This window comes from Brevundimonas sp. FV1ye28, assembly GCF_058681135.1.
The window spans coordinates 347,491-404,961 of record NZ_CM178731.1; the positions used below are offsets into that span (position 1 = coordinate 347,491).

Here is a 57,471-nt window from a genome sequence, read left to right on the forward strand (position 1 = left end):
GGGATTTCCGCCGACATAGTTCCAGGCGGCCCAGGCCTTTTGCCGACGCGGCATCAGGCTGCGATCCCGGTGCAGGATCACGCGGTTGCGGCCATAGGCCATGGGCGTCAGCAGGCGGCGCTCTTCGGCGCTGGGTTCGGCCAGGATGGCGAGGGCCTGGTCGGAATGGAGGGCAAGGACGACCTCGTCGAACCGCTCTGCGCCGCGGCGGCTGTGAACCGTGACGCCCTGAGCGTCGCGCTCGATCCGGGTGACCGGCGAGGCGAGGTGGGTCTGGCCCCTGAACCCTGCGGCCAGCGCCTGGACGTATCGCGTGCTGCCCCCTGCGACCGTGCGCCAGTTCGGCGCCATGTCGACTTCGAGCAGGCGGTGGTTCTGGTAGAAGCGGATGAAGGCGGCGGCGGGATAGTCGGCCATCTGGCGCGGCGTCGACGACCAGATCGCCGCCGCTTGGGGCAAGAGATGCAGTTCGCGGAAGGCCCGACCGTAATTGCGATCGTCGAGATACTGGCCCAGCGAACACAGCGAACGGTCCAGTTCGTCGAGATCGCCGACCGCCGTCCGGTGGAACCGCGTCACGTCGAGCAGCATGCGCAGGAAGCGTGGATTGGCGAGATTGCGCTTCTGGGCAAACAGACCGGCGACGCCGTGGCTGGAGTATTCGAAGCCGCCGTCGTCCATCGAAACCGCGAAGGACATATGGGCTTCGGTGCTGGCGACGCCGAGATGGTCGAGAAGGGCCGTGAAGTTCGGGTAGTTGGGCGGGTTGTAGACGATGAAGCCGGTATCGACGGCGACCGGGCCGTCCGGCGACGGCGCCTGAACGGTGCAGGAGTGACCGCCCAGCCTGTCTTCGGCCTCGAACAGCACAACCTCGTGCCGCTGTGACAGAAGCCAGGCCGCGGAGAGGCCGGAGATCCCGGCGCCGACCACGGCGATCCGTTTGGCCGGGCCGGCGGCGTCTTGTTGAAGTCGATCGAACATCCGGGCGTCCTGGGGGCTGGGATCCTGAGCGCTTGAAACTACGGCCGGGTCGGGGCGCCGGACGCCTCGACGACCATATGGACGACGTCGATCCGCTGGGAGATGAAGCCCGCCTCGCAGTAGGCGAGATAGTAGCGCCACAGGCGGCGGAACCGCTCGTCGCGCCCCGATGACCCGCCGGCATCGAAGGCCAGGCGCCAGCGGCGCAGGGTCTCGGCATAGTCTCGACCGAAGCGGCGCACGACCCTGGACGACAGACCCGAGGCCGAGGTCACCTCGGCCAGCCGTTCTTCGGAGGGGAGCATGCCGCCCGGGAAGACGTGCATCTGGATGAAGTCGGGCCGCTGTCGATAGACCGGCAGGAGCTCGTCCCGGATGGTGATGATCTGGAGGGCGGCGCGACCTTCCGGCGTCAGGCGGTCGCGCAGGGTCTGGAAGAAGGTCGGCCAATAGGCCTCGCCCACCGCCTCGAACATCTCGACCGAGACGATGCGATCGAAAGTCCCGGGGACGTCGCGATAGTCGATCAACTCGATCGAGACGCGGTCGGCCAGGCCGGCGCGGCGAATGCGTTGTTCGGCGTAGGCCTTCTGCGACGGCGACAGGGTGATGGCGGTGACGGTGGCGCCGCGCTCGCGGGCCAGATATTCGGCGAACCCGCCCCAGCCGCATCCGATCTCCAGCACCGACTGGCCGGATCGGATGTCGCAGGCGTCGGCGAGGGCGGCGTACTTGGCGGTCTGTGCGTCTTCCAGCGCCTGGTCCGGGCTTTCGAAGAGGGCGGCCGAATAGGTCATCCCCCCGTCCAGCCACCCGGCATAGAAGTCGTTGCCGAGGTCGTAGTGGGCCACGATGTTCTTGCGCGATCCACGCCGCGTGTTCGGGGTCAGGGCATGCAGGATCGCGTCGAGCCCGCGCGCCAGCGGATTGCCGCCGATGATCTTTTCGAGGTGGTCGTAGTTGTCGGCGAAGGCGAGCAGCAGGGCCGTCAGATCGGGCGTATCCCAGTCGCCGGCGACATAGCCTTCCGCAAAACCGATATCGCCACGCGTGATCAGGCGTCGCACGGCCCGCCAGCGCTTCATGTGCCAGACAGGACTGTCGGACGTGGCGGTGGAAGTGTCGCCGATGCGCTGTGTCCGTCCCGCGGGGTCGATCAGCACGAGGCCGCCCACCCGCCAGAGCGCCGCGATCAGACCCAGGATCGGAGCGCCGCCTTTGACGTTCCGTGCGGAGACGTCGCGGGAAAGGGACGGAGCGAATTCGGCTTGGCTCATGGGCTTATCCAAGGAGGCGGTATCGAGAGTTACGGTCTGGTGCCGTCCAGAGATGCGAACTACGTGCGGCGGTTTCTCCTGTATCGCCCCTATGGCCAGAGCCTGAGAGCGGCAAGACGTCGCTGGCGGACGGGGCGCAGTATTTCGCCCGATCGATGGTCTCGGCCCTTGGCGCGTCAGGTCACCGGCCACTAAGCCGAGATCAGGAGCGGCAGGCTTTGCCAGACCACCGCGACGGCGGCGACGATGCTGCCGCCGGTCCCGAGCCTGCGCACCAAGGGGGAGGCGTCCTTCGCGCGGTATCCGATCCATGCCAGCGCTGCGAGGCCGAGCGCCGATCCTGCAAGTCCGGCGATCGACCAGAGGCGTCGGGTCTCAGGTTCGGAAATATCCGCGACGCTGGCGAAGCCGTAGATCAGCAGGAAGTGCAGCGTCCAGACAATCAGCCCACCCAGGATGAGGCCCCAGTCGCGCATCAGGCCAGGCCTGGGAACAGACGGGTGAGCAGAAGCCCGACCAGGCTCTGGCCCGCCGCATAGACGACGAACAGGCCGACGATCTCCAGGGTCGCAGGGCGGCTGGATGCGATCCGGCCGAACAGCCAGCGGAGCAGGATGTAGAGGTTCATGATCGCGACCACGATGACGAAGAAGCCCTGCCAGGCCAGGAAGTTGTAGACGGTCGCGCCCTGGCCCGAGGTCGTGGGCAGAAGGCCGGTCGCGAGCCAGCCGGTCAGGTCCAGGCCCCAGGCCGAGGCGAGGGCGGCGCCGGCGGCGATCATCAGGAAGGTAGCGATCACCGGGCTTCGCGGACGGTCGAAGACGAGGGCGCGATTGGAGGCGAAGGCCAGGGCGATGGCGACCAGGTTCAGCAGAACGGGCGCGGCCAGGGTCGTGATCTCGGGCGGCGGGGCCCAGGCGGACGGGTTGCGGCTCCAGAGAAAGACGTAGCTGAAGCCACTCATGGCCAGGACCATGCCGGCGACGATCAGGGTGATGACCGTGGCCCACCAGCCGGTACTGGACGGGCCGCTGCGGTAGGTCGGGAGGGTGACGCCCGCGCCGATGTCGGCGTCTCGCTCGCGCCGCTGCGTACCGGGGCCGCCGGGCGGCAGGTCCATGAACCAGGCCCACTGCATCATCGTCCAGATCATCAGGCCCAGGCTGATGAAGGACAGGACATAGGCCTGGACGGTCAGGAGGAGGAAGAAGCCCGCCGTGAAGACGGCCGCCCAGATGTACCAGCCCGACGGCGTGGGCATGCGCTGCACATACTGCGGCTCCGCGTTCAGGGTGGAGGTGACCAGGGTCTCGCGCCCGCCGGTTGCGCTTCCGGGCAGGAACCAGCGACCCTCGGGGACTTCCTTGACCAGACCGGGCTGATCCCAGACCGGGTAGCGGGACGTGATGCGCGGGATGCTGCGGATCGAATAGAGGGCGTTGGGCAGCCACTCCATGCCGCCACCGTCGTAGATGTTGCCGGCGGTCCTGTCGCCGAAGGGGCGGAAGTTGCGGACCATGTCGATGATCCAGATGAGCACCGCGATCGCGAAGAGGAAGGCGCCGATGGTCGAGATGAGATTGGTCAGCTCCCACTGACGGCCCGGCAGGTAGGTGTAGACGCGCCTCGGCATCCCCATCAGTCCGGTCAGGTGCATGGGCAGGAAGGTGACGTGCATGCCGATGAACATCAGCCAGAAGGTCCACTTGCCGAGCCGCTCGCTGAGGGGGCGGGAGGAGACCATGCCCATCCAGTAGTAGAGGGCGGCGAACAGCGGGAAGACCATGCCGCCGATCAGGACGTAATGCAGGTGGGCGACGATGAAATAGGTGTCGTGGGCCTGCCAGTCGAACGGGACCATGGCGACCATGACGCCGGTCAGACCGCCCATGACGAAGATCACGAGCGAGCCCAGGATGAACAGGCCGGGCGTGTTGAAGCGCATCTTTCCCGCCGCCAGGGTGGCGATCCAGGCGAAGACCTGGATGCCGGCCGGCAGGCTGACGGCCATGGAGGCCGAGGCGAAGAAGCCGATCGACATCTCCGGCATGCCCGTCGCGAACATGTGGTGGGCCCAGACGCCGAAACTGATGAAGCCCGTCGCCAGCATGGCCAGGACGACGAGCCGGTAGCCGACCAGGGGCGTCCGCGCGATCGCGGGAATCATGGTCGACATGGCGCCCGCCGCCGGCAGGAAGATGATGTAGACCTCCGGGTGGCCGAAGAACCAGAAGAGGTGCTGCCACAGCATCGGATCGCCGCCGCGCAGGGGGTCGAAGAAGGGCCAGTTGAAGGCTCGTTCCAGCTCCATCAGGGTGGTGGCCAGGATCACCGACGGGAAGGCGATGATGATCATCACCGCGAAGATCAGCATGGCCCAGGCGAAGATCGGCATCTTGTCCAGCGTCATGCCGGGTGCGCGGGTGCGGAGCACGCCGACGATGATCTCGATGGCCCCAGCGATGGCCGAGATCTCGATGAAGCCGATGCCCAGGAGCCAGAAGTCGGCGTTGATGCCCGGCGAATAGGTGGTGTTGGTCAGGGGCGGGTACATGAACCAGCCGCCGTTGGGCGCCAGTCCGAAGAAGATCGAGCAGAAGAAGGCCAGGCCCCCGATCAGATAGGCCCAGAAGGCGTAGGCGCTCAGGCGCGGGAAGGGCAGGTCGCGAGAGCCGATCATCTGGGGCAGCAGCAGGACGCCCAGCGCCTCCACCGCCGGCACCGCGAACAGGAACATCATGATGGTCCCGTGCATGGTGAAGAGTTGGTTATAGGTCTCCTGCGGCAGGAAGCCGTTCAGCGGCAGGGCCAGCTGGGTGCGCAACAGGAGCGCCAGGACCCCGGCCAGGACGAAGAACAGCATGGCCGCGCCGACGTAGTAGACGCCGACGTAGTTGTTGTTCAGGGCGGTGATCCACTGCCAGCCCTTTGGCGCGCACCAGATACGCTCGAGCTCTTCCAGCTCACCGTCGGGACGGGGCTCGGTCGTCGGGAAACGATCGTAAAGACGGGTGTCGAAGCCGGTCTCGGACGGCGCCGGATCAGGCGTCTCGCGGTCGGTCATTTCAGGCTTTCGAGATAGGCGGAGACGTCGCGCAGTTCCTGGCCCGTCAGGACCGGATAGGCGGGCATGCGGTTGCCGGGCTTGATGGCCTGGCTGTCGGAGATCCAGCCGGCCATGGTCCCCTGATTATTGGGCAGGATGCCGGCGCCGAGGGTCCGGCGCGATCCGACATGCGTCAGGTCCGGGCCGGCCGTGCCGTTGAAGGTCGTGCCCCGGATGGTGTGGCAGGCGCCGCAGCCGGCGCGGTCGAAGACGCCAGCGCCTGCCGGAAGTGCGGTGGGGGCGGCGGGCTGGGCCGCGCGGGCGCGCCAGGCGTCGAAGTCGGCGGGTTGATGGGCGACGACGACCAGGCCCATCAGGGCGTGGGGCCCGCCGCAGTATTCGGCGCACTGGCCCCCGAAGGCTCCGGCTTCGTCGGCCTGAAGGCGCAGGATGTTCCGGCGGCCGGGGATCATGTCCATCTTGCCGCCCAGGCGGGGCACCCAGAAGCTGTGGATCACGTCGGCGCTGTCGAGTTCGAAGACCACGGGGCGGCCCACTGGGATGTGGACCTCGTTGGCGTCCTGCAGCACCTCATTGCCCTGGTCGTCGAGATAGGCCACGCGCCACCACCACATCTCGCCAGTGACGCGGATGCGCATCTCGCCGGGTTGAGGCGCGACGCTGAGCTGGCGCGTGGTGGTCAGGCCGTAGACGAGCAGGCCTGTCAGGACGACGGCCGGGAAGACGAAGCCGGCGATCAGGATCATCCTCTCTCCGCCCAGCGCCTTGCGCCAGCGGCGCGGCCCGAACAGGGCCAGCCACAAGGAGACCAGGACCACCAGGGTCACGATCACCACCATGGCGATCAGCACCCAGCTGAGGGTGTTCAGCGGCCCGGACATCGGTCCGGCCGGGTTCATGGCCGGCGGGGGCCAGCCCTCAAGTCCGCGACCGGCGGTCATCGCAGGGTATAGAGGTAGGCCGCGACATCGCGGGCTTCGGCGTCGGTGATCGGCATGGGCGGCATTCCGGTCTCGGGCGACAGGGACGGCGCATCGCGCAGCCACTGGACCAGGGTGTCGGGTTGATTGGGCAGGCGGCCCGCGATCAGCGAGCGCTCGGCGAAGCGGTCCAGCGATCCGCCGACCGAGCCTTGCGGCCAGGCGACGCCGGGGATGCGGTGACAGGCTGCGCAGCCGACGCGCTCGACGACCGCCAGACCGCGCGCAGCATCGGCGCCCGCGATTACGCGGGGCGCATCGGTCTTGTCGGCACAGGCGCAGAGCGACATCAGGGCAAAGGCCATTGCCGCCCTCATGCGAGCTCGCGGTGACTGGCGGATGGTGTCATGACGGGCCCCTTCGGGCGAGGGAATACGCAGCCGCGGCTACGGTTCCGGGAACCTTGACGATATCGCTCCGTTGCCGAGGCGTGTCCTTGCCCATCCGCCTTACCGCCACCGGTCTTCTGCTCGCCTTCGGCGGGTGCTCCCTGCCGTCGAACGAGACGGGAGAGGCGCTGACGCGGACGGGCGAACTCGTGGCCATGAGCGGTGGCGACGGCGGATCGGGCAACGCCTGTTTCACCTGTCACGGCCTGGATGGGATGGGCGACGGGATATCGGTTCCACGGCTGGCGGGGCTGGATGCGGGCTATCTGCAGAAGCAGATGGAGGACTACGCCGCCGACCTTCGTCACGATGACGCCATGACCCGCATCGCGGGCCGGCTGGATCAGAGGCAGAGACGGGCGGTTGCGGCCTTCTATGCGGACATGCCGCCGCAAGCGGCGAGCAGTCCATCGACGCCGCCGCCTGCGATCTGGCTGCGCGGCGATCCGTCGCGGGGCGTCACGGCCTGTGCGAGCTGTCACGGCGTGGACGGTCTGGGCATCGGCACCGGTAACCCGGCGGTGGCGGGACAGCCGGCGGCCTACACCGTCGAACAGATCGCGCGATGGCAGGACGGCAAGCGGCGCAACGAGGCGCGGGGCGTCATGGCGCAGGCCGTCGCGAACCTGACCGAGGGCGAAGCCGTCGCCATAGGCCGCTGGCTAGCGCGCCAACCTGTTTCTCCAGCGCCCGGTAGCGACGCTGCCAGGCTGTCCGTCGCCGCGTCGGCAGCGGCACGACCGGCGCCATTGCATGAAGCACATCGTCCCGATCGATGATCTGGTGCTTCAGCGCCGCCCCGGCGTGGATCGGGATGAGCAGCAGAAGCGAGACGATCAAGCCCCAGTGCATCCACTCGGCCGCGTTCTCGATCCACCACAGCAGGGGGTTGGACAGGGTCTGCATCGGCATCAGCGGCCAGTCGAACCAGCCGAGAAACGTCAGCTGCTGATCCCGCGCCGTCGCCGAGACCATGGCCCAGCCGGTCAGCGGCAGGCCGATAAGACAGGTGTAGAAGACATAGTGGGTAACGTGGGCGGCGGTGCTTTCCCACCCCGGCTTGTCCGCATCGTTGATCAGGTTCGGCGCGAAGGTGCGCCACCCCAGCCGCGCCAGGGCGAGGACCAGCATCAGGACGCCGACGAAGAAGTGGACTTCATAGGCCGCGACCTTGCCGCCTCCGACGGCGATCCGGCCCATCCACCAGCCCCAGCCGAGCTGGAAGACCACCAGCGCCGCCATGGTCCAGTGGAAGGCGATACCGACGGGGGAGTAGCGGCCTTCGTCCTGGTGTCCGGCGGCCCATTCGAAGACGTTCAGGATTAGCCGGTCGATCACGCGGGGTGTCTCGCGGTGGTGACGGGATCGGGGCCGATCCAGCGGGCGACCTGGATCAGGGCGGCGACCAGATAGATCCCGGCGGCCGGAGCCCACATGATCAGTCCGGCCATCTGTTGATCCTCGAGCGCGGTCAGGCCCCAAGGCTGGGTGGTCGCCAGGTGCGGGCCATAGACGGGCGTACCGGCGAAGACGAGCAGCGCCCCCAGCATCCCCATCTGAACCATGGTCAGGACGAGACCGAGAGCCGAGGCGGGCGCCGGCGCGGCGCGCACGACGACCCAGAACAGCACCGAGGCGCCGAGCAGGGTCAACTCCATCAGCGCGTAGACAAGGTCGCTGGAGAGGGCCGCTTCATAGAGGCTCGGCGCATGCCAGAACCAAAGGACCAGGGCCTGCAGCAGACCGGCGATCAGCACCGTCATGAAGCCCGGGCGGACGATGCGAGGCAGGGTCCAGGCGATCAGCGGCGCCGCAATGCAGATCAACAGGATGTGGTGCACGGTGCGGACGGCGAACAGGGCGGAAGACAGGGCGCAGATCGGGCTGATGAAGGCGACGGCGAGAACCAAGAGCGCCAGTCCGCCCGTTGTGCGGGCCTTGGCTTCGAGGGTTCGGCTCAGAGCCAGACCGACGACGCCGAGCCCGAGCGCCGTCAGGATCAGCGGGTCGAGATTCCATTGGCCCCACAGCCCGGATGGCAGTGGCGCGGGACCGCAGTACGGAATGGCCGGCAACTCGAACGCCATGCTGCGTCTTTCTCCTTGAGGCGGACTTCTCCAACGGTGACGCTGGCTGGACGTTCCGCGAGTCTTCGGCGGACCCGCGCGTGGGCGGGCGCCGACATCCGAAAGGCCCGTCTGAGATGACCGACTACATTCTGTATTACTGGTCTGCGCCGTTTCGAGGCCAGTTCATCCGAGCGGTCCTCGGCTGGGCCGGAAAGACGTGGGAGGAGGCCGGCGACGACAAGATCGCCGCCCTGATGGAAGGGCCTGTCGGGTCCATGCCGATACCCTTCATGGGGCCGCCGGTTCTGATGGATCGAGCGAACGATGTCGCCGTGTCGCAGATGCCGGCGATCCTGCTTTATCTCGGCGACAGCCTGGCTCTGATGCCGGAGGACCCGGCGGGCCGGGCGCTAACGATGAAGATCGTGTGCGATACCAACGACGTCATCGATGAACTGACCCGGGACGGCGGGAAATCGATGTGGACCCAGGATCAATGGGACGCGTATCAGCCGCGTCTGCGCAAGTGGATGTCCTTGTGGGAAGAAGTCGGGCGACAGAACGGCCTGGCGGCGGCGCAGGGTTTCCTGCTCGGCGGGCGGACGCCCGGCATGGCCGATGTGGTGACCGCGACGCTCTGGTCAACGATCGTCGATCGGTTCCCGGCGATCGGGAAGACGCTGGATGAGGCCGCCCCCTGCACGGCCGCCCTGGCGCGTCGCATCTCGGACCTGCCGGCCCTGACCAAGGTCGCCGACAAGGCCAGAGCGGACTACGGCGATCTGTGGTCGGGCGGTCAGATCGAAGACTCTTTGCGGGATGTGCTGGCCCGCTGAGACGATCGGTCGTCGCCTTTGATGAAACCAACCCCGCCCCAAGGGATTGCCCAAGTCCATGGACAGGCTGGAGGCGGGAATGCGGACGACGACATTGGGCGTGAGGCAGAGCGTGAGGGGGCTGTACGGGCTGATCCTCGGTTTTCCCGCAGCGCTCTTCACCATCGGCGTCCTGACCGACATCGCCTATCTGAACACCGCCGAGGTTCAGTGGACCAACTTCTCGCAGTGGCTGATCACCGGCGCCATGGTGTTCGGCGGCATAGCGGCGGCGTGGTCGCTGGTCGCTCTCCTTCTATCGCTTCGCACCTCCATCCGGCTGTGGAGGGTGGTCGAGTTCGGGGCTCTGGCCCTGATGTTCGTGCTCGGTTTGATCAACGCCTTCAAGCACAGCCAGGACGGCTGGAGCTCGGTCGGCGCCTTCGGTCTGACCCTCTCGATCCTGTGCAGCCTGCTGGCGCTGGCCGCCGCCTTCATCGCCATCTCCGGCGCTTCCGATGAGGATATCGCCCGATGATCCGCGCCACTCTCAGCGTCGCCTTCGCCGCGCTCGTTCTGGCCGCCTGCGGTGGCAGCGACCCAAGCGTCAACGAGACGGGGACCCAGCCGGACCTGCCCGACGTCCGACAGACCCTGATCCCGCCGATGAAGGTGACCGGCCCGACCGGCTGGGGCGATCAGGTCCCCACGGTTCCCGCCGGCTTCACCGTCACGGCCATGGCGACCGACCTTCAGATACCCCGCCAGATGCTGGTCCTTCCCAACGGCGATATCCTGATCGCCGAGGGCAGGGGTGGAAACGCGCCTCCGCTGCGGCCCAAGGACATCATCGCCGGGCCCATCAAGAAAAAGGGCAACACCCAGGTGGAGAGCGGCGACCGGCTGACGCTTCTGCGGGATGCGAACAACGACGGGCGTCCCGAGGTGAGGACCGTCTTCGCCGACAATCTGGACGCGCCCTACGGTCTGGCCTTCGTCGACGGGTATATCTACGTCGCCAATCAGGACGCCCTGGTGCGTATTCCCTGGACGCCGGGTCAGACCCGCGCGACCGCCGCGCCGGAGGAGGTCACCAAGCTTCCATCGCGGATCAACCACCACTGGACGAAGTCGCTGACGGTCAGCGCCGACGGCCAGACCCTGTATGTCGGCATCGGGTCGAACTCTAACGTCGGCGAGCGCGGCATGGCGGTAGAGGAAGAGCGTGCGGTGGTCTGGGCCATCGACCGCGCCACCGGCGCACGGCGCACCATGGCGACGGGCATCCGCAACCCGACGGCGCTGGCGATCGAGCCCACGACCGGCGCAGTCTGGGCCGTCGTCAACGAGCGTGATGAGCTCGGGCCGCAGCTTGTGCCCGACTATCTGACCTCGGTGCGCGAAGGTGCCTTCTACGGCTGGCCCTACAGCTACTGGGGTCGGAACGTGGATCCTCGCGTGATGCCGCAGAAACCTGAGCTGGTGGCGACCGCGATCGCGCCGGACTATGCCCTGGGGGCCCACGTCGCGGCGCTCGGTCTGTCGTTCGCGACCCAGGGCGGGTTCGGCGGCGGCTTCAGCCAAGGCGCCTTCGTCGGTCAGCACGGCAGCTGGAACCGCCAGGATCCCTCCGGCTACAAGGTCGTGTGGGTGCCGTTCTCAGCCGGTCGCCCGTCGGGCCCGCCGGTGGACTTCGCCACGGGCTTCCTCGGGGAAGACGGAGCGCGCGGCCGTCCGGTCGGTGTGGCGTTTGACCCCGCTCGGCGGATCCTGCTGGTGGCGGACGATCTGTCCAATACGATCTGGCGCATCGCGCCGGCCCGCGCTGCGCCTTGATCTGACCGGTAGGAAGGGCGGGTCGTCCACGCCGACCGCGCCAGAGCCTCACTACAAAACCAAGAACGGGCGGCCCGCAAGGACCGCCCGTTCTGTCGTTCGCCGGGATCAGGAGCCGCCGGCGATCCTTCGTCAGAACCGGTAGGTGACGCCGAAGCGCAGGTTCCGGCCCGGCTGGGGCGCGATGTCCTTCAGGAAGGAGGCGTGTTCGCGCGCCTCTTCGTCGGTCAGGTTGCGACCCTCGGCGAAGAGGGTGACGTTCTGGTCGTCGAACGGCCGCCAGGCGCCGAACAGATTGACCATCGTGTAGCTGTCGGTCGGGGTTTCGAACTCGGCGACCTCGTCCTGTTCGCCGACGTGGCGGACTTCCAGCGACAGGTCGATCGGCGCCGAGCCGTATTTGACGCGGCCGGTGAGCGAATAGGGCGGGATGCGCGCGGCGGGACCCAGGTCGGTGTCGGCATCGACATAGTCGGCGGCGGCCTCCAGGGTCACGACGCGATTGCCCGAGGTCCAGACGTCGTAGGCGGCCTCGGCTTCGAAGCCCCGGAAATCGGCGTCGGTCTGCTGATAGGCGAAGATCGGGAATTCCTCGATCTCACCGTCCTCGTCGAACGCGAAGGTCGCGCCGGTGTCTCGCACGTCGATGAAGCCGTCGTATTTCGATGCATAGACGTGCAGGTCGCCCCGGAAGGCCCCGCGATCAAAATGAACCGTGCCTTCGAGCGTGGTGACCTTCTCGCTGTCCAGGGTCGGATCACCGACTTCGTAGGCCGCTGTGGCGATGTGCAGGCCGTCGGCGAACAGCTCGACTTCCGACGGGGCGCGTTCGTTGCGGGCCAGGCTGAGGCCCAGGAACAGTCCCGTCGCGGGGCGCAGGAAGACGGCGCCCGAGGCCGACCAGTTGTCGAACTCGCGATCGACTTCCGCCGTGGTTCCGAACGGCGTCGCGGTCAGCGAGCGGCGATCGTAGCGCAGGCCGCCCTCGAAACCGTAGCCGTCACGGTCGAGCCGCTGCACCGTGTAGATGCCCGCCTCCTCGATCTTGCTCGACGGGATATAGGCTTCGTCGCCGATCGCGGAGAAGTCGCGCGACAGGGTCTGGACGCCGACGGCGCCGTTCCAGCCGTCCCGCTCGCGCTGGATCAGATCGACGCGCGCCTCGTAGCCGTCGGAGGCGAAGATGGTGCCCGGCTCGCCCACGTCCTCGAATTCGGTGTGGGTGTAGTCGGCCTGTCCGTAGGTCGCGCGGACCTCGCGGAACGGGCCGGTGTCGAAGCGGTAGCCGCCGCGCACGTCGACGCGCTGCTGCTCCAGCTCGATGAAAACGCTCTCTTCGGCGACGACGCCGTAGGTGCTGTCGGTTTCCTTGTAGGAGGCGCCGAGGAAGCCGTTGTCGCCCACATAGGAGGCGCCGACGCCATAGGCCTCAAGCTCTAAGAAGCTGTTGGGCAGGGTTCCGGTGTCTTCGCGCTCGACGCCGTCGGCCTCGGCCAGACGTTGGGAGATCGGCGAGGATGGGATCTCGTAGTCGCTCGCGTCCTTCTTCAAAGCGTCGAGGTGCAGGACAAAGCTGCCGAGGCCGATGTCGGCACGGCCCGAGAACAAGGAGCCCTCGTCGACGGTCGAGCCCTGGGCCGAGAGGTGGCCGTCGAGGCCGCCTTCTGGAAGCTCTTCGGGAATGCGGCCGTCGAGGATGTTCACCACGCCGCCGATGGCCGAACCGCCATAGACGAGGGTCGAGGGGCCGCGGATAATCTCGATGCGGTTGGACTCCGCCGGGTCGGCGGCGACCTGGTGGTCGGGCGACACCGAAGAGGCGTCGATCAGACCGACTCCGTTGGTCAGGACCTGGACGCGCGGACCGGTCAGGCCGCGAATGACGGGACGGCTGGCGCCCGGTGAGAAGGCGGTGGAGCGCACGCCGGGCGTCCCGTTCAAAAGGTCGCCGAGCGAGGCGGCGGGCGCGACGGCCAGGGCCTGTTCGTCGATCACGGTGGTGGCGATGGTCGTGGCGTTCTGGCTGATGCCGAACGGGACGCCGGTGACGATGACCTCATCGAGCTGCGCCGGCTCATCCTGTCGGATGGTCGTCCCGGTCTGAGCGGCGGCGACGCCGGTCAGTGCGATCCAGCTCGCGGCGGCGAGCAGGAGAGGGCGGTGGGCTTGATGAAGACGCATGAACTGGACCCGACGGTGGAGGAACTGTCCTGCTTGTTATGAAATAACATACCGTCAAGCAAGGGGGCTGACATGACCATCCTGTAATGCGGGCGTTCGGCGTCGGACCGTGGCCGGACCGGCCCGATCATCCGCCAACTCGCGCCCGGCCAGCAGCACGGTCCGCTAAGACGGGGTCGTCGCCCGCAGCCTTACCCGCCGGCCAGTTTGAGAACGCCGCGCAGCAGATAGGCGACGACGCCCAGGACGCCCACGCCCAGCACCCAGAGGGCGACGAACCAAAGGCCCTGCCGGAGCCCGTTTGTCGAGTCGCGACGCATCAGTGGTAACCGTCGTCGCCGACCTTGCCGCGGAACACCCAGTAGGCATAGGCGGTGTAGGCCAGGATGATCGGGATCAGGATCAGGGCACCGACCAGCATGAACAGCTGGCTGGAGGCCGGGGCGGCGGCCTGCCACAGGGTGATTTCGTCCGGCACGGCGTAGGGGAAGACGCTGACGCCCAGCCCCGCGAAGGTGACGGCGAACAGGGCCAGCGACAGCAGGAAGGGCCAGACCTCGCGCTTCTGACGCATGGTCCAGAAGAAGGCGGCCGCGACGATCAGAACGAGCACCGGCACCTGGGCCGTCAGAAGCACGCCGGGCCAGTCGAACCAGCGCCGGGCGTACTCGCCGTCGAGGAAGGGCGTGGCCAGGCTGACGGCGCCGATCATCAGTAGGGTCGCCGGACCCAGTTTCCAGGCTTGGGCGCGGGCGTGGGTCTGGAGCGCGCCTTCCGTTTTCATGTTCAGCCAGGTCGCGCCCAGAAGGGCGTAGCCGACGACGACGGCGGTGCCGGTCAGCAGGCTGAAGGGGCTCAGCCAGTCCCACCAGCCACCACCATAGGCGCGGCCGGACACCTCGACCCCTTGCAGGATGGCTCCCAGGATCACGCCCTGTGAGAAGGCGGCCAACAGCGAACCGCCGAAGAAGGCGATGTCCCAGACGGGCTTGGCCCGCACCGTGCGCCAGCGGTATTCAAAGGCGACGCCCCGGAAGACCAGGCCCAGCAGCATGGCGGTGATCGGCGTATAGACCGCCGGCATCAACACGGCGTAGGCGAGGGGAAAGGCCGCGAACAGGCCGCCGCCGCCCAGAATCAGCCAGGTCTCGTTGCCGTCCCACACCGGGGCGATCGAGTTCATGGCCTTGTCGCGCTGGTCCCCAGCCTTGAGCGTCGGGAACAGGATGCCGACGCCGAGGTCGAACCCGTCCATGACGATATAGGCGAAGACGGCGAAGGCCAGCAGCCCGGCCCAGACCAGGGTCAGATCAATGTTCATGATCGGTCTCCTTGCCCGTCGGGATGGGACGGTCGGGGTCGATGGCGGGGGCGGGGGTGATGCCCGCCGTGCGGATCGGCGTTTCCGCCACGCCCGGCTCGTCGCGATGCGGCGCATGGCTCATCAGACGCAGGATGTAAAAGACCCCGGCGCCGAACACCGTGAAATAGACCACGGCGAAGGCGGCCAGCGAACTGGCGACCGCAGGAGCGTCCAGTGGGGCGGCGCTGTCGGCGGTGCGGAGCAGCCCATAGACGGTCCAGGGCTGGCGGCCGACCTCCGTGGTGATCCAGCCCGCGAGGACTGCGACGAAACCCATCGGTCCCATGACCAGGGCGAAGCGGTGCAGCCAGGGCGCGTCGTAAAGGCGTTTGCGCAGGCGAGCATAGAGCCCCCAGAGCCCCAGCAGAAGCATGGCCATGCCCAGGCCGACCATGACGCGGAAGGACCAGAAGACGATCTCCACGGGCGGCCAGTCGGCGCGGGCGATGGTGTCCAGACCGGCCAGGGGCGCGTTCGGATCGTGCTTCAAGATCAGGGATGACAGCTTGGGGATCTCGACCGCACCGTGGACGGTGGCGGCTTCGCGATCGGGCAGGCCGAACAGGATCAGCGGCGCACCGTCGGGGTGGCTTTCGAAATGGCCTTCCATCGCCATGACCTTGGCGGGCTGGTGCTCCAGGGTATTCAGCCCGTGCATGTCGCCGATGAAGATCTGGACCGGGGCGGCGACCAGGATCATGCCCATGGCCATGGCGAACATCTTACGCGCGCCCTTGTTGGTCCGCTCCTTCATCAGGTGCCAGGCCCCGACTGCGCCGACCACGAGGCCGGTGGTCAGATAGGCCGCCAGCAGCATGTGGGCGAGGCGATAGGGGAAGGAGGGATTGAAGACGATCTTGAACCAGTCGGCCGGTACGAACTGGCCTACGTCGTTGATGGCGTAGCCTTGCGGCGTCTGCATCCAGCTATTGACCGACAGGATCCAGAAGGCCGAGGCGAAGGTGCCGATGGCGACCATCAGGGTTGCCACGAAGTGCAGCTTCTTGCCGACACGATCCAGGCCGAAAAGCATGACGCCCAGGAAACCCGCCTCCAGGAAGAAGGCGCTGAGCACCTCATAGGCCATCAGGGGGCCGATGACCGGTCCGGCCTTGTCGGAGAAGACCGACCAGTTGGTGCCGAACTGGTAGGACATGACCAGACCCGAGACGACGCCCATGCCGAAGGCCACGGCGAAGATCTTCAGCCAGTATTTGAACAGGTTAAGATAGAGGTCGCGCCCCGTCTTCAGCCACAGGGCCTCCAGCACCGCCAGATAGCTGGCCAGGCCGATGGAGAAGGCCGGGAAGACGATGTGAAAGGCGACGGTGAAGGCGAACTGCATCCGCGCCAGGATCAGGGCGTCAAGTTCCATGGTGTGGTCTCACCCGATCAGGCCGAGCGCGCCGGCGCTGCGGTAAAGCATATAGAAGGCGACGACGAAGATCAGCCCGGCGAACACTGTGTTCAATAGGCCTTTTTGTCCCGACAGGGCCTTGGCCAGCCGGGCGCCGACCAGGCCGCCCAGTACGCCGCCGCCGATGAAGACCGCCGCCAGGGGCCAGTCGACCCAGCCGTCCAGGGCGTAGTTGAAGGCCGTCGTCAGGCCGAAGGCCGTCACGCCGACCAGCGACGAGCCGACCGCATAGTAGATGGGCATGCGGGTCGAGACCATCAGGCCAGGGACGATCAGGAAGCCGCCGCCGATGCCGAAGAAGCCGGACATGATCCCCGTCAGGGTGCCGGCTCCCACGAGCTTCGGCGCATTGCCCGGCGTCAGGACCACGTCGGGGTCCCCCGAGGCCGAGCGGCCCCTCAGCATCAGCACCCCGACCACCAGCATCAGCGCGGCGAACAGAGCCAGCAGCTTCTGACCGTCCACCGCCTTGCCCAGGCTGGAGCCGAGAAAGGCGCCGAAGACGCCGGCCAAGGCGAACAGGCCGGCGATCTTCCATTTCACCGAGCCGTGACGCGCGTGGTTGAGCAGATTGGCGAAGGCGTTGGCGGCCACGGCGAAGGCGCTGGTGCCGATCGCCAGATGCGGATCCTTGACCCCGACAAGATAGACGATCAGCGGCACGGCCAGGATGGACCCGCCACCGCCGACCAGGCCGAGGGTGAAGCCGACGAGGCTGCCCGACAGGGCGCCGAGCACATACTGAACGGGTTCGAGCGTCATGCCGCGTCACGATGCTGGGGCTGGGCCATCCACTCGCGGCCCCTGAGCATGCCGTTCCAGTAGATCCACGGCAGAGCTTCGGACTTCAGCAGCCAGGACAGGCGTTGGGGCTTGGTGCCCTCGATGATCCAGCTGGGGAAGCTGGGAAGCAGTTTGCCGCCGTAGCCGAACTCCGCGAGCAGGATCTTGCCGCGCTCGACCGTCAACGGACAGGAGCCGTAACCGTCGTAGATGGCGGTCGGGGCCTTGCCGCCGAGGACGGCGATCAGGTTCTCGGCCACGACGGGCGCCTGTTTGCGGGCCGCGGCCATCGTCTTGGCGTTGGGCGTCGAACCGCCGTCGCCCAGACCGAAGACGTTCGCGTGCCGGACGTGCTGGAGACTGGCTTGATCGACATCGACATAGCCGGCCTCGTTGGCCAGGGGGCTGCGTGCGACGAAGTCCGGCGCCTTCTGCGGTGGCGTGACGTGGATCATGTCGAACGATTTGGTGACCTCGCCCCCCTTCTCCCTGAAGGTGGCGGTCCGGTCGGCGCCGTTGACGGCGATCAGAGTGGACTCGAACTGTAGGTCGATGCCGTAGCGACCGACGTATTCCATCAGCGGCGGCACGAATTCCTTGACCCCGAACAGGACCGCGCCGGCGTTGCGGAACTGGACGTCGATATCCTTGAGCACGCCGGTCCGCAGCCAGTGATCGCAGGACAGATACATCGCCTTCTGCGGCGCGCCGGCGCATTTGATGGGCATGGGCGGCTGGGTGAACAGGGCGGTCCCGCCCTTCAGGGTCTGCACCAGTTCCCAGGTGTAGGGGGCGGTCTCGTAGCTGTAGTTGGAGGTGACGCCGTTCTGGCCGAGCGTTTCGGGCAGGCCGTCGATCGCAGCCCAGTCCAGGGTGTTGCCGGGGGCCACGATCAGGGCGCGATAGCCGACCGCGCTGCCATCTTCTAGCGTGACCTGATCCCGCTCCGGCTCAAAGCTGGCGACCGCGCTCTTGATCCAGCGCACGCTCGCCGGGATCACGGACGCCTCAGCCCTTCGGGTGTCTTTCACGTCGAAGACGCCGCCGCCGACCATCGTCCAGCCGGGTTGATAGTCGTGGGTCTCGCGCGGCTCGATCACCACGATGTCGAGGCTGCGATCGCGGTCCAGCAGGGAAGCGGCGGTGGCCAGACCGGCCGATCCACCCCCGACGATGACGACGTCGGCACGCTCGGGCTGAGCGCCCGTCGGAGCGGTCATCCGCGTTTCCAACCGGGCACGCAGCGCTGAAAGATCATAACCCGCCCCGGCGGCGGTCCCGATCAGGGTGTCGGCCGGCTGCGCCCCGACCTGCGTCAGGGCCCAAAGCGTCGTCGAGCGTGTGCCGGTGCGGCAATAGGCGAGGACAGGCCCGTCGAGCCGCATCAGGGCGTCGGCCATGCTGGCGACGTCGCCGTCGCTGATCTTGCCGCCGACCGTCGGCACATGGGCAAAGCCCATGCCGTGGGACGCGGCCAGGGCCTGCATCTCGGCCGCGCTCGGCTGTCCCGGCTCCTCGCCGTCGGGTCGGTTGTCGATGATCGCGCGAAACCCGTCGTGAGCCGCCTGTGCGACGTCCGCCTCATGAAGTTGGGGCGAGACCGAGAGGGAGGGGGTGAGGGCCTTGAATGGCATGACGATCGTCCTTGAACGGGAATGTTCGGGTGGGGGCTCAGCGGCGCCGGGGCCGCGTGGACAGGCCGAACGGCATGTAGGCCGGGCAGGTCGCGGTCAGGCTGGTCAGCAGGAGGACAACGGCGACGACCCCGAGGACGAGGGCGAGCGTTCCGCCGATCAATCCCAGGCCATAGGCCCCGATGACGGCGGCGACGGCGGCGAGCCGGATGACCCGGTCGATCGTTCCCATGTTCTTCACGGCGAGAGTCCTTCGGGTTGAGAGGGGGCCGGCGCAGCCGATGCGACCGCGCCGGATTGCGACCTCAGGCGGCGATCGGCCGGGTCGAGAAATACCAGTCGGTGTATTTGAAGCCCTCGCCCTCGCGAGCATTCGCGGCTTCGACCGTCTTCGGCGGAGAGACGATGGCGTCATCGCCCGGCTGCCAACCGGCGGGGGTCGCCACGCCATTGGCGTCGCTTGCCTGCATGGCGGTGACCAGGCGGACGATCTCTGGGATCGAGCGTCCGTTGCTCATCGGATAGTAGAGCATGGCGCGCAGCACGCCTTCGGGATCGATGATGAAGGTGGCGCGCACGGCCGAGGTGTCGCTGGCCCCCTCGTGGATCATGCCGTAGGCGCGGGCGACGTCCATCTTCAGGTCTTCGATGATCGGAAAGGGGATCTCGACACCGAACTTCTCGGCGATGTTCCGCGTCCAGGCGATGTGCGAGAAAATGCTGTCGATCGACAGGCCCAGCAGTTCGCAGTTCTTCGTCTTCAGTTCCGCCGCGACACCGGCAAAGCCGATGAACTCCGTCGTGCAGACCGGGGTGAAATCGGACGGGTGCGAGAACAGCACCACCCATTTGCCCTTGTAGTCGGCCAGCGAGCGGTCTCCGTGGGTGGTCCTGGCCGAGAAGTTCGGGGCGGGCGCGTTCAGGCGCGGCAGGCCGACGGTGCTTTGGATATCAGACATTGGATGTCTCCAGGGAGGGCTGCTTCGCCGGGGCGGCTGGCAGCAGGCGGTGCAGGATCATCCCGCCCAGCATGGCCACGATGAAGATGGCGGCGGGGACAGGGGCGATGGCGAGGTCGGCGATGGCGGGGCCGGGGCACAGGCCGGCGATGCCCCAGCCGATGCCGAACAGGGCGGCTCCGCCGATCAGGCGGGGGTCGAGATCGCGCGCTGTGGGCAGGTCGAAGCGCTCGGCCGCCATGGGCGAACTCATGCGGTTTCGAACCCGCCAGGCTATGGCCATGGGGACCAGGGCACCGCCCATTACGAAGGCAAGCGTCGGGTCCCAGTCGCCGAACAGGTCCAGAAAGCCGCGCACGCGCTGCGGATCGGCCATGCCCGACACGGCCAGACCGGCGCCGAACAGGGCTCCGGCGAAAAGGGCTAGAGCGATCTGGCGCATCATCGGCCCATCCCCGTGGCGTTCATCACGGCGACCGTCACGAACCCCGCCAGCATGAAGGTGGCGGTCGCCACCAGTGATCTGGCCGACAGGCGCGACATGCCGCAGACGCCGTGACCGCTGGTGCAGCCCGAGCCCCAGCGGGTGCCGAAGCCGACCAGTAGGCCTCCGAGGATCAGGGCGGGCATGCCCTGCTCGAACCGCGCCATGACGGGGCCGCTCAGCAAGGCGACGAGACCCGCGCCGACCGGAAGTCCGATCACGAAGGCGATCGAAAGCGGCCGAGGTGCGCCATCCCGGGCAATCCCGGTGGCGCGCGCGGCCAGGCCGCTGATGCCTGCGATCCGGCCCAGGCCCAGCAGCATGACGGCGGAGGCGGCACCGATCATCAGTCCGCCGACGAGGCCCTGGGCCGGCATTGCGTTGGCGAGGAGGTCTCCCATCACAGCGCGTTCAGCGGGACCTTGAGGTAGCGCACCCCATTGTCCTCCGGCTCGGGCGGGCGGCCGCCGTTCATGTTCACCTGGACCGACGGCAGGATCAGCTTGGGCATGGGCAGGGTGGCGTCGCGCTGGGTGCGCATGGCGACGAATTCATCCTCGCTGACGCCGTCGCGGATATGGATGTTGCCGGTGCGCTGGGCGCCGATGGTGGTCTCCCAGGCGAACTCGGTCCGGCCCGGCGGCGCCTTGTAGTCGTGGCACAGGAAGACCCGCGCCTCGTCCGGCAGGGAGGTCAGGCGATGGATCGAGCGATACAGGGTCCCGGCGTCGCCGCCGGGGAAGTCGCAGCGCGCCGTGCCGTAGTCGGGCATGAACATGGTGTCGCCGGGAAAGACGGCGTCGCCGATGACATAGGCCAGACAGGCCGGGGTGTGGCCGGGCACATGCAGGACCGTGGCCTTCAGCCCGCCGATCTCGAACCGGTCGCCGTCGTTGAACAACTGGTCGAACTGGCTGCCGTCGCGGCGGAAGTCGGTCCCCTCGTTGAAGATCTTGCCGAAGACCGCCTGGACGGTGAGGATCTCATGGCCGATCGCCAACTGACCGCCCAACTTTTCCTGGAGATAGGGCGCCGCCGACAGGTGATCGGCATGGGCGTGGGTCTCCAGCAGCCACTGGACCGTGAGATCTTCGGATTTCACGTAATCGATGAGGGTGTCGGCCGAGGCGTGAGAGGTGCGGCCGGACGCCGGATCGTAGTCCAGAACGCTGTCGATGATAGCGCAGACGTCGGAGCCCGGGTCGCGCACGACGTGGCTGACGGTGAAGGTGGCCTCATCGAAGAAGGATGTGACGACAGGGCGTTGGCCGGGATCGGCAAGGGCGGCGCGCACCAGGTCGGCGGCGTGATCGCGGGCGGTATCGGCGGTGTTCGAGGACATGGGGCGTCTCCGTTCTGTGAGCGCAATAGATATACACATTCATACTTCATGCAAGTATGTATTCCACACTGGCGCGGAAGACCGGCAGGACCTAGCTTACGAACCATGGACACCATCCCTGATCCCGCCGCGATGCGCGCCCTGCGCATCAACGACCTGGCCCCCGACTTCACCGCGCGTACGACCCAGGGCGAAAAGCGCCTGAGCGACTATCGCGGACGCTGGCTGGTGCTGTTCTCGCATCCGGCGGACTTCACGCCGGTCTGCACCAGCGAGTTCGTTGCCCTGGCTCGGCAGGCCGAGGCCTTCGCGGCCATCGATTGCGATCTGATGGCCCTGTCGGTCGACAGTCTTTATTCCCATCTGGCCTGGTTGACGGACATCGATCGCCGCTTCGGCGTGAAGGTGCCGTTCCCGGTCATCGAGGACCCCTCCATGGCCATCGGCCACGCCTTCGGCATGGTGGACGCCGGATCGAGCGACAGCGCCACGGTGCGCGCCACCTTCGTGATCGATCCCGAAGGGATTGTGCGCGCCATCAGCTGGTACCCGATGAACATCGGTCGTTCGGTCGAGGAGTTGTTGCGTCTCGTCACCGCATTGCAGACCTCTGAGCGCGAGCAGGCGTCCACGCCGGCGGGCTGGTCGCCCGGCGACGCCTTGCTGGAACCCGCCGCAACCACCCTGGACGAGGCCATCGGCGACGGTGGCGGCGATCAGCCCTGGTACTATCGCGAGCGGCGCGCATGACCGACGATCAGGCCGCCGCCATGGAGCGGCTGAAGGAAAAGGCGCCGGAGGCCGCAGAGCTGCTGCGCCAGCTGGCCAACGCCAACCGGCTGCTGATCCTGTGCCATATCGCGGAAGAGGAACGTTCGGTGAGTCAGCTTGAGGCGGACCTGGGCATCAAGCAGCCGGCCCTGTCCCAGCAGCTGGCCGAACTGCGCCAGTACGGTCTGGTCAAGACTCGTCGTCAGTCGCGCTCGATCTTCTATTCGATCGCCGACGAGCGGGCCCAGGCGGTCATGGGCATGCTCTACGAAATCTTCTGTGGCGATGCGAAGGCGGTCGGCCCGCGCGCCGCCGCCCCGGCGACCCGTTCAGACGCTGCACCCCGCGGCGACACCGCGCAGTTCGCGCGCGTAATCGCCGTCACGCGTCGCTGACAGCAGACCGGCGCATGAGGCTCTCGTGAAAGGCTTCATCGACAACTTCGAGCGTCTGACGGAGGCGAACACGGACTTTCGTCGCGTTCTCCACACCGGACACGATATGCAGCTTGTGCTCATGGCCGTTGCGGCGAGGCCCGGCCGACATCGGAGCCAAGGTCACTTCCCGTCTCGTGAATGAGTGGAAGCGAGGGGCGGGCCCATGGGTGGAGGGGAGGGCTGATCGAACTCTTGAGGGTCGAGCTCTCTGCGCTCAAAGACTCTGAACGGGGGACAGACCTTCCTCAACCCGACTCAAGGTGTTCCTCAAGGGGAGGCAGAAGGGCATCGCCTCGATCTCGAAAATGTCCCCCGGCTCGGTACGGATTCCGTCAGCGAAAGAAAGCGTCGCCGTGCCGTAGAAATGCACGTGCACGTCGCCCGGACGCCGGAACTGCCGATATTTGAAGTGGTGATGCTCAAGGTTTTGCAGGCTGTGGGCCATATTGTCCTCGCCGGACAGGAAAGGCTTCTCCCAAATAACTGACCCATCGCGACGGATACGGCTGCGGCCACGCACGTCGGTGGGTGCCGGCCCGATCAGCAACTCCGGCCCAAGTGCTGCCTGGCGCAGCTTCGAATGGGCGAGCCACAGATAGTTGTGCCGTTCCGTGACGTGGTCGCTGAACTCGTTGCCCAGGCACAGGCCCAGCCGCCACGGCGTCCCGTCCGGCCCGATCACATAGACGCCCGCGAGTTCCGGCTCTTCGCCGCCGTCTCGTGCGAAAGCCGGCATGGTCAGGGGCTGGCCAGGTCCGACGAGTTGGGATCCATCGCCCTTGTAGAACCATTCGGGTTGCTGACCGGTCTCGCCCGGTCCAGGCCTGCCGCCTTCCAGACCCTCGAGAAACATCCGCATGGAATCGGTCTGATGCTCAGCCGCCGCGGCGTCCCGGTGCATCTGGTCGCGGCCCTCGGCAGAGCCCAGGTGGGTGAGGCCGGTGCCGGTGACGATCAGGTGAGCCGGATCGAGGTGATCGATGGGCGCCAGGATTCTGCCGGCGTCCAGAGCTTCAAGCAGATCGACAGAGCCCTCGACCCCGCGCGATTTCACCGCATCGGTAAGGCTCGTTCCCGACTCGATGGCCTGAGACGCCAGGTCGTAGATGCGCTCGACGTCCCGGACGAACCCGGCCTGACCGTCATCCGCCGCAATGACCTGGCGGCGGCCGTTCTCGTTCTGATGCTGCAACAGGCGCATGGTCGAGCGGTCAGTCGCTTGCCGACAGTCGATAGACCATGACGTGCCTGTAAGGCCGCTCAGGATCGACCCGGGCCGAGGCGAAGGTCGGCTCGTTCGGTGCGTTGGGAAACTTCTGCGGCTCCAGGGCCAGGCCGTCGCCCATTCGGTAAAGGTGGCCGCCCTTGCCGACCAGGGTCCCGTCGAGGAAATTGCCCGAATAGACCTGAAGCCCCGGCTCGGTGGTCAGCACCTCCAGAATGCGCCCGCTTTCCGGATCCTCCAGACGAGCGGCCAGCTGCGGCTGGTCGGTGACGCCCTTGTCGAGCGCATAGTTGTGGTCGTAGCCCCGACCCAGGCGGATCTGTTCGTCCCGACCGTCGCGCAATCCGTCGCCGAGAACGCGCGGCGTGCGAAAATCGAACACCGTCCCGTCGACCGAGCGGAGTTCGCCGGTCGGGATCAACGCCGCATCGACCGGCGTGAAGGCCTCTGCGGGGATCGTCAGCCGATGGTTCTCTATGCCGCCTGAGCCGCCTTCTCCCGCCAGGTTGAAGATGGCGTGGTTGGTCATGTTGACGATGGTCGGCGCCGACGTCGCCGCCTCGAAGACGATCGTCAGAGCGCCTGTTTCGTCCAGGCTGTAGGTGACGGTAACGTCCAGCCTTCCGGGGTAGCCTGCGTCGCCGTCCGGACTGACGTGGGACAACACCACGCTGGCCTCCGGCCCGCTCTCGATCGAGGTCACGCGCCAGACCGCCTTATCGAAGGCCTGACCGCCGCCGTGAAGCGAGTTGGTCATGTCGTTGAGCGGGAGTTGAAAGCTGCGCCCGTCCAGGGTGAACCGTCCGCCGGCGATGCGGTTGGCGTAGCGGCCGACCGTCACGCCGAAATAGTTCGGGTGGGCTTCATAGTCGGACGCGGCGTCATAGCCCAGGACCACGTCGGCGATCCTGCCCTGGCGATCGGGACCGCTCAGCGACTGCAAGGTCGCCCCATAGGTGAGGATGCGGGCGGTCACGCCGTGATCGTTGCTGAGGACGATCGCTTCGATCGCCGTGCCGTCCGCCAGCACGCCCGCAGCTTCCCGTCGCGCCTCTGCCGCGTCCACAGCGTTCGCGCCCGTCATCCAGACACAGGCCGCCAAGGCCAGTCCGCGCCAGATCATCGTCATCCCGTGCTTTCCCACTACCGACGTTGACGCCCGGCTTGGCGCGCACAATAGTCTGACAATTGAGACGAGAGCAAGCAGCGCCGGGAGCTCCCGGAATGACAGGCTTGCCCGAGGGAAGGACACGATCATGGCTGGACCCGCATCGATCGGCGCGACCGCCGCCGAGCCTCAAACCACGGCGCCCGGCGGGCCGGGGGCGCGCGCCGTGCTGTCCCTTTTGGCCACGCTGTTCTTCATGTGGGGCTTCATCACCGTCATCAACAACACGTTGCTGCCGCACCTGCGCAGCGTGTTCGAGCTGGATTACACCCGCACCACCCTGATCGAGTCGGTGTGGTTCATCGCCTATTTCGTGGCCTCGATCCCCTCAGCCAAACTGATCGAGCGGATCGGCTACAAGCGGTCGATCGTGACGGGCCTCGGGGTCATGGCGGTCGGTGCCCTGTTCATGGTCCCGGCGGCCAGGTTGGCGTCCTATGAACTGGTGCTGACGGCCCTATTCGTGATCGCCAGCGGCATCACCCTGCTTCAGGTCGCCGCCAACCCTTACGTCACCGTGATCGGGCCGCCCGAGACGGGATCGTCGCGTCTGAACCTGGTACAGGCATTCAACTCCCTGGGGACCACCCTGGCGCCCCTGTTTGCCGGCTATCTGATCCTGGGTCGGTCCAGTGGCGGGACGGCCGAGGGCGAGGTCGTGCTGAGCGCGGCCGAACGCTACGCCGACGCCCAGTCCGTCATCCTGCCCTACATCATCGTGGCGGTGGTCCTGGCCCTGCTGGCGGTGGTTATCGCCCGGTTCCCGCTGCCCGCCATCCACGCTTCGGGTCGGCGCGCCGGCGCGGCCGAGCGCAAGGGCCTTTCCCTGTGGCGGCATCGCAATCTGGTTTGGGGCGTGCCGGCCATCTTCATCTATCTGATCGCCGAGATAGGCGTGGCGAACCTGTTCATCAACTTCGTGTCCCAGCCTGACATCGCCGCGATCAGCCAAGAGGAGGCCTCGCGCTATCTCGCCATCCTGTGGGGCGGGATGATGGTGGGGCGGTTCTTCGGCAGCTGGCTGACGCACCGCTTCCCGGCCGACAGGGTCCTGGCCGTCTTCGCCGTCGGCGCCTTCGTCGTGATGACCGTGGCGACCTTCGCCAGCGGGCCTGTCGCCATGTGGGCGCTCATCTCGGTCGGCCTGTTCCACTCCATCATGTTCCCCACGATCTTCACTCTCGGCATCAAGGGGCTGGGGCCGTTGACGGAGGAGGGCTCCGGCCTGCTGATCATGGCCATCGCGGGCGGCGCTTTAGTCGTGGTGCAGGGCTGGCTTGCGGACCGTTACGGCCTGCAACTGTCGTTCCTGCTGACGGTCGTTTGTGAGCTGTACATCCTATTCTACGCCCTGTGGGGTTCCAAGCCGACCAACGCCGTTCCGTCGCCGGAAGGCGGCGCCTGAACCCGATGTTCCGGCCGGTCGCTGCGGATCGCGCCAACCCGAGGAGACTCCCAAGATGAATCGCCGCTCGATCTGCGCTTCGACCCTCGCCCTGACATTGGCGGGGGCGCTCGGCTTTTCGGCGCAGTCGGCTCCGGCCCAGACCTCGCCGGTCACGCTGGCTGCGGCCCCTGCGGAGCCGAACGCCATCCCCCTCGACACCGGCGGGGTGGAAGGCCAGACCGCGCCCGAGACCTGGTTCAACCAGTGGGGCGACGTCTTCACCCGCAACGTCACGGTCGCGACCCTGACGCCCTTCCTGCCCGCGCCGGGCACGGGCAACGGCGCCGCCGTAGTGGTGGTGCCCGGCGGGGGTCTGCGCTGGCTGTCCATGAACAACGAGGGCTGGGAGGTCGCCCAGGCCCTGGCCGATCGCGGGGTCGCCGCCTTCGTGCTGAAGTACCGGCTGCAGCCCACGCCCGCCGACCTCGCCGCCTTCGAGCGAAACATGAACGGTATGTTCGCCGAGGGCGAGCGACGGCCCCCGCGTCCGACCGTCAGCGCCCTGTCGGCTCAGTCCGGTGAGCCCTTTGCCCATCCCGTCGCGGACGCCGAGGCCGCCTTCGCCCTGATCCGCTCGCGCGCCGCCGAATGGGGCGTGGATCCCGACCGCATCGGCATGATGGGCTTCTCGGCCGGCGCGGGCACGACCCTGGCCACCACCCTGGCCGGCGGCGCGGCCAAGCCGGCCTTCATCGCGCCCATCTATGGCGCCATGGACGCCGTCGAGGTTCCAGCCGACGCCCCGCCCATGTTCGTCGCCCTGGCTATCGACGACCCGCTGTTCGGCGGCCGAGGGTTCGGTCTGGTCGAGGCCTGGCACCAGGCGGGAAAGCCCGTGGAGCTGCACCTGTATCAGAACGGCGGCCACGGCTTCGGCCTGGGCAATCCGGGTCGAACCAGCCTCGGCTGGTTCGACGTCTTCATGCGCTGGATGGAGGCGAACGGTTTCCTGCGCCCCGACGCCTGACGCCGTCCCGGCTGGCCAGGCCTACTGGGGCAGGACCGCGTCGCTGATCACGCGGAACGCGGTCTCGCCGCCCGCGGCGGGCGGCAGGCCCGCGCGTTGTCCTGGCTGGCCGCCGCCGATCCAGACCGTGACCGTGCCCGGCGTGATGCGCCTGACGCCGTCCTCGCCCACCAGGCTCAGGGCGCGATCCTCGAGCGCGAAGCGGACCGTGCGGGTCTCTCCGCGCGCCAGACGCACGCGCTCGAACCCGGCGAGCGAGCGGATCGGCGCGCCCGGGACATCCGGGTGGCTAAGGTACAGTTGAACCACCTCGTCGGCGTCCCTGTCGCCCGTGTTCGTGACGTCGACCGAGACCGTCAGAGATTGATCGGCCCGCACCTGGCTCCGCGAAACGCGCGGTCGACCGTATCTGAAGCTCGAATAGGACAGGCCGTAGCCGAACGGATACAGGGCCTCGCCCCTGAAGTAGCGATAGGTTCGGTTTTCCATGGCGTAGTCGCCGAAGGCGGGAAGATCCTCGACCGACCGGTAGACCGTCACCGGCAAGCGGCCGGCGGGACTGAAGTCGCCGGCGATCAGGCGCGCGATCGCTTCGCCGCCCTGACCGCCCGGATACCAGGCCTCGACGATGGCCGGGACGTTCTGATCCGCCCATTCGACGCTCAGGGCGCTGCCGTTCATCAGCACGAGGATGACAGACTTGCCGACGGCGGCCACCTGCTCCAGCAGCCGCTGCTGGGCGGTTGGAAGGTCGATGGCGGTGCGATCTCCGCCGAGGAAGCCCGGCACCTGCACCCGCATCTCCTCGCCCTCGACCTCATGCGTGAGGCCGGCGGCGAAAACCACCACGTCGGCGTCCCGGGCCGCCGCCAGAGCCTGCTGCAGGCCCTCGTCGCCCGGCGTGCTCCACATCAGCCTTTCGTCGCCCTGATCCTGGCGCTGGAAGGCCTCGACCCGGATCGCATAGGTCCGGCCCGCCTGGAGGGACGCAGCCCCCGTGGCGATGGCCGGTCGCCAGTCGACATCCCAGGCGTCCACAACCAGGGCACCGTCGATCCAGATGCGATAGCCGCCGTTGGCGACGTAGCGGAACCTGTGCTCGCCCGTCTCAGTGGGCGTGATGAAGCCGGTCCACCGGGTCGCGCCGCTGCGTTGCTCGCCCTGCCAGCGTTCTGCGGCGTTCGGCGTCACCTCGGTCGACAGCGGATCGGCGTCCATGGCGGGAGAGGCGAAACGCGTGGCGCTCAGGCCGCTCCGGCGGCAGTCCGCATCCGCGCACAGAACGACGTCCGGCACCGGAGCCAGAGCCGGATCGATCAAGCCCGAGCCCTGAACCACGGTGACCCGGGCGTCGGGAAAGCGTCGACGGAGACCCTCAGCGAGGGTGACCGGATGGGAGGGCGAACCGTTGTAGTTGCCGACCAGAGGCTCGACGCTGTCTCCGTTGGGACCGATCACCGCAATCGACTGAGGCGGATCGCGCAGAGGCAGCATCCCGCCTTCGTTTCGGAGCAGCACCATCGACTCTTCGGCGACGCGCAGGGCGACGGCGCGGTGGGCTTCGGTGTCGTTGTCGGCGGGTGTGATGCCGGGAAAGACCTGTGCCGGAGGATCGAACTGGCCCAGCTGGAACCGCGCCGTGAACAGTCGGCCGAGGGCGACGTCCAGTTCCGCCTCGGTCAGCAGCCCCTGCCGGACGGCCCCCAGGACGTGCTGGCTTTCCTCCGGACCGCCACAGATCAGGTCCATTCCGGCGCGAAACGCCACCGTCACACCGGCCTCCGGGGTCTGGGTGTAGCCATGCTCGTTGGCGCGATAGATGTTGGCGACCGCGTCGCAGTCGGAAACCACGTAACCGTCGAAGCCCCAGGCCTGACGAAGAACGTCGCGCAGCAGGGGCTCATTGGCGCAGGCCGGGGCGCCGTCGATGGCGTTGTAGGCGCACATGACGGATCCCGCCCCGCCCTCGATCACGGTGGCGCGGAAGGCCGGCAGATAGGTTTCGTGCAGGTCGCGGGCGCTGGGGTGGATGTCGTCGCGATGCCGGCTCGGCTCCGGCCCGCTGTGCACCGCGTAATGTTTGGGCGTGGCGATGGTCCGCAGGTATCCGCCGCCCTCGACCTGAAGGCCGCGCACGAAGGCGACGCCCAAGCGCGACGTCAGATGAGGGTCCTCGCCATAGCTTTCCTGGCCCCGGCCCCAGCGCGGATCGCGGAAGATGTTGATGTTGGGCGACCAGACGGTCAGGCCCCCGAACCAGTCGCTGCCGCCGAACCTGTGGCGGTCCTCCACATGCTTGGCCCGGAACTCGGTGGAGATGATCTCGGCGACCTGGCCGATCAGGGGCGCGTTCCAGGTGGCGGCCATGCCGATCGCCTGGGGGAAGACGGTCGCCTCTCCGGCGCCGGCGACACCGTGCAGACCTTCATTCCACCAGTTGTATTCACGGATGCCGAGATGCGGGACGGCGGTCGCGTCGTTGACCAGTTGCGACGCCTTCTCCTCCAAGGTCATGCGCGACACTAGGTCCGAAGCGCGTTCGGCGGCGCTGAGCGATGTGTCTTGGTAGGGCGCCGTCTCCTGCGCGGCTGCGGCTCCGGCGAGCGCCGCCAGAGTGAACGCCAGTGCTGATGCAACAGACAGCAGGCGTCGCTTCCAGCGCATATCCCGTCCGATCGTCTCGACCATGCTTGTCGCCCCTTGCTAGCCCAGACGATATGTCAGACAAATGGGCAGATGTTCAAGCGATGACGGCCGCAGCTTCGGTCGCGGGATGGAGAATGACGATGCCGGCGCTTTTTCCCGATCTCGCCGGCCAGGTGGTCCTCGTCACGGGGGGCGCCGCAGGGATCGGAGCCGCCATCGTCCGCGCGTTCTTCGCCCAAGGATGCCGTGTCGGTTTTCTGGATATCGACACTGATCGGGGGCGCGCCCTGGAGGCCGAAATCCTTCGATCGGGTCAGGGAGATGTCGCCTTCTTCGACTGCGATCTGACGGATGTCGGAGCGCTCCGCTCGGCGATCGGGCGGGTCCGCGATCGCTTCGGCTCCATCGACGCCCTTATCAACAACGCCGCCCATGACGAACGTCACCAGACGCTGGAGGTCACGGAAGACTATTGGGACGGCCGCATCGCGGTGAACCTGAAACATCAGTTCTTCGCCGCCCAGTCCGTGCTGCCGGACATGATGGCCAAGAAGAGGGGATCGATCCTGAATCTGGGTTCAACGTCCTGGATGATCGGGCAGGGGGGTATGGCGGCCTATACGGCGTCGAAGTCGGCAGTGCTGGGGCTCACGCGATCGCTGGCGCGGGACTTCGGAGAACACGGCGTGCGGGTCAACGCCCTGGCCCCCGGCTGGATCATGACCGAGCGCCAACTCGCGCTGTGGGTCACGCCGGAAACCGAAAAAGAGCTTTACGAGAGACAGTGTCTCAAGCGGCGACTCGTGCCGGACGACATCGCGCGGGTCGCGGTGTTTCTGACATCGGATGAGGCTTCGGCGATCACCAATCAGCAGTATGTGGTGGACGGCGGCTGGACCTGACCTCCGGCTCGGAGGGCCGGTCGCCGCTCAGCGCACTTCGACGACGGCGACGGACTTGGGCGGAAGATCGAAGGTCAGCTCGCCGTCCGAGACGCGGCCTGCGAAGGGCGCGGGCTCGACGACGTTCGGGCTCTCGAAGCTGTTATGGCTGTCAACGTTCGGAGCGGTCAGCACCCGCCCGGTCGCGCTCACGACATCGCCCGCCATCCTCACGGTCATGGTTCTGGAGCGTTCCGGATCGACATTGACCAGGGACAGCCACAGCTTGCCTTGCGTATCGCGCGCGGCAACGACATCCGCGCCAGGCACAGTGACGTCCCCGAACACATAGGACGCCGCGTCGAAGGTCGAAGGCGCGAGGGTCGCTCCCTGGAACGGCACATACATCTCGTAGACATGATAGGTCGGCGTCAGGACCATGGTCGGGCCGTCGGTCAGGATCATGGCCTGCAGAACATTGACCATCTGGGCGATGTTGGTCCCCCGCACCCGGGCGGCGTGCCGCATGAAGATGTTCAGGTTCAGAGCGGCGATGACGGCGTCGCGCATCGTGTTCTGCTGTTGCAGGAAGCTGGGGTTGCTGCCCGGCATCGGGTCAGCCCACACGCCCCATTCGTCGACGAACAGGGCCAGCGTCTTGTCGGGGTCATAGCGGTCCATGATGGCCGTCTGGGCGGTGATCCAGCCTTCCATCCTGAGCGTCGCGCGGATGCCTTTGGCGTATTCGTCCTCGCCGAAGCCGACGCTGGGGCCCTTGGCCTCCCAACTGTTCGGGATGGTATAGCCGTGCAGGGACACGCCCTCGATGTCCCAACTCCAGACCTTGTCCTTCCAGGCCTGCATCACCGCTTCGGTATAGTCCTCGTTGCCGCTGTCCCAACCCACGGCGACCCGCTGCATGGCGTTTTCGCCGGTCTGGGCCCGGTCGAGATTGCGGGAATAGATGGCGAACTGCTTCATCTTCTCGACGTAGTGTTCGGGCGACATGGCGCCGCCGCAGCCCCAGTTCTCGTTACCCAGCCCCAGATATTTGATCCGGTAAGGTTCGGGATGGCCGTTGGCCGCACGCTCCTGGGCCAGCGAGGTCGGCTGGTCGGCGGTCATGTACTCGAGCCAGTCCGCCGCTTCCTGCACCGTGCCGGAGCCGACGTTGACCGACAGGAACACGTCCGTGCCCAGCTGGTCGGCGAAATCCATGAACTCGTGAGTTCCGAAGCTGTTGGGCTCAATGACATTGCCCCAGCTGGCGTTCAGCCGGCGCCGCCGCTCGGACGCCGGACCGATGCCGTCGCGCCAGTGATATTCGTCGGCGAAACATCCTCCCGGCCATCGGACATTCGGCACCTTGATCGCTCTCAATGCCTGGACGACGTCGCTGCGAATGCCGCGCACGTTGGGGATGGATGAATCCGGCCCGACCCAGACACCGCCGTAGATTCCGGTGCCCAGATGTTCGGCGAACTGGCCAAAGATATTCGGGTCGATCGTCGGGCCGGCCGAGGTCGAAGCGACCTCGACGACAACCGGCGTTCCGGCCGTCTGCGCCATCGCGAGCGAAGCCTGAGCGAGCATCGCCACGGTCATGGCTGCGCCGACGAACCGTCGGGCTGTCAGTCGAACCATCAGAGCGGCCTTTCACGAACGGGGGAATGATTGGATCAAGCGGTCGCCGGCAACCGCCGCTGCCGCAGGGATACTAGGATATTGTCAGACATTTGCCAGTCTGGCCACATCTACCCCCGGGCCACGTCGTCCGCGACGGCGACGGCTAAATCTTCGGCTGTCGGGGCTTGATTGGAAGGCGCCCGCTGCGGCGTCTTCGTCGGGTCAACGTCGCGGCGGCCCCGATGACTCGCGCACGATCAGTTGGTGCGGGTGGTCCCGTCTCATCGTCACAGGCGTGCCGTCCAGCTGGGCCACCACCATTTCGGTGGCGACGGCGGCCATCTCGAAGACCGGCTGTCTGACCGTGGTGAGGCGGGGCCATGTGATCCGAGAGACTTCCGAATCGTCAAAGCCGACGATCGAGAGGTCTTCTGGAGCCGAGACGCCCCGCTCGCGGGCCGCCATCATCGCGCCGACCGCCATGTCGTCGTTCTGGGCCAGGATCGCGGTCATTCGCTCACCGCGGTCAAACAGGCGCGACGCCGCCTCGTGCCCGCTCGTCCGGGTGAACAGTCCGGGCTCTACGAGATTTGTCTCTATCGCCAAGCCGGCGGCCTCGAAGGCTTGTCGGTAACCCGTCATTCGAGCAGCGGTCGCAGCATGGGTAGGGTCGCCCTTGATCACCGCGATCGACACATGGCCCAGGCCCAGCAGGTGCTCCGCCGCTTCACGAGCCGCCGCGACGTCATCGATCACATTGCTGGGCCCGGCCTGGAAATCCTGGGTGGGCGCTATGCGGGCGAAGCGGATACCGGCGGCTGTCAGATCTCTCAAAATGCACGGATTATCGGATGCCGGAGGGGCGAGAACGACGCCGTCCAGCGCGGCCGACCGCAGCAGACCCACGACTTCGGCAGCGCGATCTGTGACGGAGGAAACCGGGATCACGACCAGCCGATAGCGGGTCGCCTTCAGGCGATCGAGGACGCCCATCTGCAACTCGACCACGTAGCTGGGCGAGGGGTTTTCATACAAGAGGCCGATCAGATGCGATCGCCGCCGCACCAATCCCTGGGCGAAGACGTTCGGGTGATAGTCCAAGTTTTCGGCGGCTTCTCGCACGCGCTTGCGTACGGCGTCGCTTACATTGGGCGCGTCATTGAAGACCCGCGAGACGGTTTTGATCGATACTCCGGCGGCCATGCCCACATCAACAATGGTCGCCCGCCGCCGTGCCGTCACTTCTCCGTCTCGTCCTTCCGGCGATTGCCCACCGTACGGCTAGCCGCTTGTCACGGACGGGTCCAGCGTGGACCCCCGACCACATCTGGACAAATTGCAGGTAGCGCTAACATTATCCCGATTGACAACGTACGACAATTGGCGACTTCTCTCGCTCAGCGGTATCCACACCGCCAGAAAAATGACGTTGGCCCAGTCAACGCGGAGGGAAACAATGAGGAATACGACGTTTGTGAAGACGCTTGCCCGATCGACATCGGCCCTCGCGCTGATGTCCGGTCTTGTTCTCCCGGTCAGCGCGATGGCGCAGACCGCGCCATCCGGTACGCCCGCGCAGGAAGAGACGGCGCTGGACGAGATCATCGTCACCGGCCTGCGGGCGAGCCTTGACCGTGCGATGGACATCAAGCGGAACTCGTCCGGCGTGGTTGACGCCATCTCGGCCGAGGACATCGGCAAATTCCCTGACACCAACCTGGCGGAGTCGCTTCAACGGGTCAGCGGCGTCTCGATCAACCGGGTCAACGGCGAAGGTTCCGAAGTTACGGTTCGCGGCTTTGGCGGCGGTTTCAACCTAGTCACTCTGAACGGTCGTCAAATGCCGACGGCGAACGTCGTGGCCGTAGGCGGCGATCAGAACGTCGATTTCGCGACGGCGACCAGCCGATCATTCGACTTCTCGAATATCGCCTCCGAGGCGGTCGGGCGTCTGGAGGTCTACAAGACCGGCCGGGCCGCGATGCCCTCGGGCGGCATCGGTGCAACGATCAACGTCGTGACGCGACGGCCCCTCGACAATCGTGAGCCCGGCCTGGAAGGCAGCTTTGGCGTCAAGGCCGTCGCCGACACCAGCGTCGATCGCGGTGATGAGTTCACACCGGAAGCCTCCGGACTGCTGAGCTGGACAGACGACGACCAGCGGTTCGGCGTCCAAGTGTTCGGCAGCTATCAAAGCCGCGACAGCGCGGCGGCCAGCGCCACGTCCAACGCGTGGAACATCAGGACGCGCGACGCCTTCCTCGATCCGGCCAACGGCTTCGTCAACGCTCAGACCACCGTCACCAACCGACCATCGACGAACCAGTTGATCTCGGTGCCGAACGACAGCCGTTATCATTTCTCGGAATCCACCCGCGAACGGATCAACGGCCAGGCGGTGTTCCAGTGGCGTCCGGTGGACACCCTGACCCTGACCGCCGACGTGCTGTACGCTGAGAACAGCGTGACGGAATCGCGTTCGGACCAGACCAACTGGTTCAACCGGCCCTTCCGCCAGGTGACGTTCGACGCCAACCCCGCCGTCGCCACGACCGTGTTCCTGCAGGAGAACATCAGCGGCGTGAAGGATACCGGCTTCGAGCAACAGTACCGGGCGACCAAAGACACGCTCAAATCCTACGGCCTGAATGCCGAGTGGGATCTGACGGATCAGCTCTCGCTCACGCTCGACGGCCATGTTTCGACAGCCGAAAGCCTGCCGGACTCCTCCAACGGCGCGTCTTCGACCCTGATCAGCCTGGGCGCTCCGGTCATCGCGGCTCACTCGGTCGATTACAGCAGCGGTTTCCCGGTCCAGAACATCACGATCAACGATGCCCTTCGCGGCAACAACAACGGCCGTCTCGACATCGGCGACATCGGGTCCCAGATCGCCCGCACGAACGCGTCCCAGCAACGTCAGGAAATCAAGGAACTGCACGCTGCGGGCGCCTATGATTTCGGCGGCGGCACCCGCTTCGACTTCGGCGGAAACTGGATCAACTCGGAGATGACCAGTCAGCGGACCCAGACCCAGCAGACCCTGGGCGACTGGGGCATCACCAACCCTGGCGATGTGAACCGGTTCGCCGCAGGCCTGCTGGAAGAGTTCTGCATCACCTGCCAGTTCGACCACTTCAACCCGGGTGCGACCGGAGCCTCTCTGGTCGGGTTCCGCGGCAATGCGATCGACATCTACAACGCCCTGTCCGGCGTCTATGCTGCGGACCGGAACCCCTTGAACAACACCGCCGATCCCGGCAATCCCGATGCGATCACGGGCCAGGACTTCAACACGGTGGAGGAAGAAACCTGGGCCCTGTACGGCCAGGTCAGCTGGAACGGAGAGATCGGGGCGATGCCGACCTCGATGACGGCGGGCATTCGCTACGAGTCCACCGACGTCAACTCGACCTCTCTCGTCGCCGTTCCCACGGAAATCCGCTGGACCGCAGACAACGACTTCACCCGCATCGTCGGCGCCCAGGTCCAGCCCATCAGCGGGGAGGGCAGCTATGACTACTGGCTACCGGCTCTGGACTTCTCGATCGAACCCCGGGACGACGTGAAGCTGCGCGCCTCCTTCAGCCGCACGCTCGCCCGTCCGGACTTCGGCAATCTGTTCGCGGCCAGCACCATCAACGCGCCGGGCCGGCCCACCGCCATCGGCGGCGTCGCGACCGGAAACTCCGGCAACCCGAACCTGCAGCCCCTGCTGTCGGACAACATCGACTTCTCGGCGGAATGGTATTTCGCCCCGTCCAGCTATGTATCGATCGGCTACTTCGACAAGCAGGTCAGAAACTTCATCGGCCAGGGTCAGTTCACGCGCAATCTGTTCGGTCTGCGCGACCCATCGTCGGGCGCCGCCGGTTCGCGCTCTGGGACGGCCCGCACGCAGCTGACGACACTCGGCGCCGACATCTCGGACGTGAACCTGTTCACCTACACGGCGCTTCTGATCCAGAACAACGGCAACGTCGCCGCCGCCACAACGCAGTTCCAGGCGCAGCGCACCGGACCGAACGGCTCGCTCAACCAGGCCTTCATCGACACGACGCTGGCGGCGGTGGACATCACAGCAGACGCCAACGACCCTCTGTTCCAGGTCTCGGTGTCCCAGCCGGTCAACAACGAGGAAGCCAACATCAACGGCTTCGAGTTCGCCGGTCAGTACTTCTTGGGCGACACGGGCTTCGGGATCGCGGGCTCCTATACGATCGTCAACGGCGACGTGGACATCGACGTCGGCGCCGACCCCAGCATCGACCAGTTCGCGCTGCTCGGTCTGTCGAACAGCGGCAACGTCACCCTGATCTACGATAACTACGGTGTCTCCGCCCGTCTCGCCTACAACTGGCGCGACGAGTACCTGAGCGAGACCAACCGTGGCGGCAACGATCGGAACCCCGTCTTCACGGAGCCTTTCGGAACGCTGGACATGAACATCAGCTACGACCTGACTGACAACATCGCCATCTCGTTCGAAGGCATCAACCTGACCAGCGAAGTGGTCAAGACTCACGGGCGCGACGAGACCAACCTCTGGTTCGCCCAGGAACTGAAACCGCGCTACCTCCTCGGCGCGCGCATGCGCTTCTGAACCAGCGCAGCCACTGAAGGGGCCGCCGCGCGTCGGCGGCCCTTTTTTCTGACGTGTCGGTTGCCCTTCGACGACCGACCTGACCAAGATCGCCCGTTCGATTGAAGGTGTCCGCGTGAGCCATATCGTGCTCCTCAACAACATCGACCATGGCGACTTGCGCGTCATGGGGGGATACGGTGCCGGGTTCGGCGACTCTGTGAACCAGACGCGGGTTTTCCCGGCCGAGTTCGAGGCCCTGGCGCGCGAGTATCCGATCCTTTTTCGCCGGGAGGCCGGAGGCGCCTTTTACGCGGTGGTGCTGCTCGGCCTTGATCGGGAGGAGAACCTGTTTCTGCAGGGCGGCGAATGGAAGGCCCGCTATGTGCCGGCCGCGCATCGCCGGGGCCCCTTTTCGATCGGCCTTCAGACCCAGCGGTCCGATGGCCCGCAAGATCCCAAGATCAACGTCGATCTGAGCCACGCGCGAATCCAGGCCGCGGGGGATCCAGTGTTTCTGCGCCATGGCGGGGCCGGACCGGCTCTCATCGAGGCCAGCCAGGCGCTGTCCGTCGTTTATGACGGCCTGGAGCGGGAAGCCGCGATGTTCGCCGCATTCGAGGCCGCGGGGGTGATCGAACCCGTCGCCGTCGACGTCACCGTTGGTGAAGGACAGCGCTACGAGATCGAGGACGTCCATGCCGTATCGCGGGAGCGGCTGGCCGACATTGCGGAACCGGCGCTGACCGCTCTGCATCGCTCAGGCTGGCTTGCTCACGCCTTTCAGGCCGCATTCTCGCTCGGCAATCTCGATCACCTGATCGCGCTCAAGACCGCGAAGGCGTCCCGCGGATGACCACTGCAACGGCCATGGGCTCAGGCCGTGTCGCACGGCGCACCCGGGTGATTGAGACGCCCGCCGATGCGCCGATCGACGTCGAGGCACTGCTTGCGGCCCAACAGCCCGTGATCCTTCGGGGGGTGGCTCGGGACTGGCCGCTCGTCCAGGCCGGCAGGGCGGGGCCGCAAGAAGCCATTGAGTACATCAAGCGGTTCGACAGCGGCGTCCCCGTCGTCGGCTACACGGGCGCGCCTGATATCGGGGGGCGGTATTTCTACCGTGAGGATCTCCAGACGTTGAACTTCGATGCCCAACGCGTGTCCCTGAGCGCCTACCTGGATGCGGTGGCGAGCGTGCTCGGAACCGAGCAGCCGCCGTCATTCTATGTGGGCTCGACCGATCTTGAGGTGCATCTGCCGGGACTGGGCCGGGACAACGGCCTCGTCCTGTCTGTGTCGCCCGAGAACGGCGCCGACCCACCCACCATCAGCATCTGGCTGGGCAACAGGACGACGGCGGCGACGCATTTCGACATGTCCAACAACCTGGCCTGTTGCCTCGTGGGCCGGCGGCGCTTCACCCTGTTTCCGCCGGACCAGATCGAAAACCTTTATCCAGGCCCGCTTGAGCCGACCCCGGGCGGTCAGGTCGTAAGTCTGGTCGATCCAACGGCGCCCGATCTGGAAAGATTTCCGCGTTTCGCCCTTGCTGCGGAGGCGGGGGAGGTTGCCGAACTCGAGCCGGGAGACGTCCTCTTCTATCCCGCCCTGTGGTGGCACAACGTCGAGGCCCTGGACGACTTCAACGCCATGATAAACTACTGGTGGAACGGGTCGCCGGCCTTCATGGATACGCCCATGACGACGCTGATGCACGGCCTGCTCAGCTTGCGGGGGCGGCCTGAGGCTGAGAAGGCGGCCTGGCGGTCCCTGTTCGATTTCTACGTGTTCGGCGATCCGGACAGGGCGGTCCACCACCTGCCGACGCCGGTGCGGGGCGATCTCGCGCCGCTCGACGCTCGGTCGGCTCGCCGCTTGCGGGCGCTCGTGCTGCAGAAACTCAACCGGTAGGAAGACGGCCATGGACCAGCGAAAGACCCGGGTTGTCATCGCGGGCGGCGGGACTGCGGGCTGGTTGGCGGCCGCCTTGCTGACCCAGCAACTGGGGGCCTTGCTTGATGTGACGCTGGTCGAGTCCAAGGAGATCGGCACGGTCGGCGTCGGCGAGTCGACCATTCCTACCATTCGGTCGTTCCACGCCCTGCTGGGGCTGGATGAACGCGAGTTCATGCAAAGCACCGGGGCCACCTTCAAGCTCGGCATATCCTTCGAGGACTGGAGCCGTGAGGGCGCTCGGTACATCCACTCGTTCGGCGATGTCGGCAAATCCACCTGGATGGGTGACTTCCAGCATTTCTGGCTCGACGCGCGTAAACGCGGTCTGGCCGGCGACCTCGGCGAATACTGTTTCGAGCACCAGGCCGCCGACGCCGGCAAGTTCGCGACCGGACCCGACGGGCGGCTGAACTACGCCTATCACCTGGATGCCGGGCGCTATGCCCGCTTGCTCCGGGACCGGAGCGAGGCCGCCGGACTGAAACGCGTCGAGGGGCGAATCTCGCGGGTTGAGAGACATGCGGAAACGGGCCTGATCGACGCTCTGGTGCTGGCCGACGATCAGCGGATCGAGGGCGATCTGTTTCTGGACTGCACGGGGTTCCGCGGGCTTTTGATCGGCGAGGCCCTCGGCGTGGGGTTCGAGGACTGGGGCGACTGGCTTCCGACCAATCGAGCGCTCGCCGTTCAGACCACGTCGACAGGGCCTGCCGTGCCCTATACCCGCGCCATCGCCCACGACGCGGGCTGGCGCTGGCGGATTCCGCTTCAGCATCGGGTCGGCAACGGTTTGGTCTACGCGGCGGACTTCCTGTCGGACGATGAAGCTCACTCGCGTCTGCTCGGGGCTCTGGGCGGCGAGCGATTGATCGAGCCGGGGTTGATCCGTTTCCGGACGGGGCGCCGGCTGCGCGTCTGGGAGGGCAACTGCATCGCACTCAGCCTGGCGGCCGGGTTCGTGGAGCCTCTGGAGTCGACGAGCATCCATTTGATCATGACCGGCCTGACCCGCCTGATTCAGCATTTTCCATTCGACGGGATCAGCCCCGCCGTCGTCTCTCGGTTCAACGACCAGTCGCGCGGCGAACTCGAGCGGATCCGCGATTTCATCGTCCTGCACTATCACCTGAATCAGCGGCCTGAGGCCTTTTGGCGCCGCCAGCGCGAGATGGCGGTTCCCGCCACCCTGGTCGAGCGGATCGAGTTGTTCAGGGAGGCTGCGCACGCCTATCAGGCGCCGGACGACCTGTTCCGGGTCGCGTCCTGGGTTCAGGTGCTCCTCGGGCAAGGACTCGCGCCCCGGGCCTATCACCGGATGGCCGAGTTGATACCCGACGACAAGCTGTTCAAGGCGCTCGGCGATCTCAAAGGATCGATCGATCGCGCTGTCGAGGCCTTGCCGACCCATCAGGTCTTCATCGACGCCTACTGCCGAGAACAGGTCTGACCGGCTCGGTGGCGGAGGTTGCACCGACCGCTGCGATGAGACCCGCGTCACGTCGGCGCAAGCGTTCCACGCCTCCACACGGGCGCGAAAAGACTGGACGTGACAACGCTGTCAATTTTGATGCGGCCTGGCATTTTTGGTGGTAGCGCTATCTAAACCGCGCCCGTTTCTCGCGACGGGGGTGCTCAACAAGCGGCGCCACGCTGACCGAACCCAGCCAAAGAGCCCGGAAACATAGGGACGAAGACATGCGTGCTTTCACGACGATGCTGATGTTGACCTCGGCGCTCTGCGGCGCGGCGAGCGCAGCCGCCCAGACGAGTCCGCCAACAGTCCCGGCCGCCTCGACTGCGCATCCGGCACTGTGGCCCAGAGCCGCCTCGCCGGACGCCATGAGCGACGCCGAAACCGAGGCCTTCGTCGTCGAGTTGCTCAGCCGGATGACGATCGAGGAAAAGGTCGGTCAGATCATCCAGGCCGACATCGCCTCGATCACGCCCGCCGACCTCGCCGTCTATCCCCTGGGGTCAATTCTCGCCGGCGGCAACTCCGCGCCCGGCGGCGACGATCGCGCCAGCGCCCAGGCTTGGGTTGATCTGGCCAAGGCCTTCCGTCAGGCCGCCGCGGACCGGCCGGGCGCGCGCATCCCCCTGATCTATGGGATCGACGCCGTCCACGGGCACAACAACGTCGTCGGCGCGACGATCTTTCCGCACAACATCGGCCTCGGCGCCGCGCGGGATCCCGAACTCATCCGGAGGATAGGGGAGGCGACCGCCCTCGAAGTCGCCGTCACCGGCGCCGACTGGACGTTCGGCCCGACCCTGGCGGTGCCTCGCGATGACCGTTGGGGCCGGACCTACGAAGGCTATGGCGAGACCCCGGAAATCCAACGCACCTACGCCGGTCCGCTGACCCTGGGGCTGCAGGGTGAGCTAGCCGCCGACCATCCCCTGGCGCCGGGGCATATCGCAGGGTCCGCCAAACACTTCCTCGCCGACGGCGGGACGCACAACGGCACGGACCAGGGTGATTTTCGGGGGTCCGAGCAGGAGCTGATCGACATCCATCTGGGCGGCTATGTGCAGGCCATCGACGCCGGCGTCTTGTCGATCATGGCCAGCTTCTCCAGCTGGAACGGCGTCAAACATTCGGGAAATCCCACCCTGCTGCGCGATGTGCTGCATGGCCCGCTCGGGTTCGACGGCTTCGTCGTGTCCGACTGGAATGCGCATGGCCAGCTGCCAGGATGTTCGGTGGAGAGCTGCGCTCTCGCCGTCAACGCCGGCATCGACATGCTGATGGCCCCCGACAGCTGGCGTCCGCTCTATGCCAACACACTGGCGCAGGTGCGCTCCGGCGAGATCTCCGCTGCGCGGCTGGACGAGGCCGTGACCCGTATTCTTCGCGCCAAGGTCAAGGCCGGCGTCTTCCGGGAGGATCGTCCGGTCGAGGGCCGACTCGATCGGCTGGGGTCCGCCGAGCATCGGGCGCTGGCGAGGCAGGCGGTCCGGCAATCCCTGGTCCTGCTGAAGAACGAGGGGTCCGTCCTGCCCGTGCGCGCGGGCGCCCGGGTTCTGGTCGCCGGTTCCGCCGATGATATCGGTCAGGCGGCGGGAGGCTGGACCCTGACCTGGCAAGGCACCGGCAACAGCAAGGCCGACTTCCCGAACGGTTCGTCGATCTGGGACGGCATCAACGAGGCGGTGAGCGCGGCAGGGGGCACGGCGACGCTGAGCGTCGACGGAGCCTTCACCGACAAGCCGGACGTGGCCATCGTCGTCTTTGGCGAGACCCCCTACGCCGAGTTCCAGGGTGACGTCGAAAATCTGGACTTCGCACCCGAAGGTCCGCTGCAAATCCTGCGTCGTCTCAAGGCGGCCGGCGTCCCCACTGTCTCGGTCTTCCTGTCAGGCCGGCCCTTGTGGACCAATCCGGAGATCAACCAGTCGGACGCCTTCGTGGCGGCCTGGCTGCCGGGCAGCGAAGGTGCCGGTGTGGCCGATGTCCTGATCGGGGACGCGCAGGGTCAACCTCGCACTGACTTCACCGGGAGGCTGTCCTTCTCATGGCCGCGTGACGCGACAGGAGCGCCGCTGAACGTCGGGGATTCGGATTACGATCCGCAGTTCGCCTACGGCTACGGCTTGACCTATGCCGCTCCGGGCTCGGTTCCCGGCCTGTCCGAAATCTCGGGCGTTTCCACGATTGCAGCCAGCGTCGATCGCTATTTCGTCGATGGACAGCCGGTCGCGCCCTGGGCCTTCGTGCTCTCCGACGGTGTCGGAACGGGTGGCCGGGTCACGTCGCGTGCGGTCGACGACCTCGCTCAGGAAAGCGCGCGCCAGTTCACGTTCGACGGCCAGGGTCCGGCCTCGGTCTCGCTGCAAGGGCCCCCGGTCGACCTGAACAGGCAGGCGAACGGAGACATGGCGCTGACCTTCCGCTATCGGGTCGATGCTAGGCCTGTCGGGTCCGTAGCCTTGGGGCTGGGGGAGGGGCGCGTTGAACTGGGTACGATCCTAAGCGCCGCGCCCGTCGGCGAATGGCGGGAGATCAAGGTCGGGCTGTCCTGCTTCCGCTCCGCCGGCGCTCGGGTCGACGCGGTCTCCACGCCCTTCGAGTTGCGGGCTTCGGCTCCGCTGACCGTGTCGATCTCCGAGATCAGGCTGGCGTCGAACGAGAACGACACCGTCTGCCCTGCGGCGGTTCCGGCCACGCCCGCGTCCTGAAATCCACGCTTGCTAGGGGAATACGCCATGAGCCTGCTCGCCAGTCGCCGAAGCCTGCTGCGTCTGGGCGCGTTCGCCGCCGCGGGGATCGTGCCCGGATCAGCGCTGGCGCAGCCGTCCGCCGACCGAAAGATGGGCTACGCCATCATGGGGTTGGGGACCTATGCCGACGTCATCCTGCCGCGGTTCGCCGAATGCCGACACTCGCGCGTCACTGCCTTGGTCAGCGGATCGATGGACAAGGCGCGACGCTATGCAGCCCAGTATGGCGTCAGCGAAAGCGGCCTCTATACCTACGACACCTTCGAGACGATCCGCGACAATCCGGACGTCGACATCGTCTATGTCATCCTACCCAACGGCCTGCACCACGAATACACCCTGCGGGCGGCGGCCGCCGGCAAGCATGTGATGTGCGAAAAGCCGATGGCTAACACGGCCGCGGAGGCCGAGGCGATGATCGCCGCCTGCCGGGCGGCCGACCGCAAGCTGATGATCGGGTATCGATGCCATTTCGAACCCAACAATCGCGAGGCGATTCGCGTCGCACGGTCAGGCGAACTGGGAAGACTCCGAATCATTTCGGCGGAGACCGGTTTCAACATCGGCGACCCGACCCAGTGGCGCCTCAACCGCGCCCTCGCCGGCGGCGGCTCGCTGATGGATATCGGCATCTACAGCCTGCAGGCCGCTCGCTACCTGAGCGGAGAGGAGCCGGGCGCGGTCTCGGCGATGGAATCGACCGATCGCACCGACATCCGTTTCAGGGAGGTCGAGGACACGATCAATTTCCAGCTGACCTTCCCGTCGGGCGTGGTGGCCAACTGTGTCTCGACCTATGGATCGGCGCACAATCGCTATCGCGTGGTGGGGACGGAAGGGTGGCTCGACGCCGAACCGGCCACGGCCTATCGGGGCAATGCGCTGAAGCTGCGTCGCGGCGGGCAGACGGTCGATCACCCGGCCCCCGAACTGCCGAGCAATCAGTTTTCCGCCATGCTGGATCATCTGTCCCAGTGCGTGATGACCGACAGCCAACCCATCGTCTCCGGGGAGGAGGGCCTGCGAGACATGCGTATCATGGAGGCGATCTACCGCTCCGCGCGTGAAGGCCGAACGATCACGCTTTGACGTCTTCGGCAGGCGCGCGAGCCAACTGAGGCAGGACCAAAAGCACCAGCCCCGCAGCGATCGTCAGGCAGGCCGCCGGGAACAGCATCGGCAGGATGTCGCTGCCCGTCGCCTGCTTGATCGCGGGCACGACGGTCTGGGCGACGAAGCCGCCGAGGTTGCCGATGGCGTTGATCGCCGCGATCCCGGCCGCGGCACCGGCGCCCCTCAGGAAGGTCGGCGGCAGGCTCCAGAACACCGGCTGGGCGGCGAAGATAGCTGGCGCGGCGATGCAGAGCAGGGTGAACTGGGCCACCGGTCCGGGCGCCAGGACGCTGAGCGCCAGGCAGGCCGCGCCCAAGAGGGACGGCCCCGCGATATGCCAGGGGCTTTGGCCGACCCGCGCAGCGTGGCGCGGCAGGAGCCACAGGGCGATCCCGACAAGAATCCAGGGGATGACGTTCAGCATGCCGTTGACGGTGTTGGACACGCCGAACCCCTTCACGACGGTCGGCAGCCAGTAGCTGAGCCCATAGGCGGCCAGGGGGAAGCCGACGTACATCACCGCCAGCAACAGGACGCGTCGGTCCAGCATCGCCCGCCAGGTCGAGCCATGCGCCGTATCGGGCGTCGCGTCCGCCTCGGCCCGCAGGGTGTCGGCGATCCAGGACTTCTGCGCAGGCGCCAGCCACGGCGCGGTGTCGGGGCCATTGGGCAATCGCCACAGCACATAGGGCGCAAGCAAGACCGCAGGAATGCCCGTGGCGATGAAGACCCACTGCCATCCCGCCAGTCCTGCCAGCCCGTCGAGGTCCAGCAACGCCCCGCCGATCAAGGCGCCCACGGCGTTGGCCACCGCGCTGGCGATCATGAAGGCGCCGATCATCCGGGCGCGATGGGCCTGCGGGTACCACAGGGTCAGAACGTAGAGCACGCCCGGGAAGAACCCCGCCTCGGCCGCACCCAGCAGGAACCTGAGGACGTAGAACATGGCGGGACTGGTGGTGAAGCCCAACGCGATGGTGATCACGCCCCATGTCGCCATGATCCGCGTGAACCAGACGCGCGCTCCGACCTTGGCGAGCACGAGATTGGCGGGGGCCTCGAACAGGAAATAGCCGATGAAGAAGAGCGCCGCCCCAAGGCCGTAGACCGCCTCGCTCATGCCGAGCGCCTCAGCCATCTGGAGCTTGGCGTAGGAGACGTTCTGGCGGTCGATGTAGGCGATGAGATACATCAGACAGAACAGGGGCATGAGCCGACCTGTGATCCGCCTCAAGGTTGACCTCTCCGTGCGTTCGTCCCTGTCGTGTACGATCGCGTCGTCGCTCTGCATCATCCTCATCGCTCCCCGCCGGATCTGTGCTTTTCGGTCCGCTGCCTTTGGTCTAAGGCTGTTCTTTCAAAATTGACAACGTTGTCGGAGCTTGGCTTTGCTGGGACGTCTTCTGCTCGCATTGGCCTTCGTCTGGGCCTTCTCAGACGGAACGGCGAGCGCGCAGTCGGTCGATCAGCCGTCGCCGAGGGTGCTCGCCCTGCTGGAGCGGATGACGCTCGAAGAGAAGATCGGACAGCTGAACCAGGTGCCTGGGGGACGTCAGCGCGCCTTGAACTCGCGCCTCGACGCGGCTGCCTTGGAGCGGGTGCGGAGCGGCCAGATCGGGTCGTTCCTGCACGTCGCCGGCGCCGCCCAGATCCGCGAACTGCAGCGGCTGGCGGTCGAGGAGTCGCGGCTGGGTATTCCGCTGTTGTTCGGAATGGACGTCGTGCATGGGTACAAGACCCTGTTTCCAGTGCCCCTCGGCCTGGCCGCCAGTTGGGATCCGCCGCTAGTGGAACGCACCGCCCGGGCGGCGGCCGTCGAGGCCACGGCTGCGGGGCTGAACTGGACCTTCTCGCCGATAGTCGACATCGCCCGCGACGCCCGCTGGGGCCGCGTCGTCGAGGGCGCGGGCGAGGACCCCTATCTCGGCTCCGTCCTGGCTGCGGCTCAGGTGCACGGCTACCAGGGATCGTCGCTGGCCGATCCAGCCTCCATTCTTGCCACGGCCAAGCATTTCGTCGGATACGGCGCGGCAGAGGGCGGTCGAGACTACGACAGCGCCGACATCTCCGAACGCACCCTGCACGAAGTCTATCTTCCGCCGTTCTTCGCCGCCGCTGCCGCAGGCGCGGGATCGATGATGACCGCGTTCAACGATGTCGGGGGCGTGCCGCTGACCGCCCATCCCGGGCTGGTACGCGGCGTGTTGAGAGGCGAATGGAACTATGACGGGCTGATCGTCAGCGACTGGAACGCCATTCCCGAACTGATCAACCACGCCGTCGCCGAGACGCCTCGCGAGGCCGCCGCCCTGGCCCTGGGCGGCGGGGTCGATATGGACATGGCGGGAAATGCCTATTCCGCTGAGTTGAAGGGCGCGATCGAAGCCGACCCGGCGCTCGTGGCCCTCCTGGACGAGGCCGTGGCTGCGGTCCTCACGGCGAAGGAGAGGCTCGGCCTGTTCGACGATCCCTATGGGCGCGCCGATCCCGCGCGGGAAGCGACGGCCATGCTCACGCCGGAGCACCGGGCGTTGGCGAGAGAGGCCGCCCGTCGCTCGATCGTGCTCCTGAAGAACGATGGCGATCTGTTGCCGTTGGGCGCCTCTGCTCGGCGGATCGCCGTCATCGGAGCCTTGGCCGAGGACGCCAACTCCGCGCTCGGTAGCTGGCGCGCTCAAGGCAAGGTCGAGGATGTCCGCCCCCTGATCCCCGCCCTTCGAGAGGCCATGCCGCAGGCGACCTTCAGCTACGCCCAGGGCTATCGACCCGAGGCCGCCGAGGCTATCGCCGTGACGGCGTCCGGCGAGGGGGCGCAGGGCGTGGACGAGATTTCAGACGCCGACGCCCTGGCCCAGGCCGTCGAAACGGCGAACGCAGCGGACCTGGTCCTGCTCGTGGTCGGGGAGCATTTCGATCGCTCGGGCGAGGCGCGTAGCTACTCGGACATTGGCCTCAGTGCCGCACAGGACGCTCTGGTTGAGGCCATCCTGGACACGGGCAAGCCGGTGGTCGTCATCCTGATGAACGGTCGGCCGCTCGCCATTCCTGCCCTTGCGGAACGGGCCCCGGCCATTCTCGAAACCTGGTTCCTGGGCGTGGAGAGCGGACCCGCCATCGCCGATGTTCTGATCGGGCGCGTCTCGCCAGGCGGTCGTCTTCCGATCAGCTTTCCACGCTCGAGCGGAGCGACGCCGGCGACCTACGCCCATCTGCCCACCGGGCGCCCGGCCGCCGAAGACCTGGTCCGCGACACGGCTCGCTATCGGGACCAGCCGATCACGCCGCTGTTCGCCTTCGGCCATGGGCTCAGCTACGGGCGGTTCGACTATTCCGATTTGAGGCTGAGCAGCGCCGAGATCGCCGCAGACGGTCGGATCGATATCAGCGTCGTGGTCACGAATGTTTCGACAGTCGCCGCCGACGAAGTCGTTCAGCTGTATGTCCGCGACCCCGTGGCGGCGGTCTCAAGACCGGTGCAGGAACTGCGAGGATTCCGCCGCGTCGCGTTTGCGCCCGGGGAATCCAAGCGTATCCGGTTCACCCTTACCCCGGCTCAGATGGCCTTCTGGACCGCGGATCGCTGGCGCATTCAGCCGGGCGTAATCCAGGTCATGGTCGGAGCGTCGTCGCAGGACATCCGCTTGCGGGACGTCTTCACCATCTCGACAGAAGGCATAAGCGACGTGCCGGCCGCCGCCATACCCACACCATCGGCCGAGGAGCCCGCATCATGAACGTGACCCGCCGTCACCTTCTCTCGGCCGCCGCCGCCGCTCCCGTCCTGGGGTGTCAAAGTCTCACGGCCCCGACCGCTCAGGACGACTATCCCACCATGGGCGGGATCGTCCGTGATGATCCGGCGATCAACCGTCTGATCCCGCCAGGGGTGCAGATCGAAAAACTGGCGGACGGTTTCACCTGGTCGGAAGGTCCGATCTGGATCGATCAGGGGGGCTACCTGCTGTTCAGCGATGTCCCGCGAAACAAGATCCATCGCTGGTCGCCGACCGAGGGCGTCTCGGTCTTCATGGATCCCTCGGGATTCGACGGGGCCGAGGCGTCCGGGTTCCGCGAGCCGGGCACGAACGGGCTGATCGCCGGTCCCGCAGGATCGATCCTCGCGGCCGACCACGGCAACCGGGCCATCGTCCGCATCGACCTGGCCACCCGCAGCAAGACCCTGTTGGCGACCCATTATGAGGGCAAGCGCTTCAACTCGCCCAACGATCTGGTCCAGGCGCGTTCAGGAGCGATCTTCTTCACGGACCCGCCCTACGGCCTCAAGGACATGGACGCCTCGCCGCTGAAGGAACAGGCGCGGAACGGCGTCTACCGGCTGGACCCCGACGGCGCCGTGACCCTGCTGGTCTCTGACCTGACCTTCCCGAACGGCGTCGCCCTGTCTCCCGACCAGCGGACGCTTTACGTGACGGTCTCGGACCCGGCGCGCGCCACGCTCATGGCCTATGATCTCGACGCCACGTCGATGGTGTCGAACGGTCGGGTGCTCAAGGATTTCACCTCGATGGTCGGGCCCGATCGACCGGGCCTGCCGGATGGCCTGGCGATCGACGCCGGGGGGCGCCTGTTCGTCACAGGGCCGGGCGGCATCCATGTGCTGACGCCGGACGGTCGGTCGCTGGGCCGCATTGATCCTGGAACAGCCGCCGCGAACTGCAAGTTCGGCGAAGGGGGGCGGACCCTGTTCATCACGGCTGGGGCTGCCCTCGCGCGTTTGCGGCTAGGCTGAGGGCGGGGCGGCTCCAAGCCCAGCGAGGATCTACTGATCGGCGGGCGGGGCGGCGACTGCGGTTCCGCGCGGGGTGAGCGTACAGCCGCCTCCGATCGGCGCGGCGATGGCGCAGGGAATGACGCGATCAGTGACCTCGTCCTTCACGTGGAAGATGAAACCATCGGCGCCCGAGCATCGCGCTTCATAGAAGGCGCCGTTGGCGTTGGCGCCCATGAACCGTCCGCCGTCGACCTGACAGGCCGCGGCGTCGGTGCCCGCGAGCCTAGCCGTCATGGTGGCGAACTGTTCCTCGGGCGTCGTGGTCGCGCATTGCGAGCCGGCGCTGACGATGATCCAGCATTCGATCTTTTCCCAGCCTGTTTCCGTCCGCTTCAGCCGGTAACCGTCCAGACCCGAACAGCCGATATCGTAGACCGTCTCTCCATTGGACGTGCCGACGGGACCGGCGGAATCGATCTCACAGGTGATGCCGGCCTCCCGGGCGTAGGCGGTCAGGGCCTCGGCCCCGTTCAGGTTCGCGGGCATCGTGCAGACGAAGGTGGTCTCCCCGCCCGGCTGGGCCGGGTCCCGGGCGGCGGACTGGGCGGCGACCAGGCAGCTCACGGCCTGCGGAGGGGTCGAGGCGATAAGCAGATAGCCGGAGCCCGTCGCACACGTCGCTTCGTAGATTTTCGCCCCGTCTCCAGTCTTGCCCAGCACGGTCGCTTCCTGAACCTGACAGTCGGCGCTGGCGCCCGTGACGGCGGCCTGAGCATTGGCCAGGCTCTGAGCGGGGGTTTCGCGCTCGGCTCGGGTCTGGGCGTTCAGGCGCTGCATGTTGCGCAAGGCCTCGCGCTCCGCCTCCATGACATAACCCGCGTTGAGCTCGTTGGGCGGAATGCCGTTCTCGATCTGGGCAAGGGCCGGAGGCGCCGCGAACACGGTCAGGGTGGCGGCCAGGGCGCTCAAGACAAGCGCGAAACATTGAGCGGTGCGCATAGTCATTGCCCCGATGACTTTTCAAAAAGTCAGACAATACTGGTCGCGCGCGGGCCGGGGGTCAAGAACGCCTGAGCGAGCTCCGGGCCTAGATTGCTAAAGGGACAGAGGCGGAAGTCCTGGAGCGGAGGGGGCCGCCCTAGTGGTTGTCGCGGGGGTTGCCGAAGCGATCGATGATCCGGTGATATTTGACAGCCGGCTCCAGCACTGCGCCGGTCCCGAGTTGGCCGACCGTGGCGCGTTGCATCTCCTGCCAGGGCGTCTGGGACGGCGGAACGGCGAAGCCTCCGGCGGCGTCGAGGGCGGCGCGGCGTTCGGCCAGCTCGGCGTCATCGATCAGGACATCGACCCGGCAGGTGTTGAGATCCACCCGGACGAGATCGCCGGTCCTCAGCAGCGCCAGATTGCCGCCGGCCGCCGCCTCGGGCGAGGCATTCAGGATCGAGGGGGAGCCGGAGGTGCCGGACTGACGGCCGTCGCCGATACAGGCCAGGGCGTGAACGCCCTCGCGGATCAGGTGGGCGGGCGGCCGCATGTTCACCACCTCGGCGGCGCCCGGATAGCCGAGCGGACCGGCGCCGCGCATGAACAGGATGCTCTTCTCGGTGATGCCGGTCGCCGGATCGTCGATGCGGTGGTGGTAGTCCTCGGGCCCGTCGAACACCACGGCGGGGCCTTCGAAGGCGTTGAGGTCGGCAGGGTTGGACAGGTAGCGCTCACGGAACTCGGCGGCGATGACGCTGGTCTTCATAATGGCGTTGTCGAACAGGTTGCCGCTGAGAACCAGGAAGCCGGCGTCCTCGACCAGTGGGGCCTCCATGGTGCGGATGACGTCCGGCAGCAGGATCTCGGCGCCCTTGCAGTTTTCGCCCATGGTCTTGCCGTTGACGGTCATGGCGCCTTCGCGGATCAGACCCTTGCTCATCAGCTGGGCGACCACGGCGGGCACGCCTCCGGCCTGATGGAAGTCCTCTCCGAGGTATTTGCCGGCGGGCTGGAGGTTGACCAGCAGGGGCACCGCATGCCCGTGGGTCTGCCAGTCCTCGATCGGCAGTTCGACGCCCGAATGGCGCGCTAGGGCTGTGATGTGGATCGGGGCGTTGGTGGAGCCGCCGATCGCCGAGTTGACCACGATGGCGTTGTGGAAGGCGTCGGCGGTCAGGATGTCGGACGGCTTCAGGTCTTCCCTCACCATGTCCACGATCCGCTTGCCGGTCCGGTAGGCGATTTGCGGCCGCTCGCGGTAAGGTGCCGGGATGGCGGCAGAGCCGGGCAGGGACATGCCCAGGGCCTCGGCCAGCGAGTTCATCGTCGTGGCCGTGCCCATGGTGTTGCAGTAGCCGACCGAGGGCGCCGAGGTGGCGACCAGGTTGATGAAGCCTTCGTAGTCCAGCTCTCCGGCGGCCATCATCTCGCGCGCCTTCCAGATGATGGTGCCCGAGCCGATTCGCTCGCCCTTGACCCAGCCGTTCAGCATCGGCCCGACCGATAGGGCGATCGCCGGGATGTCGACGGTCGCGGCGGCCATCAGGCAGGCGGGGGTGGTCTTGTCGCAGCCGATCGTCAGGACGACCCCGTCCAGCGGATAGCCGTAGAGCAGCTCGACCAAGCCCATGTAGGCGAGGTTGCGATCAAGGCCCGCCGTAGGTCGCTTGCCGGTCTCCTGGATCGGGTGAACAGGAAACTCGAGCGCGATGCCGCCCTGTTCGCGGATACCCTCGCGAACACGTTTGGCCAGTTCGATGTGGTGGCGGTTGCAGGGCGCGAGGTCGGACCCCGTCTGGGCGATGCCGATGATCGGCTTGGCGGAACGCAGCTCTTCCAGCGTCAGACCGTAGTTGAGGTAGCGCTCCAGATAGAGAGCGGTCATGTCTGGGTTCGCGGGGTTGTCGAACCAGGCGCGCGAGCGAAGGGGTTTGGTCATCAAGGGGTCTTTGTCTGCAATTACTCAGACAATTATCGAACCGGCCCTCTGACTGCAACAGGCTTGACGGCTTTCACCGAGGCGGCGCTTTCGGTCTGTTCCAGCGCATGGGCCACCAGGGCAGCCATCGTGGTTCGGGCGCCTTCGGGGTCGCCGGCGGCGATGGCTTCGAACACGGCCCAGTGCTCCGGCATCGGGTCGGGCGGCAGGCGACGCTTGCGCTGCTTGTAAAGGGTCGTCCAACGCACGCCGGCGCCGATGGTCGACGCCAGGCTGATCAGCGGCGGATTGCCCGTCGCGGTCAGGATGGCCTGGTGGAAGTCGCGATCGGCGGCCTGGCCTGCTTCGGTCTTGAGAGTCATCCGCTCCATGGTTTCAAGCGCAGTTCGCATCGTGGCGACGTCTTCATCCGACCGCCGCGCGGCCGCGAAGGCTGCGGCCGCGGGCTCCACGATCATCCGCAACTCGAACAGGCCGTTGACGATGGTCGGGCTGGGCTCTGAGGCGAAGAACCAGGACAGCACGTCGGAATCCAGCAGGTTCCAGCGGTCCATGGTCAGGACCCGCGTGCCGGTGCGGGGCTTGCTCTCCACCAACCCCTTGGCCGCCAGAATCCGGATCGCTTCGCGGTAGGCGCTGCGGGACACGGCAAGCTGTTCGCTGAGCTCGATCTCATTGCCCAGAATGTCACCGGGTTTGTGCGCCCCGGAAACGATCGCCACGCCCAGGTTTCTGGCTATGGCCCCGTGCAGGCGCTCGGAACCCGGCTTGGGATGGCGGCTGTTAGGTGGAGAGACGGGGCTAGCGGGCATCAGCGACCTGCGTGACAACGAGTCCCCGTCTATAACCGATGATCATCGTTGACGGTCCGCGAAAAACGAGCCTATCGTTTGGTAGCGCTATCATCGCTGGGTCAACCGGCGAGATGAGGGAGGACATTTCGATGAGCACGCCACACCAGAGAACGCTGACGCTTGGGCGTCGCACGGTTCTGGCCAGTTTTGTTTCAGTCTTGGCTCTCGCGTCGACACGCGGGGTGGCGTTCGCGCAGGACGGCGAAAAGCCGGGCCGGGATGCTGTCTACCGCGACGCCTCTCAGCCGGTTGAACGCCGGGTCGAGGACCTGTTGAGCCGGATGACCCTCGAGGAAAAGGTCGCCCAGATGATCGGCATCTGGGAAGGCAAGGGTGCGATCCAGAACGCCGCCGGCGACTTCAACGCCGAGCGCGCGTCTACCGCCTTCCCGCACGGGCTTGGCCAGATCTCCCGACCCCAGGACAAGCGCGGCGTCGATGCGACCCAGAACGGCGCTGCCGGGGCGGCGACCGATGCGGTCAACCGGACGGGACGCGAGACGGCCGAATACTGCAACGCGGCCCAGCGCTGGGCGGTCGAGAACACCCGGCTGGGTATCCCGATACTGCTGCATGAGGAGGCGCTGCACGGCTATGTGGCGCGCGGCGCGACGAGCTTCCCTCAGTCGATTGCCTTAGCCTCCACCTGGGATCCGGAGTTGGTCGAGCAATGCTTCTCGGTCGCCGCGCGCGAGATGCGAGCGCGTGGAGCTTTGCTGGCCTTGGCCCCGGTGGTCGATGTCGCGCGCGATCCGCGCTGGGGCCGTATCGAGGAAACCTATGGCGAGGACCCGCATCTGGTTGCCGAGATGGGCCTTGCCGCGATCCGCGGCTTCCAGGGCGAATACCTGCCCTTGGCGCCGGACAAGGTGTTCGTGACGCTGAAGCATATGACGGGTCACGGTCAGCCGGAGAACGGTACGAATGTCGGTCCGGCGAACATCTCCGAGCGAATTCTGCGGGAGAATTTCTTCCCGCCGTTCGAACGGGCGGTGACCGAGCTGCCGGTCATGGCGGTGATGGCCTCCTACAACGAGATCGACGGCCAGCCGTCCCACGCAAACCGCTGGCTGTTGCACGACGTGCTGCGCGGAGAGTGGGGCTATCGCGGCGCGGTGGTGTCCGACTATTTCGCCGTGCGCGAGCTGAACACCCGCCACAAGATGTTCCGGACCATCGAAGAGGCTGCGGCGCGGGCGTTGCACGCCGGCGTCGACATCGAGTTGCCCGACGGCGAGGGCTACATCAAATTCCCCGAAATGATCCGCGACGGCCGCATCGACATCGCCGATATCGACGCGGCGGTGCGCCGGCTGTTGACGATGAAGTTCCTGTCCGGAGCCTTCGAAAGCCCCTACGTCGATGCCCGCCGGGCTGACGCGCTAACGGCGACGCCGGACGCGGTCGCCCTGGCCCGCAAGTCGGCTCAGAAGGCTGTCGTCCTCCTGAAGAACGAGGGCGGCCTGCTGCCCCTCGACGCCTCAAAGATCCAGCGCATGGCGGTGCTGGGCACTCATGCGCGCGATACGCCCATCGGCGGTTACAGCGATGTCCCCGCCCATGTCGTCAGCGTGCTGGAAGGTCTTCAGGCTGCGGCGGAGGGCAGGTTCCAGGTCGACTATGCCGAGGCGGTACGCATCACCGAGAGCCGCTCGTGGAGCGCCGACGCCGTCGATCTGGTCTCAGCCGAGGTCAATGCACGGTTGATCGAAGAGGCTGTGGCCACCGCTCGCAACGCCGACACCATCGTCATGGTGCTGGGCGACAACGAGCAAACCAGTCGGGAGGCCTGGGCCGATGAGCACCTCGGCGACCGCGCCTCGCTGGATCTGATCGGTCAGCAAAACGATCTGGCGCGGGCGATCTTCGCCTTGAACAAGCCGACGGTCGTGATCCTTCTGAACGGCCGTCCTCTGTCGGCCAACTATCTGGCGGAGAACGCCGCCGCTCTGGTCGAGGGGTGGTATCTGGGGCAGGAGACCGGGCACGCGATCGCCGACGTGATCTTCGGCCGGGTCAATCCGGGCGGAAAGCTGCCGGTTTCCATCGCGCGCAACGTGGGTCAGCTGCCGATCTTCTACAACCACAAGCCGACGTCTCGGCGGGGCTATCTGTTCGACGAAACGAGCCCGCTCTATCCGTTCGGATACGGGCTGTCCTACACCACCTTCGACATCTCGGCGCCCCGTCTGGCCAAGGCGACGATCGGCCGATTCGAACATGTCCGGGTCGAAGTCGATGTCGCCAATACAGGCGACCGCGCGGGCGACGAGGTGGTGCAGCTGTACGTCCGCGACGACTTCGCCTCGATTACCCGGCCTGTGCTGGAACTGAAGCATTTCAAGCGGGTGACGCTCGAACCTGGCACGCGGGCGACGGTGTCGTTCGAGATCACGCCGCGCGACCTGTCGCTGTGGGACGAGGACATGCACCGTGTCGTCGAGCCGGGCACTTTCACGATCAGCGCCGGTCCGAACTCGGTCGATCTGAAAGCCGTGACCCTCACCGTTTCAGCCTGAGCAGATAGCACGATCAGCGCTTGACACCGGGGGCAGTTCTCCGATGATAGCGCTACCAAAATACGACCGGACCGACGAAGGCTCTGGCGGGGGAATATGACGGGCGTAACCGAACATCTGCCGGCCGACTGGCGCGACGCCCTCCTGCTTGGGAGGCTTCAACTCCCGGCCGGGCCGACGCCCGTACTCGTTCGCGAGGGCAGGGTGCTGGACATTTCCGGCTTCGCGGCGACGACGGCCGATGCCGTCGCGAAGCCCGGACTGGAGCAGGCGAGCGGGGTCGATCTCGGTCCGCTGGACGAGATGGATTTCGTCGTGTCGTGGGACGCCGGATCGGCCGGCGCCAGCCGTCTTCTCTCGCCGCTCGACCTGCAGTGCGTGAAGGCGTCGGGGGTGACCTTCGCGGTTTCGGCCGTGGAGCGGGTCATCGAGGAGCGAGCCCGGGGTGATGCGCAGCGGGCCCAGGACATCCGCTCTCAGTTGGCCGAACGCGTCGGCGCCGACTTGTCGGCGGTGCGGCCCGGGTCGGCCGAGGCGATGCGGCTGAAGGACATTCTGATCGCTGACGGTCTGTGGTCCCAGTACCTGGAAGTCGCCATCGGCAAGGACGCCGAGATCTTCACGAAAGCCCCTGTCCTGTCCTCGGTCGGGTGGGGTGACTGGGTCGGGGTGCGGGCCGACAGCCACTGGAACAACCCCGAGCCGGAAGTCGTCATTCTGTGCGCCGCCGACGGACGTCCGGCCGGGGCGACCCTGGGCAATGACGTCAATCTGCGCGACATCGAGGGACGCAGCGCCCTCTTGCTGGGCAAGGCGAAGGACAACAACGCCTCGGCGTCCCTGGGGCCGTTCGTTCGTCTCTTCGACGATGGCTTCACGATGGACGATATCCGCCGCGCCGAAATCTCGCTCGAAGTTCGGGGCGACGATGATTTCGTCATGACCGGATCGAGTTCTATGAGCCTGATCAGCCGCGATCCGCTGGAGCTGATCGGCCAGACCGTCGGCGCCGCCCACCAGTATCCGGACGGTTTCGCCCTCTATCTCGGCACCATGTTCGCCCCGATCCAGGATCGCGACGCGCCGGGTCAGGGCTTCACCCACCACATGGGCGACCGGGTTCGCGTCGCTTCGACGCGGCTGGGCATCCTGGAGAATACGGTCACGACCAGCGAACAGGCGCCGCCCTGGACCCTGGGGATATCGGGCCTGATGCGTAACCTGGCCGCTCGTGGCCTGCTTGGAGTATCCGCGTGAGCAAGGCCGTCTACCCCTCCCTGAAAGACAAGCTGGTCGTGATCACCGGAGGCGGATCGGGCATCGGCGCGGGTCTGACCGAAGGCTTCGCCCGTCAGGGCACCCGCGTGGTCTTCCTCGACGTAGCGGAGGAGGATTCGCGGGCTTTGGCGCAAAGTCTGGCGCACCTGTCGCCGGCGCCGCGGTTCATCCGGTGCGACCTCAAGGACATCGCCGGGCTGAAGGCGACGATCGAGACCATCATCGCCGACCATGGCCCAGTCGATGTCCTGTTGAACAATGCGGCCAACGACGACCGGCATACGCTGGCCGAGGTGACGCCGGAGTACTGGGACGACCGGATCGCGGTGAATCTCAGGCACCTGTATTTCGCCGCCCAGGCCGTGGCGCCGGGGATGGCGGCCGCCGGCAAGGGGGTGATCCTGAACCTCGGATCGATCAGCTGGCATCTCGGGCTGGCGGACCTGTCGCTCTATGAGACCGCCAAGGCGGGCATCGAGGGGATGACGCGGGCTCTGGCGCGCGACTTGGGTGCCGATGGCATCCGCGTCGCCTGTATCGTGCCC

The 57,471-nt window shown here is 66.7% G+C and carries 47 protein-coding genes and 1 pseudogene (2 of these 48 cut by a window edge); 20 read left to right on the top strand and 28 right to left on the bottom strand.

Annotation, left to right across the window (positions count from 1 at the left end):
- From ACW171_RS01745 to ACW171_RS01770, 6 genes are all read right to left on the bottom strand, one after another.
- Window positions 1-984: the 5' portion of an NAD(P)/FAD-dependent oxidoreductase gene (locus ACW171_RS01745; protein WP_492095354.1), read on the bottom strand. Its footprint begins 366 nt before the window's first position; 984 of the gene's 1,350 nt are visible here — the first part of the coding sequence; it begins with the start codon at window positions 982-984; its stop codon lies off the left edge, out of view.
- Window positions 985-1,022: 38 nt separating this feature from the next.
- Window positions 1,023-2,261 (bottom strand): class I SAM-dependent methyltransferase, encoded by a 1,239-nt coding sequence (locus ACW171_RS01750; RefSeq protein WP_492095355.1) that lies wholly within the window; start codon window positions 2,259-2,261, stop codon window positions 1,023-1,025.
- A 191-nt stretch (window positions 2,262-2,452) separates the two neighbouring features.
- Window positions 2,453-2,737: a hypothetical protein gene (locus ACW171_RS01755; RefSeq protein ID WP_492095357.1), complete on the bottom strand. Its 285-nt coding sequence runs from the start codon at window positions 2,735-2,737 to the stop codon at window positions 2,453-2,455.
- Complete coding sequence (locus ACW171_RS01760) at window positions 2,737-5,325, bottom strand: cbb3-type cytochrome c oxidase subunit I (protein ID WP_492095359.1); 2,589 nt, start codon at window positions 5,323-5,325, stop codon at window positions 2,737-2,739. Before ACW171_RS01760 ends, ACW171_RS01755 begins: the two co-directional genes overlap by 1 nt.
- Window positions 5,322-6,269, bottom strand: a complete 948-nt coding sequence (gene coxB, locus ACW171_RS01765; RefSeq protein ID WP_492095361.1) for a cytochrome c oxidase subunit II — start codon at window positions 6,267-6,269, stop codon at window positions 5,322-5,324. Before coxB ends, ACW171_RS01760 begins: the two co-directional genes overlap by 4 nt.
- A complete protein-coding gene (locus ACW171_RS01770; RefSeq protein ID WP_492095363.1) occupies window positions 6,266-6,613 on the bottom strand; it encodes a c-type cytochrome in 348 nt (115 codons plus the stop codon). The genes coxB and ACW171_RS01770 overlap by 4 nt, the downstream gene beginning before the upstream one ends.
- Window positions 6,614-6,852: 239 nt before the next feature.
- On the opposite strand from ACW171_RS01770, the pseudogene ACW171_RS01775 reads away from it, so the two are divergent.
- Window positions 6,853-7,278 (top strand): annotated as a pseudogene (locus ACW171_RS01775) (c-type cytochrome); the annotation flags it as partial.
- Window positions 7,279-7,300: 22 nt separating this feature from the next.
- On the opposite strand, the gene ACW171_RS01780 reads toward ACW171_RS01775, so the two are convergent.
- Window positions 7,301-8,035, bottom strand: a complete 735-nt coding sequence (locus ACW171_RS01780) for a cytochrome b (RefSeq protein ID WP_492095365.1) — start codon at window positions 8,033-8,035, stop codon at window positions 7,301-7,303.
- On the bottom strand, window positions 8,032-8,784 hold the full coding sequence (locus ACW171_RS01785; protein ID WP_492095367.1) for a cytochrome c oxidase assembly protein: 753 nt from the start codon (window positions 8,782-8,784) through the stop codon (window positions 8,032-8,034). Before ACW171_RS01785 ends, ACW171_RS01780 begins: the two co-directional genes overlap by 4 nt.
- A 116-nt stretch (window positions 8,785-8,900) precedes the next feature.
- Here ACW171_RS01785 and gst point away from each other — a divergent pair, with 116 nt between their 5' ends.
- The 3 genes from gst (at window position 8,901) to ACW171_RS01800 (ending at window position 11,417) form a co-directional block, all read left to right on the top strand.
- On the top strand, window positions 8,901-9,602 hold the full coding sequence (gene gst, locus ACW171_RS01790; RefSeq protein ID WP_492095369.1) for a glutathione transferase, Atu5508 family: 702 nt from the start codon (window positions 8,901-8,903) through the stop codon (window positions 9,600-9,602).
- 79 nt (window positions 9,603-9,681) lie between these two features.
- A complete protein-coding gene (locus ACW171_RS01795) occupies window positions 9,682-10,119 on the top strand; it encodes a DUF2231 domain-containing protein (protein ID WP_492095371.1) in 438 nt (145 codons plus the stop codon).
- Window positions 10,116-11,417 carry a PQQ-dependent sugar dehydrogenase gene (locus ACW171_RS01800; RefSeq protein WP_492095373.1) on the top strand — a complete coding sequence of 434 codons (1,302 nt, stop codon included), beginning with the start codon at window positions 10,116-10,118 and terminating at the stop codon, window positions 11,415-11,417. Before ACW171_RS01795 ends, ACW171_RS01800 begins: the two co-directional genes overlap by 4 nt.
- 132 nt (window positions 11,418-11,549) lie before the next feature.
- On the opposite strand, the gene ACW171_RS01805 is transcribed toward ACW171_RS01800, so the two are convergent.
- From ACW171_RS01805 to ACW171_RS01855, 11 genes are all read right to left on the bottom strand, one after another.
- Window positions 11,550-13,598, bottom strand: coding sequence for a TonB-dependent receptor (locus tag ACW171_RS01805; RefSeq protein WP_492095375.1), 2,049 nt, complete (start codon window positions 13,596-13,598; stop codon window positions 11,550-11,552).
- Window positions 13,599-13,789: 191 nt separating this feature from the next.
- Window positions 13,790-13,918 (bottom strand): hypothetical protein, encoded by a 129-nt coding sequence (locus ACW171_RS01810; protein ID WP_492095376.1) that lies wholly within the window; start codon window positions 13,916-13,918, stop codon window positions 13,790-13,792.
- A complete protein-coding gene (gene cydB / locus ACW171_RS01815) occupies window positions 13,918-14,919 on the bottom strand; it encodes a cytochrome d ubiquinol oxidase subunit II (RefSeq protein WP_492095378.1) in 1,002 nt (333 codons plus the stop codon). Before cydB ends, ACW171_RS01810 begins: the two co-directional genes overlap by 1 nt.
- Window positions 14,909-16,336, bottom strand: a complete 1,428-nt coding sequence (locus ACW171_RS01820) for a cytochrome ubiquinol oxidase subunit I (protein WP_492095380.1) — start codon at window positions 16,334-16,336, stop codon at window positions 14,909-14,911. The genes cydB and ACW171_RS01820 overlap by 11 nt, the downstream gene beginning before the upstream one ends.
- A gap of 9 nt (window positions 16,337-16,345) precedes the next feature.
- Complete coding sequence (locus ACW171_RS01825) at window positions 16,346-17,140, bottom strand: sulfite exporter TauE/SafE family protein (RefSeq protein ID WP_492095382.1); 795 nt, start codon at window positions 17,138-17,140, stop codon at window positions 16,346-16,348.
- Window positions 17,137-18,795, bottom strand: coding sequence for a bifunctional protein tyrosine phosphatase family protein/NAD(P)/FAD-dependent oxidoreductase (locus ACW171_RS01830; RefSeq protein ID WP_492095383.1), 1,659 nt, complete (start codon window positions 18,793-18,795; stop codon window positions 17,137-17,139). The genes ACW171_RS01825 and ACW171_RS01830 overlap by 4 nt, the downstream gene beginning before the upstream one ends.
- Before the next feature lie 37 nt (window positions 18,796-18,832).
- Window positions 18,833-19,027 carry a YgaP family membrane protein gene (locus ACW171_RS01835; protein WP_492096573.1) on the bottom strand — a complete coding sequence of 65 codons (195 nt, stop codon included), beginning with the start codon at window positions 19,025-19,027 and terminating at the stop codon, window positions 18,833-18,835.
- 73 nt (window positions 19,028-19,100) lie between these two features.
- Entirely contained in the window at window positions 19,101-19,754 is a 654-nt protein-coding gene (locus ACW171_RS01840; RefSeq protein ID WP_492095385.1) for a peroxiredoxin, read from the bottom strand.
- Window positions 19,747-20,196, bottom strand: a complete 450-nt coding sequence (locus tag ACW171_RS01845; RefSeq protein WP_492095387.1) for a DUF6691 family protein — start codon at window positions 20,194-20,196, stop codon at window positions 19,747-19,749. Before ACW171_RS01845 ends, ACW171_RS01840 begins: the two co-directional genes overlap by 8 nt.
- On the bottom strand, window positions 20,196-20,639 hold the full coding sequence (locus tag ACW171_RS01850) for a YeeE/YedE family protein (RefSeq protein ID WP_492095388.1): 444 nt from the start codon (window positions 20,637-20,639) through the stop codon (window positions 20,196-20,198). The genes ACW171_RS01845 and ACW171_RS01850 overlap by 1 nt, the downstream gene beginning before the upstream one ends.
- Window positions 20,639-21,580 carry an MBL fold metallo-hydrolase gene (locus tag ACW171_RS01855; RefSeq protein WP_492095390.1) on the bottom strand — a complete coding sequence of 314 codons (942 nt, stop codon included), beginning with the start codon at window positions 21,578-21,580 and terminating at the stop codon, window positions 20,639-20,641. Before ACW171_RS01855 ends, ACW171_RS01850 begins: the two co-directional genes overlap by 1 nt.
- Window positions 21,581-21,685: 105 nt before the next feature.
- On the opposite strand from ACW171_RS01855, the gene ACW171_RS01860 reads away from it, so the two are divergent.
- Window positions 21,686-22,330: a peroxiredoxin gene (locus ACW171_RS01860; RefSeq protein ID WP_492095392.1), complete on the top strand. Its 645-nt coding sequence runs from the start codon at window positions 21,686-21,688 to the stop codon at window positions 22,328-22,330.
- Window positions 22,327-22,746 (top strand): metalloregulator ArsR/SmtB family transcription factor, encoded by a 420-nt coding sequence (locus ACW171_RS01865; RefSeq protein WP_492095394.1) that lies wholly within the window; start codon window positions 22,327-22,329, stop codon window positions 22,744-22,746. Before ACW171_RS01860 ends, ACW171_RS01865 begins: the two co-directional genes overlap by 4 nt.
- A 256-nt stretch (window positions 22,747-23,002) precedes the next feature.
- On the opposite strand, the gene araD1 is transcribed toward ACW171_RS01865, so the two are convergent.
- Entirely contained in the window at window positions 23,003-23,989 is a 987-nt protein-coding gene (araD1, locus tag ACW171_RS01870; protein WP_492095396.1) for an AraD1 family protein, read from the bottom strand.
- A 10-nt stretch (window positions 23,990-23,999) separates the two neighbouring features.
- A complete protein-coding gene (locus ACW171_RS01875; RefSeq protein WP_492095398.1) occupies window positions 24,000-25,142 on the bottom strand; it encodes an aldose epimerase family protein in 1,143 nt (380 codons plus the stop codon).
- A 127-nt stretch (window positions 25,143-25,269) separates the two neighbouring features.
- On the opposite strand from ACW171_RS01875, the gene ACW171_RS01880 reads away from it, so the two are divergent.
- Together ACW171_RS01880 and ACW171_RS01885 are read left to right on the top strand one after the other, a co-directional pair.
- Window positions 25,270-26,586, top strand: coding sequence for a sugar MFS transporter (locus tag ACW171_RS01880; protein ID WP_492095400.1), 1,317 nt, complete (start codon window positions 25,270-25,272; stop codon window positions 26,584-26,586).
- 55 nt (window positions 26,587-26,641) lie between these two features.
- A complete protein-coding gene (locus ACW171_RS01885) occupies window positions 26,642-27,595 on the top strand; it encodes an alpha/beta hydrolase (RefSeq protein ID WP_492095402.1) in 954 nt (317 codons plus the stop codon).
- 21 nt (window positions 27,596-27,616) lie between these two features.
- Here ACW171_RS01885 and ACW171_RS01890 read toward each other — a convergent pair whose 3' ends face one another.
- On the bottom strand, window positions 27,617-30,283 hold the full coding sequence (locus ACW171_RS01890; RefSeq protein WP_492095404.1) for a glycoside hydrolase family 3 protein: 2,667 nt from the start codon (window positions 30,281-30,283) through the stop codon (window positions 27,617-27,619).
- A 98-nt stretch (window positions 30,284-30,381) separates the two neighbouring features.
- On the opposite strand from ACW171_RS01890, the gene ACW171_RS01895 reads away from it, so the two are divergent.
- Window positions 30,382-31,143, top strand: a complete 762-nt coding sequence (locus ACW171_RS01895) for an SDR family NAD(P)-dependent oxidoreductase (protein ID WP_492095406.1) — start codon at window positions 30,382-30,384, stop codon at window positions 31,141-31,143.
- A 27-nt stretch (window positions 31,144-31,170) separates the two neighbouring features.
- Here ACW171_RS01895 and ACW171_RS01900 read toward each other — a convergent pair whose 3' ends face one another.
- Complete coding sequence (locus tag ACW171_RS01900; protein WP_492095408.1) at window positions 31,171-32,766, bottom strand: alpha-N-arabinofuranosidase; 1,596 nt, start codon at window positions 32,764-32,766, stop codon at window positions 31,171-31,173.
- A 204-nt stretch (window positions 32,767-32,970) separates the two neighbouring features.
- A complete protein-coding gene (locus ACW171_RS01905) occupies window positions 32,971-33,957 on the bottom strand; it encodes a LacI family DNA-binding transcriptional regulator (RefSeq protein ID WP_492095410.1) in 987 nt (328 codons plus the stop codon).
- A gap of 334 nt (window positions 33,958-34,291) precedes the next feature.
- On the opposite strand from ACW171_RS01905, the gene ACW171_RS01910 reads away from it, so the two are divergent.
- From ACW171_RS01910 to ACW171_RS01935, 6 genes are all read left to right on the top strand, one after another.
- Window positions 34,292-37,351, top strand: coding sequence for a TonB-dependent receptor (locus ACW171_RS01910; RefSeq protein ID WP_492095411.1), 3,060 nt, complete (start codon window positions 34,292-34,294; stop codon window positions 37,349-37,351).
- A 115-nt stretch (window positions 37,352-37,466) separates the two neighbouring features.
- Window positions 37,467-38,186, top strand: coding sequence for a SapC family protein (locus ACW171_RS01915; RefSeq protein ID WP_492095413.1), 720 nt, complete (start codon window positions 37,467-37,469; stop codon window positions 38,184-38,186).
- The gene (locus tag ACW171_RS01920; RefSeq protein WP_492095414.1) at window positions 38,183-39,241 is read left to right on the top strand and encodes a cupin-like domain-containing protein; all 1,059 of its coding nucleotides are present in this window, start codon (window positions 38,183-38,185) and stop codon (window positions 39,239-39,241) included. Before ACW171_RS01915 ends, ACW171_RS01920 begins: the two co-directional genes overlap by 4 nt.
- 10 nt (window positions 39,242-39,251) lie before the next feature.
- Complete coding sequence (locus ACW171_RS01925; RefSeq protein ID WP_492095416.1) at window positions 39,252-40,733, top strand: tryptophan halogenase family protein; 1,482 nt, start codon at window positions 39,252-39,254, stop codon at window positions 40,731-40,733.
- Between the two features lie 248 nt (window positions 40,734-40,981).
- Window positions 40,982-43,465 (top strand): glycoside hydrolase family 3 protein, encoded by a 2,484-nt coding sequence (locus ACW171_RS01930; RefSeq protein WP_492095418.1) that lies wholly within the window; start codon window positions 40,982-40,984, stop codon window positions 43,463-43,465.
- A 27-nt stretch (window positions 43,466-43,492) separates the two neighbouring features.
- Entirely contained in the window at window positions 43,493-44,596 is a 1,104-nt protein-coding gene (locus ACW171_RS01935; protein WP_492095419.1) for a Gfo/Idh/MocA family protein, read from the top strand.
- On the opposite strand, the gene ACW171_RS01940 is transcribed toward ACW171_RS01935, so the two are convergent.
- A complete protein-coding gene (locus tag ACW171_RS01940) occupies window positions 44,586-45,830 on the bottom strand; it encodes an MFS transporter (protein WP_492095421.1) in 1,245 nt (414 codons plus the stop codon). The genes ACW171_RS01935 and ACW171_RS01940 overlap by 11 nt on opposite strands.
- A 178-nt stretch (window positions 45,831-46,008) precedes the next feature.
- Here ACW171_RS01940 and bglX point away from each other — a divergent pair, with 178 nt between their 5' ends.
- Complete coding sequence (bglX, locus tag ACW171_RS01945) at window positions 46,009-48,354, top strand: beta-glucosidase BglX (protein ID WP_492095423.1); 2,346 nt, start codon at window positions 46,009-46,011, stop codon at window positions 48,352-48,354.
- On the top strand, window positions 48,351-49,370 hold the full coding sequence (locus ACW171_RS01950; RefSeq protein WP_492095425.1) for an SMP-30/gluconolactonase/LRE family protein: 1,020 nt from the start codon (window positions 48,351-48,353) through the stop codon (window positions 49,368-49,370). Before bglX ends, ACW171_RS01950 begins: the two co-directional genes overlap by 4 nt.
- 30 nt (window positions 49,371-49,400) lie before the next feature.
- On the opposite strand, the gene ACW171_RS01955 is transcribed toward ACW171_RS01950, so the two are convergent.
- The 3 genes from ACW171_RS01955 to ACW171_RS01965 all read right to left on the bottom strand — a co-directional run bounded on the left by ACW171_RS01955 (window position 49,401) and on the right by ACW171_RS01965 (window position 53,087).
- Window positions 49,401-50,357 (bottom strand): hypothetical protein, encoded by a 957-nt coding sequence (locus ACW171_RS01955; protein ID WP_492095426.1) that lies wholly within the window; start codon window positions 50,355-50,357, stop codon window positions 49,401-49,403.
- Window positions 50,358-50,490: 133 nt separating this feature from the next.
- Window positions 50,491-52,275 carry an IlvD/Edd family dehydratase gene (locus ACW171_RS01960; RefSeq protein ID WP_492095427.1) on the bottom strand — a complete coding sequence of 595 codons (1,785 nt, stop codon included), beginning with the start codon at window positions 52,273-52,275 and terminating at the stop codon, window positions 50,491-50,493.
- Between the two features lie 32 nt (window positions 52,276-52,307).
- Window positions 52,308-53,087: a FadR/GntR family transcriptional regulator gene (locus ACW171_RS01965; RefSeq protein ID WP_492095428.1), complete on the bottom strand. Its 780-nt coding sequence runs from the start codon at window positions 53,085-53,087 to the stop codon at window positions 52,308-52,310.
- Between the two features lie 131 nt (window positions 53,088-53,218).
- On the opposite strand from ACW171_RS01965, the gene ACW171_RS01970 reads away from it, so the two are divergent.
- From ACW171_RS01970 to xylB, 3 genes are all read left to right on the top strand, one after another.
- Window positions 53,219-55,648: a glycoside hydrolase family 3 N-terminal domain-containing protein gene (locus ACW171_RS01970; protein ID WP_492095429.1), complete on the top strand. Its 2,430-nt coding sequence runs from the start codon at window positions 53,219-53,221 to the stop codon at window positions 55,646-55,648.
- Window positions 55,649-55,744: 96 nt separating this feature from the next.
- Window positions 55,745-56,905: a fumarylacetoacetate hydrolase family protein gene (locus tag ACW171_RS01975; protein ID WP_492095430.1), complete on the top strand. Its 1,161-nt coding sequence runs from the start codon at window positions 55,745-55,747 to the stop codon at window positions 56,903-56,905.
- Window positions 56,902-57,471 carry the 5' portion of a D-xylose 1-dehydrogenase gene (xylB, locus tag ACW171_RS01980; RefSeq protein ID WP_492095431.1) on the top strand. 189 nt of this gene lie beyond the right edge of the window, so 570 of the gene's 759 nt are visible here — the first part of the coding sequence; the start codon lies at window positions 56,902-56,904; the stop codon falls past the right edge of the window. Before ACW171_RS01975 ends, xylB begins: the two co-directional genes overlap by 4 nt.

What these genes read in the sequence shown, in the direction of transcription:
- ACW171_RS01750 (WP_492095355.1), bottom strand. Translation starts at nt 2,261, where the DNA reads ATGAGCCAAGCCGAATTCGCTCCGTCCCTTTCCCGCGACGTCTCCGCA.
- ACW171_RS01755 (WP_492095357.1), bottom strand. Translation starts at nt 2,737, where the DNA reads ATGCGCGACTGGGGCCTCATCCTGGGTGGGCTGATTGTCTGGACGCTG.
- ACW171_RS01760 (WP_492095359.1), bottom strand. Translation starts at nt 5,325, where the DNA reads ATGACCGACCGCGAGACGCCTGATCCGGCGCCGTCCGAGACCGGCTTC.
- coxB (WP_492095361.1), bottom strand. Translation starts at nt 6,269, where the DNA reads ATGACCGCCGGTCGCGGACTTGAGGGCTGGCCCCCGCCGGCCATGAAC.
- ACW171_RS01770 (WP_492095363.1), bottom strand. Translation starts at nt 6,613, where the DNA reads ATGGCCTTTGCCCTGATGTCGCTCTGCGCCTGTGCCGACAAGACCGAT.
- ACW171_RS01785 (WP_492095367.1), bottom strand. Translation starts at nt 8,784, where the DNA reads ATGGCGTTCGAGTTGCCGGCCATTCCGTACTGCGGTCCCGCGCCACTG.
- gst (WP_492095369.1), top strand. Translation starts at nt 8,901, where the DNA reads ATGACCGACTACATTCTGTATTACTGGTCTGCGCCGTTTCGAGGCCAG.
- ACW171_RS01795 (WP_492095371.1), top strand. Translation starts at nt 9,682, where the DNA reads ATGCGGACGACGACATTGGGCGTGAGGCAGAGCGTGAGGGGGCTGTAC.
- ACW171_RS01800 (WP_492095373.1), top strand. Translation starts at nt 10,116, where the DNA reads ATGATCCGCGCCACTCTCAGCGTCGCCTTCGCCGCGCTCGTTCTGGCC.
- ACW171_RS01805 (WP_492095375.1), bottom strand. Translation starts at nt 13,598, where the DNA reads ATGCGTCTTCATCAAGCCCACCGCCCTCTCCTGCTCGCCGCCGCGAGC.
- ACW171_RS01810 (WP_492095376.1), bottom strand. Translation starts at nt 13,918, where the DNA reads ATGCGTCGCGACTCGACAAACGGGCTCCGGCAGGGCCTTTGGTTCGTC.
- cydB (WP_492095378.1), bottom strand. Translation starts at nt 14,919, where the DNA reads ATGAACATTGATCTGACCCTGGTCTGGGCCGGGCTGCTGGCCTTCGCC.
- ACW171_RS01820 (WP_492095380.1), bottom strand. Translation starts at nt 16,336, where the DNA reads ATGGAACTTGACGCCCTGATCCTGGCGCGGATGCAGTTCGCCTTCACC.
- ACW171_RS01825 (WP_492095382.1), bottom strand. Translation starts at nt 17,140, where the DNA reads ATGACGCTCGAACCCGTTCAGTATGTGCTCGGCGCCCTGTCGGGCAGC.
- ACW171_RS01830 (WP_492095383.1), bottom strand. Translation starts at nt 18,795, where the DNA reads ATGCCATTCAAGGCCCTCACCCCCTCCCTCTCGGTCTCGCCCCAACTT.
- ACW171_RS01835 (WP_492096573.1), bottom strand. Translation starts at nt 19,027, where the DNA reads ATGGGAACGATCGACCGGGTCATCCGGCTCGCCGCCGTCGCCGCCGTC.
- ACW171_RS01840 (WP_492095385.1), bottom strand. Translation starts at nt 19,754, where the DNA reads ATGTCTGATATCCAAAGCACCGTCGGCCTGCCGCGCCTGAACGCGCCC.
- ACW171_RS01845 (WP_492095387.1), bottom strand. Translation starts at nt 20,196, where the DNA reads ATGCGCCAGATCGCTCTAGCCCTTTTCGCCGGAGCCCTGTTCGGCGCC.
- ACW171_RS01850 (WP_492095388.1), bottom strand. Translation starts at nt 20,639, where the DNA reads ATGGGAGACCTCCTCGCCAACGCAATGCCGGCCCAGGGCCTCGTCGGC.
- ACW171_RS01855 (WP_492095390.1), bottom strand. Translation starts at nt 21,580, where the DNA reads ATGTCCTCGAACACCGCCGATACCGCCCGCGATCACGCCGCCGACCTG.
- ACW171_RS01860 (WP_492095392.1), top strand. Translation starts at nt 21,686, where the DNA reads ATGGACACCATCCCTGATCCCGCCGCGATGCGCGCCCTGCGCATCAAC.
- ACW171_RS01865 (WP_492095394.1), top strand. Translation starts at nt 22,327, where the DNA reads ATGACCGACGATCAGGCCGCCGCCATGGAGCGGCTGAAGGAAAAGGCG.
- araD1 (WP_492095396.1), bottom strand. Translation starts at nt 23,989, where the DNA reads ATGCGCCTGTTGCAGCATCAGAACGAGAACGGCCGCCGCCAGGTCATT.
- ACW171_RS01875 (WP_492095398.1), bottom strand. Translation starts at nt 25,142, where the DNA reads ATGACGATGATCTGGCGCGGACTGGCCTTGGCGGCCTGTGTCTGGATG.
- ACW171_RS01880 (WP_492095400.1), top strand. Translation starts at nt 25,270, where the DNA reads ATGGCTGGACCCGCATCGATCGGCGCGACCGCCGCCGAGCCTCAAACC.
- ACW171_RS01885 (WP_492095402.1), top strand. Translation starts at nt 26,642, where the DNA reads ATGAATCGCCGCTCGATCTGCGCTTCGACCCTCGCCCTGACATTGGCG.
- ACW171_RS01890 (WP_492095404.1), bottom strand. Translation starts at nt 30,283, where the DNA reads ATGGTCGAGACGATCGGACGGGATATGCGCTGGAAGCGACGCCTGCTG.
- ACW171_RS01895 (WP_492095406.1), top strand. Translation starts at nt 30,382, where the DNA reads ATGCCGGCGCTTTTTCCCGATCTCGCCGGCCAGGTGGTCCTCGTCACG.
- ACW171_RS01900 (WP_492095408.1), bottom strand. Translation starts at nt 32,766, where the DNA reads ATGGTTCGACTGACAGCCCGACGGTTCGTCGGCGCAGCCATGACCGTG.
- ACW171_RS01910 (WP_492095411.1), top strand. Translation starts at nt 34,292, where the DNA reads ATGGCGCAGACCGCGCCATCCGGTACGCCCGCGCAGGAAGAGACGGCG.
- ACW171_RS01920 (WP_492095414.1), top strand. Translation starts at nt 38,183, where the DNA reads ATGACCACTGCAACGGCCATGGGCTCAGGCCGTGTCGCACGGCGCACC.
- ACW171_RS01925 (WP_492095416.1), top strand. Translation starts at nt 39,252, where the DNA reads ATGGACCAGCGAAAGACCCGGGTTGTCATCGCGGGCGGCGGGACTGCG.
- ACW171_RS01930 (WP_492095418.1), top strand. Translation starts at nt 40,982, where the DNA reads ATGCGTGCTTTCACGACGATGCTGATGTTGACCTCGGCGCTCTGCGGC.
- ACW171_RS01935 (WP_492095419.1), top strand. Translation starts at nt 43,493, where the DNA reads ATGAGCCTGCTCGCCAGTCGCCGAAGCCTGCTGCGTCTGGGCGCGTTC.
- ACW171_RS01940 (WP_492095421.1), bottom strand. Translation starts at nt 45,830, where the DNA reads ATGCCCCTGTTCTGTCTGATGTATCTCATCGCCTACATCGACCGCCAG.
- ACW171_RS01950 (WP_492095425.1), top strand. Translation starts at nt 48,351, where the DNA reads ATGAACGTGACCCGCCGTCACCTTCTCTCGGCCGCCGCCGCCGCTCCC.
- ACW171_RS01955 (WP_492095426.1), bottom strand. Translation starts at nt 50,357, where the DNA reads ATGACTATGCGCACCGCTCAATGTTTCGCGCTTGTCTTGAGCGCCCTG.
- ACW171_RS01960 (WP_492095427.1), bottom strand. Translation starts at nt 52,275, where the DNA reads ATGACCAAACCCCTTCGCTCGCGCGCCTGGTTCGACAACCCCGCGAAC.
- ACW171_RS01965 (WP_492095428.1), bottom strand. Translation starts at nt 53,087, where the DNA reads ATGCCCGCTAGCCCCGTCTCTCCACCTAACAGCCGCCATCCCAAGCCG.
- ACW171_RS01970 (WP_492095429.1), top strand. Translation starts at nt 53,219, where the DNA reads ATGAGCACGCCACACCAGAGAACGCTGACGCTTGGGCGTCGCACGGTT.
- ACW171_RS01975 (WP_492095430.1), top strand. Translation starts at nt 55,745, where the DNA reads ATGACGGGCGTAACCGAACATCTGCCGGCCGACTGGCGCGACGCCCTC.